Below are 57671 nucleotides of genomic sequence, written 5' to 3' on the forward strand. Positions count from 1 at the left end.
GATGAGTGAACTGGGGCTGATCTGCAAACAGCCAGGGCCGCATGCATACAAACAGGCAACAGTAGAGATGCCAGACATTCCCAATAGACTGAATCGTGAGTTCGGCGTCAGTCGCCCAGACCGGGCCTGATGCTGAATTGGTGGTAAAGGGGGTACACCGAGCGAACTTGCGGGAACACTGAACCACCGAACCGAACATTGTGTAAAGAAAAAAAGAAGTTCGGTAGGGTTTCCGAAATTCAAGACTTTGTTTTTAATCTAAAATCGAGTCTTTCAAGCGGATCAGAAGGGGTCTATTTTTTCTGTTCGTAATGATCAAATTCTGAGTTTCCAAATGCTCAACTGTGTCCGAAACCGCTCGCCTAGTTGGAGCTTTGGTGTTCCCAAACCTTGGCTTTCACACAGTTTCTAGCCAAAGTATCAACCACGATCAAAGCAGGTGCGCCATGCTCTTCAGTCAGCCTCCGAATCATCCTCACCAAGGCTTCAACATTCTCTCTTTCCGTGAGTGCTACAGCGGTATTGCTGACCATGATGTTTTCAAGATTCATCCCTCGGTACTTGCACCAGGCGTGAAGCCTGCGACCTATACCGGCGCACCAGGCTGGACGCCGCTGATCTGTTCCCACTGCTTCGCCAAGGCGAGCATTTGATAATCGCTGTATCTTGGTCCGGCGAAACTGACCCCAAATGGCAAACCATCATCGCGCATGCCACCCGGCACAGAAACCACGGACAGTTCGAGCAGATTACCGAAATTCGTGTAGTAAGCCATGTTCCGATTCAGTTCCAGCGGGTCGGCTTTTACTTCGTCACACCGGTAGAGCGTGCCAGCGGTGGGCATTAGCAAGCAGTCGAAAGAGGCCAGAAGCTGGTGGGCGGCGGTTTTCAAATGGTTCAGCCGGGCGACATCAGTCCAGATGTCATGGCTGGTGACCGTTTCACCTTTCAAAATACAACCTGCAACCACTTCATTCACACTGTCGGGGTGCTGTTTAACGAAGCTACCCACGGAGTCGTATCGTTCGCTGACAAAAGCACCGTCAAACAGCATAGCGCCCGCTTCTACAAACACACTGAAATCGACCGGTTCAATCTGGGCGCCCTGCGCTTCAAGCGTCTTCAACACGTCTTTGAAGCAGGCTTCGGCCCGAGCATCACCAAAGAAGTTAAGCCCCTCAGCGCCGGGAATTGCGATCCGAATTCGCTTTAAATCCGGTATTGAGTCCGCCAGTAAACCGGCCGCTCTGTTGTTTTCCATGAGCTGGCGGAACACACACTCCGCCTCAGCTGCAGTGCGGGCAAACACGGGTATACAGTCAATGCTTTTATTAGCGTAAACCATACCCTCATTGGATAGCAGGTGCGGCGTCGGCTTAAAGCCGACAATATTGCACATAGCCGCGGGCAATCGTCCGGAACCGCCGGTATCGCTGCCCAGAGAAAAAGTCACGCAGCCGGTGGAAACCACTACGCCAGACCCAGAGCTGGAACCACCCGGAATAAAATCCGGATTGAACGGGCTGACCGGGTGCGGATCGCTGCGAACGCCTACCACTCCGGTGGCGAATTCATCCATGGTGTTTTTGCCAATCAGCATGGCGCCCAGATCCAACAGGCGCTGAACAACTGGTGATGTGGTTGTGGAAAGTGTCCGGTAATCTGGGCAGCCTGCCGTCAGCGGCAGCCCTTCAACATGAATGTTGTCTTTTATCGCAAAGGGAATTCCGTAAAGCGGCAAATTAGCATCAAGGGTTGCCAAATGTTCGGCGCGGGCCAGTAACTCTGCCTCCGGCACGAGACAAATCCATTCGGCACGCGAGCTTCTCTCGCTGATTCGGCGCAACACCTCCTCAGCAACCTGCCTGGGCACAAACCGCCCTGCTGAATAACCTTCCCTGAGATGGAACAGATCCAGCCCCTGATAAGACGTCAGAGAAACTCGCATGTCCGAATGTATCCTGTCGTTATGGGTGAATGAACATTAGCCTATTATTTTACAACGCTTTCCAAGTACCCAGGCACGAGGAAGTTTTCGAAAGTTTCTCTTGAAGGCACGTTCGGCAAGCGCTTCTGCTCAAACAGGAAGGTCGAGGTAGAAAGAAGGGTATCTACGAACTGGCCGCGTTTGTTGCTGTCTCCGATGTATTCTGCCGTCAGTTGATCATCACATGAAACCATCTTGGTGCCCTTCATCATGCGCGCAGCGTCCGGCAAGTCCAGTTGGAGTTCCTTGGCGATGATTTCCGCCGTCTCAGCCGGGTTGTTCAGCCAAAAGTCGATGCCTTTGCATTCCGCGCGGACAAACTTCTCGACGTAATCCGGGTACTTTTCGGCAAAATCATTCATCACAACGCCCACATCCCAAGTGGGATATCCGCGGGAGGTCATCATACCGGACGTCATGAACAGGTTGGCATCGCCTTCCAGAACACGGCCCAGTGCAGGTTCCCAGAACCAAGCCGCATCGATATCGCCACGGAACCACGCCAGTGCGATGTCGTTGGGCCGCAAATCGATGATATTCATCGATGCGGGGTCGATACCCTCATCATTCAGGGCGTTCATCAACAGGTAATGGGTGGTGGAGCCAAACGGCGCAGCGATTGTCTTGCCCTTAAGGTCTTCCAGACGCTTTATATTCGCCGAGGTGCGAACCGCCATCGCCTCAACATAGTCGAGCATGTTCAGAACCATGATGCCCTGGATCGGCAGGCCCCGGGTAACACCGATCGCCGTGGGCGGGTTGCCCAGACCACCAAAATCTACCTGATCCCCTGCGATGGCCCTCAGCATGTCGCCACCGCCACCAACATTGATATAGTTGATCTTCACACCAGGCATTTCCTTTTGCACAAGCCCTAATGACTTGGTCACTAACTGGGCGTTAACCAGATTCAAGTAACCGATGGTCACTTCTTCTGGCGCGGCGGCTTGGGCTTGTGCGGCTCCAATACTGAGGCCCAATGCGGTTACAGCTGAAAGTATTAACGTTTTCATGGTGTTCTCCGTAGGGTTTTTGATATTCACTCAAAGAGTCTTGAGTTTGGTCCAGGGCATGATGATTCGGCCTGCGAGCTTGAGAACCTGATCCAGTGCCATTCCGGTGATTCCCAAGACAATCAGGCCCATGATGACGATGTCGCCCATCAGGAACTTGGCGGCATCCCAGATCATCCAGCCAATACCCGCCGTGGCCGCGACTATCTCCGCCGCGACCAAAACGGTGTAAACGAATCCGAGCGAAATCCGCATCCCGGTGAGGATGGTGGGGCCGGAACCGGGCAGATAGACTTCCCGGACAAGGTCCCAGCGACTGGCGCCCAGCGAACGCGCTGCACGGATGTAATTCGGGTTGATGTCCGACACTGCCTGAATGGTGGCGATGATGATGCCGGGCAAGCCGGCCAAGAAAAGCAACGCCAGCTTTGACGATTCACCAATACCCAGCCACATCACCAGTAAGGTATAGAGCCCCAGTGGCGGCAGCGGTCGGTAGAATTCGATGATCGGGTTACAGATCCGGTGAGCAGACCGGGAAGTACCCATCATCACACCCAGCGGAATGCCCACCAGACAAGCTGCTGCAAAAGCAGTAAGAATTCGGTACAGGCTGGTCGCGATGTGTTCAACCAGCGTGGAGCCCTGATAGCCGGTCGTTGCCACCTCGACAAACGATTGCCAGACACTGACCGGCGACGGCAGAAACAGCGGATTGGCCCAGCCCATGCCTGTCACCAGGAACCAGGTACCAAGCACCACTGCAACCGTCAGAAAGGACAGGTATTTGCCGTTCTCAATGTTTTTGCGAATTATCGGAGGCATTCGCATCTGTCGCTGGGGTATTCCGTCGTCGAAGGAAATCGCCCGCGGGGTGTCTTCGTTATGAATACCCATTTCGTTCACCTACTCTGCAACGCCGAGAATGTTGGGAATGGCCAGCGCCAGTATCTTCATGGCAGCCACCGATTTAGTTATCGAAATACTTTCATTCACCGGCGACCAACCGTCCTCACCAGGCCCGAAAGTCACCGCGTTCATTCCCGCCTCGCGAAAACGGATGGTGTCGTTAAACGCATTCTTGCGGTTCGGAATCGGAGCTTCGCCCAGCACTTTGCGATAGGCCGCAGCCAGCGATACATTCGGTTCTTCCTGCATCGGAACTGGCTCTGTGCCGTTGACAAACAGGGAGCCGAATAGCTGCGCCACTTCGAATTCCGTATCCTTATGACCGATGAGCGTTTCGGAGACGGTGGCTGAGATATCCTCTACCACCGATTCAATGGTCATCCCGGGAAGAATGCCGACCACTGCCAGCGTCAGTTCGCAGGAATCCGGGGTGAACTGCATTTCACCGGGCAGGCCGCCTGCCATCCTGACCACGCAAGCGCAGGGTGGCGTATGGCCCGGAAACTCGGAGGGGTTGTGGCGAAAAGCCATGGCGTTGATCACCGGCACCAGCTCCGATGCTTCGGAAATAGCATTAACGCCGGTATCCGGACGCCAGATGTGGGATTTGATTCCCCGCACCACCAGCCGCACCAGACAGTGTCCGGAGTTGGCCACCGATAGGTTCATACCCCAGTCTTCGGCGCTCTTGCCCCAAGCTGTTGGTTCTATGGTGATGGAGTGGTCGGCGCTGATGCCGATGGTTTTGGTAAGGTAGATCGAGCCGTGAACCCCGTCTTTTTCCTCATCCACCGTATAGCAGCAGATCAGATCGCCTTTGAGCCTGACGCCGCTGTCTAGCACCGCCTTGACCGCCAGCAACGAGGCTGCCAAATTGGCTCTGGTGTCCGACGTGCCGCGGCCGTAGATCCAGTCGCCATGGCGGGTCGCCTTGAACGGGTCACCGCCGCACTTGTCCCAGCGCTCGGGCTCAACCGCCGGATAGGTATCCAGGTGATCATTAATCATTAACGACGGGCCGCCACCCTCGCCTTTCAGCACCCCAACTATGTTCGGGCGCTTGCTCTGGGAGGCGTATTTTTTCACTTCGAAACCCATGGATTCCAGCTTACCCGCAACAAACAATGCGTAAGCTTCTTCTTCACCAGCGGGGATGTCAGGGTCCAGCGGATTGGTTGAATTGGGCTGACCGATGGCCACCATTTCAATGGTCAGATCGATCCATTCCTGCTCATCAATGCTCCCGATCAGGGAAGCTTGCAGGGATTCTGCGAAATTAATTGTCATAGTCTGTCCTTGAATGTCAGAAATCAGCGTTTATAATTTTCAGACCCAGCACCGCCAGCGTTGACAGCATCAGCAGGGTCGTTATCAGGTCAAAAAGCAGAGTCGGCAGCCGGTTAACCAGAAACTGCCCGACAACCAGGCCGCCGAACGTGGGGGCCAGGTAGAACACCACGCTGTCCAACACGTTCTGGGAAAGCCCACTCAGTAGCACCGAAATAATCAGCATGCCGCTGTAAGAGCCAACCATCAGAGCGAACACAGTTGCTCGCACCCGGTCTGGAGCATGCCCCCTGCTCCTCAGAAAAATCAGCGCCAAGGGTCCTGGCATGGCCAGGGTTGCACTCATTGCACCGGATCCCATGCCGTACATCAGGCCGGCCAGACTGCGTGAAGGTTGCGTTTCTTCCGGCGCAGTCGGTGCGGCGGATCGCATCAGTGCATTGACATACCGGACCAGGGAGTAGCCCAAGGCAACAAGCGCCGCCAGCCGGATACCAGTGATCGGCAAAACCAGCAGTAACCCGCTCCCCAGCAGCAAACCAATCCCACTGCCTGTGGCAAGCCCGGCCAGTTCTTTCGGCACAATATGACCGCGCACAAAGGGCGTAATAACACCCGCCAAAATCAGGGTCAGAGTGCCGGTGATCTGTATGGCATCCACCGGTTCGTGAAACACCAGCAACATTGGCGCGACAATCAGACCAAAACCCAGCCCTGTCGTGGTCTGCACCAGTGCACCCAGAAAACACACCATCAGAATCAACATTTCCATCGACATAGGCGGTCCTAAAACGTGCTCAGGGCTTCAGCACGGATGATTTCCATACAGTCACGTTTAATTTCCAAAAACTTGGCTTCAGATGAAATCATTTGCGTTCTCGGCCGGGGCAGCGGATTGGCGATGTCTTTCACGATTCGCCCCGGCGACGCGCTCATCAACAGAATGCGATCAGAAAGGAAGATCGCCTCGTCCACATCGTGAGTTACGAACACAACCGTGGTGCCAAACTCTTCCCACAGGCTCAGCAGGTTCTCCTGCATCATCAGACGGGTCTGGTAGTCCAGCGCGGCAAAAGGCTCGTCCATTAATAAAACTCTGGGAAAGGTTGCCAGCGCGCGGGCAATGCCTACCCGTTGTTGCATCCCGCCAGATAGCTGATCCGGATAGTGGTTCTCGTATTTTTGCAGCCCTACCATCTTCAGGAAGTGGTTGACTGTGCTGGAAGCCTCTATGTCTCCTGTGAACTTCGGGCCCAGCTCAATGTTCGCCCGAACTGTTTTCCATGGCAGCAAGGAGTGCTGCTGGAACACCATGCTGCGGTCCGCGCCTGGTTGCTCGATAGCGTTGCCGTCCAGCAGGGCCCGACCTTCTGTCGCTTTCACAAACCCGGCAATCACGTTTAACAGCGTGGATTTTCCGCATCCAGACGGCCCGAGTACGCAGACAAATTCGCCGGGGTGAATGGTCAGGCTGGTTTTGGAAAGGGCCACGGTCTGACCGACATCCGAGTTGTAGGTAACTTCCAGACCCTCTGTCCGGATCTCACCCTTGTCAGTCACTTTTCGGACCCCGGTTTTCTCGTTTTGCTGCGCTGTGTTCATGATCAATGGCCTGTCGCTGAATTAACCCAGATGGGCCCGGACGATTTCCATGCCGAAACGAAACCGGTCACCGCGGTAAAAAAGGTTTTCGTAAAGCAGAGGTTCACCTGAACGATCCAGAATCGTTCTCTCGATGTGCAGCGCTGCGCTGCCCGGCTCCATGTTGAGAAACCCGGCAAGCTCGCTGTCACAGATCATGGATTCCAGATTGACTCGGGCCGAACCGATGGCAATTCCGCATTCATTTTCAAGCACATCGAAAAGGTCCCGCTGCTCAAGATCGGCATTGCCAAATCCATCGCTGACATGGGTGGGTGCGTAGGTGATATCGAAGGCCAGAGGTTCACAGTTCAGGTATCGCAGCCGCTGAATCCGTGTGGCGCGCACACCGTTAGCAAGCTTTAGACAGCTGGCCACGGTGTCTTTTGGAACCTCTGTGGTGATTGAAATAAGCTTGGAAAAAGCAGCCTGTCCAATGCTGGCGGCGCTCTCACCAAAGCCTTTCAGTGTTGACACGTCAAACTGGGCTTTCGCTAACGATACAAAGGTGCCTTTACCGTTGATCTTGAAAATCAGGCCATCCCGCTGAAGCTGGCTTAGTGCCTGCCGGACGGTGATGCGGCTGACCGAAAAAGCCTCGATCATTTGCCGCTCACTGGGCAGCTTCTGGTGCGGAACGTAAGTACCGTCCAGAATTTTCCGCCGGATACTTTCCTTCACTTGCTGGAAAAGCGGCATCGGTACAACGTTTACATCGCTTAGTTGATTTTCCATACCTGTTTCGTTGCAACCTATTATGACCAGTTACATTAGGTTGTGCATGGGTTATGCCAGGCTGTAAAAACTCATATTTTTCAGTTTTATATGGATTTTCGCAATGTAGGCTTTGCTTAAAAAATGCACTCATCCGAGCCAGAAATCAGGGGGAAGCACCTTTTGCGTGCGTCTTTCACCGTCAGACGCCGTTGAGCCGGAGAACCTGTACTATTAGCGGACCAGAAGAAATGAGCATGTCAGTATTTCAGCCCTGGGGAACCGCAATCTGATAGGCCAAATCAAAAACCGTCCTCAGGCGTAGGACCAGACTCTCAACATGTATCTTAACTTTGCGTTGCCATAGCCCTGCCAGATGTCTACTGTGGCGGCGACCCGTTGGCCGGCTTGATCATTTTCCCCAATCGCCAATCAAATCACTGTCCGTTTTTCAAAACCATACCCTGAGGTTTTCATGTTTTCTGGATTGAGCTCTGTTTTCCGATCAGTGATGCGGCTGAGTCTTGTTTCTCAGATTGCCATCGGCATTGCAGCCGGTGTACTGCTGGTCATTATATCGCCAGAAGTTGCGGGCTCTTTTGCGCTTCTCGGTCAGCTGTTTGTCTCGGCCTTAAAAGCCGTGGCGCCTGTATTAGTTTTTGTGCTGGTGGCTGCAGCCATCTCAGGGCATAAACAAGGGCAGCCCACCCATATCCGCGGGGTATTGGTTCTTTACATCACAGGAACGCTTGCGGCAGCCGTGGTTGCAGTGACGGCCAGTTTTCTGATGCCCACAGAGCTAACACTTGACCTGACTGGCGTGACTGGCAACCCGCCTTCGGGTGTTGGCGAAATTCTGACAAATTTGTTACTCAGCGCTGTCGCCAATCCTGTAACCGCAATGATGGAAGCCAACTTCATCGCCATACTGGCTTGGGCGATTGGTCTTGGTTTTATGTTGCGTAACGCCAGCGAGGCCACGCGCCAGGGTCTTAACGACCTTTCTGACGCTGTCTCCGGAATTGTTCGTGGCGTTATCCGCCTTGCGCCTCTGGGCATTTTCGGGCTTGTTGCTAATACGCTGGCAGAGGCGGGCGTGGGTGCTTTGCTGGAGTATGGCCAGCTGCTTGGGGTTATTGTCGGCTGCATGGTGTTTGTGGCGCTGGTAACGAATCCGCTACTGGTGTTCTGGCAGATTCGCAGCAACCCTTACCCGCTGGTGTTCGAATGTTTGCGCGGCAGCGCTATCACCGCTTTTTTCACCCGCAGCTCGGCTGCTAACATACCCGTTAATCTTGCGCTGTGTGAGCGCATGAAGCTGGATCCAGACACCTACGCAATTTCTATCCCACTGGGCGCAACCATCAACATGGCCGGCGCCGCTGTCACCATTTCGGTGATTACTCTGGCTACGGCGAATACCCTTGGCATTCCCGTTGATTTTCCCACCGCACTGATTCTTTGCGTGGTCTCGGCCCTGGCGGCTTGCGGTGTTTCCGGCGTCGCCGGCGGCTCGTTGCTTTTAATTCCTCTGGCAACCAGTCTTTTTGGCGTGCCCATTGAAGTTGCCATGCAGGTGGTCGCTATTGGCTTCGTGATCAGCGTGGTGCAAGATTCCACTGAAACAGCCCTTAACTCTTCCACCGACGTGCTGTTCACTGCGGCAGCCTGTCGACGGGCAGAAGCCCGGCAAAAAGGATGAGTTTTGAAGATTGAAGGTTAAGCGGTCTCGCAAATCAGGGTGTACGACATGCTAGAAAAGTCCCAGAACCTCATCTTTGTTGGTATGCCCGGCAGCGGTAAAAGCACGGTGGGTGTGCTGGTTGCCAAGAGACTCGGACTGGGCTTTATCGACACCGATTTATTGATACAGCAAGAAACTGGCCGTACGCTTCAGCACATTGTTGACCAGGATGGATACGTTGCCTTGCGCAAGGCAGAGGAACAGGTGCTGTTGAACTTGAATGCGCAACAGCACGTCATCAGCACCGGTGGCAGCGCCGTCTATAGTGACGCAGCCATGAGGCATCTCAAGACCGGAGGCACCGTTGTCTTCCTCGATATCTCTCTGGATACCGTGTTTGCGCGGATTGGTGATTTCAGCCTCAGGGGTATTTCAAAGAAGCCTGACCAATCGCTTTTAGAGCTTTATGAGGAGCGGTCCGCCCTGTATTCCCGCTATGCTGATCTGACGATTCGGGGCGATGTCCTGAACCACGAGCAGGTTTGCGACGCTTTGATAGACGGCCTGAGCAGCATTAAAAACCCGGCGGCACCAAACAGTTAAGTCGCTGGCGTCACGGCACCATGTCATCTGGATCGACTAATCCCAGTTCGAGCCCGACCGTGTAAAAACCGGTAACCGAAAATTCACTGATTTCACTGGACGTGTGGGCAACCGTAATACCTTGACACAGCTGCGAGCACGCGGCCTTGGTCACTTCCTGCAACAACGCAAAATCACGGAAGTAGTCTTTTAGTGGGTTTTCGCCCAGAGCTTTACGTTTTTGATTCTTCCTGTCGATGCGATCCTCGATTGCCCTTTCCAAACGCTCCATTACTCCTGGCCGGCTATGGTTTAACACAGCAACTAGCTGGGAATATTTAACCTCCAGAATCACATTGTCTCGGTCAGCATTGGGCGAGTGGTACTCAGCGATCTCCTCGTCTAGACAGACAAGGCCGCGGGACAAACCAAATCTGGCCGCAACCAAAGGTGTAATTGCAGAGATACCCCGCTCTTCCAGCGGGTCACCTTGTGTGATGAGAAGCTTTGGCTTTTGTACCTGATTTTGGCCCCAGTACGACATAAGTCGCTCTGAGACCTCAGCTGCCACAAGCGCAGGATCCCGTGGGTCGTAGCCACCCATTCCCTCGATCACAACAGGATGATACTGGCCGAGTAATAACAGTAAGTTTTGTGTCAACGTTATTCATCCCCACTACACAGCGCTACCAATGTCATTTGCCAAGCACTTAATTTTTAACTCACGCTCACCATCATTCCCACTCACACGCGGTAACGGCTGACCTGGTCTGACATATCTGCCGCCAGCGCCTTGAGCCGTTGTGTGGCCGCCCCAGCCCTACGAGTTCCTTGGGCGGTTTGCTCTGTTATAGCAACGATCTCGTGAACATTCTGATTGATGGTCTCGGAGACGCTGGTTTGCTCCTCGGCAGCACTGGCAATCTGGATGTTCATCTCGTTGATGGTACCAACAGCCAGATTAATTCTCTTCAGCGCTTCATTTACTTGACGGGTTTCCACGACGGTCGCTTCACTCCGTTCACTGATTGCACCAATCAGCTTCACAGCATTGCTTGCGCCGGTTTGCAGCCGTTCAATCGTCTCTTGAATTTCCTGGGTACTCTTTTGAGTCCGGCTTGCCAATGTGCGAACTTCATCTGCGACCACCGCAAAGCCTCGACCAGCTTCGCCGGCGCGCGCAGCCTCTATGGCCGCATTCAGGGCCAGCAGGTTGGTCTGATCGGCAATCGCACGAATCACTTCTAAAACACTGTCGACTTTCCGGGAGTCCACACCCAGTCTTTCAATCACCTTAACGCCTTCCGCAACCTGCTCCGATAAACCGCCGATTACCTCGATGGTCTGATGTACCAAGCCCTGGGCATCCACTACCTGAACGTTGGCACGGTCCGCAGCATCAGAAGCTTCGCTGGCGTTATTAGCCACTTCCTGTGCTGCCGCTGTCATCTCGTTCATGGCGGTTGCCACCTGATCACTCTCGGATTTTTGACGCTCCACGCCCTGCGTTGACTCCTCCATTACCTGACTCAGTTCTGCAGAGGCTTCGTTCAAAGTACCCGTGGATGAGAGAACCTGCTCAACCAGTCCGTGCACCTGATCCGCAAAGCTGTTAAATGCGATTGCCAACTGACTCAACTCATCTTTACCGTCTATGTCCAGTCGACGGGTCAAGTCGCCGTCGCCGCTGGCGATATCGTTCATTGCAGATACTGCGGATTTCAATGGGCGGATAATGCTACGGACAACAACCAGGGCAAAAAGCCCAATAATAACCAGCGCAATCAGTGAGGTCGTCACTGAACCAATGACAGCGTTATCCAATGCATCCCCGACTTTGCTGTCCATGGCAGCGACCTGTTCTTCCAGACCGTCTACCCAGAACCCTGTACCAATCATGATATTCCACTGCGGTAGCATCTCTGCGTAACCCAGTTTCGGGGCCACTTTGCCTGTGGCTTCGTTCTGCCACCCATAAGAAACGTAGCCACCGCCGTCAGAAGCCACTTTTACCAGTTCGCGGATCAGGTAAATCCCATTAGGATCCTGAAAGTTCCAGAGATTCTTGCCTTCGAGCGCCGGTTTCACGCCATGCATGACACTTACGCCACTGGTGTCGTAGGCGAAAATGTAACCCGGACTTCCGGAGTCATTAAATCTCAGCTGACGCAGTATTTCCCATGCTTTCTGACGCACATCAGGATCTTTAGCAGAACCAGGCTGGTTATAAAGATGGGCAATTGAAGTACGCGCAAGCTCAATATAGTTTTTCAGCTCCTGGCGCTTGCTTAGCTCCATGTCGGAGGAAAAACCCGCCACTGCGCTGTCGCCAATACCCTTGGCCTGATTCAAGTTATACGTGGTCAGAAACGCCGTAAGTACGATTACAGGCAAGAGTGCGAGCAACAGCACACGCGTCTGAATGGTCAGATTTTTCATCGCTGGTAGGTCTTTTGTGTGTGTCAGGGAATGGGCGGAAATTTTCGCCCGCGTCATTGAGGGGCAATAGTACCGGTTATCCCCTAGATTATCAGTGGGGACACTTCGCGTTTTGTCTATAAAGTGTAAAGAGGCAAAATGGAACACGTCAAACCAAGGCATGACTAGCTTTCAGTCGGCTCTACCACCACAATAATGCGCCTGACCATGCCCTTATTGATTCTTACCGGCAGATAACGTGCATTCAGCCAAACACCCTGCCCGCTTGCATCAAGATTCAGAAAACGCCCGTTCTGTGCAACGCCAATAACCAGACTTCGCCAGAACACGATGTATTCTTCGCTACGGGTATAGGCTTTCTCGCACAGCACACGGTGATGCTTCCCGGTTAACTCTTCAGCCTTGTATCCCAGCAGCGCAAGAAATGCGTCGCTTACCCGGTCAATCAGGCCATCCGGGGTAAGCACCAGAACGGCCGAGGATTCTTTAATGGCCTCGAAATCCGCCTCCAGCTCGATAATCCGCTTTTCGGCAACCTCAAGCTTGTCGAGAGCGGCCTGCAGTGCTTGTTTTTTCTTACCAAAAAATGCCATCAAATAGCCTCTTCATGCAAAAGGAGAGCTTTGGAAAACCGGCGCAGCTGGCGATGTGTGTTAAACCATGCGTGTTAAACGATTTGCCATCATATGGTGATGAGAATGCCGCCGCTTGCCAACACAATCACCACTACCCACGCCGGTAATTTCCATACGCTTAAAAGGAGAAAGCCGGTCAGTGCCAACGCAAATTCGTAGGCGCCCAGAATGGCGCTGGTCCACACCGGCTGATAAAGCGCTGCCGCCAAAATGCCTACCACGGCTGCATTGGCACCACTCATCAATGCCCGCGCGCTGCCCCAACGCCGAAACCGATTCCAGTGAGGCAACACCGCCAGCAGTAACAGCATTCCGGGCAAAAAGATCATAAATAGCGCCAGGGCAGCTCCGAACAGGCTACCTCCGAGCGGTGTCATCACTGCGCCAAGATAGGAGGCAAAGGTGAACAAAGGCCCGGGCACGGCCTGAGCGGCACCATAGCCTGCCAGAAATTCGTTCGCCCCAACCCAACCGGATTGCACCACCTCGGCTTCCAGTAAGGGCAACACCACGTGACCACCGCCAAACACCAGGGCGCCAGCGCGATAAAAGGCATCCATAACCGCCACAGTGGCTGAAGGGGTAACCCAAGCCAGTAACGGCAGGCCGACCAGCAAAACAACGAAGATGAGCCCCGCCAAGAAGCCGACACGGGCAGAAACCGGTAACAGCAACTCGGGTGAGTCGTTGTCAGCCTGAACCCGGCACAGCACCATGCCCGCTAAGGCGCCAATTACGATGGCCGTGACTTGGCCCAACGAGCCGTTGAACAACACCACAGTGAACACCGCTGCCAGAGCGATGCCCGCGCGCTGGCGGTCAGGGCATAAATTGCGCGCCATTCCCCATACCGCATGAGCGACTATCGCCACCGCTGTCACTTTCAAGCCGTGAATGATGCCTTGGCTTACGGGGCCATCAAGCATCCCGGCACCCAAAGCGAACAGCACCAATACAATGGCTGAAGGCAGCATGAAAGCTGCCCAGGCTGCAGCTGCACCCCAAGGGCCGGCTCGCATCAGGCCCAGTGCGAAACCTACCTGACTGCTGGCTGGTCCGGGTAAAAACTGACACAAGGCGACAAGGTCGGCGTAAGCCTGCTCGGAAAGCCAGCGACGGCGTTCTACAAACTCCGTACGAAAGTAGCCAAGATGGGCAATAGGACCGCCAAAGGACGTCAGGCCCAGTAGTAGAAATGCGCTAAAAACCTCTCTGATGCGCTCTCTATTGTATCGGGGCAGGTTTGTTTTCATAAATCCCTCTCAGTTGCGGCCAGCCGACCACTTTCTCCCTATTCAGAACAGTCACTGCTGATTCAGAACAGTGACTGCTGAAAATCCTGCTTGTGTTCGCTCGACTTCTCCACGAACGCTCTGTGGCGGTCTGAATCGCTTCGTCGCAAATCGCTCACCCTGTCTTTGGCTTTTTTTGCCGTTGTCCGATGATCCACAATGGCTTCCGGGTAAGGCATATAACCGAGAATTTCGGCGTTTTTTGACAGCCTGAACGCCGTCTTAGACAAGTCATGAAGTTCACTGCCGGGCACATCCGCAAGTTCCGGAACCCACTTGTGGATAAAATGCCCGTCAAGATCATGGTCCCTGCCCTGTTTTACCGGGTCATAAACCATAAGCTCGTTGAATTCTGTGGTGCCCGCTATAATCTGATGAATAACATGATGAATGCCCGGCTCGTAATCCAGAAACTCGGTGGCCAGATATTCCGCCACTTTGGTGGTGGGTATCCACAGATTCATAGTAGCGAATGAGACCAGGGTTGCCCGCAGACGCATGTTAATCCAACCGGTTTGGTTGAGGAACCTCATCGCCGCATCAACATAGGGGAACCCGGTCAGCCCCTGTTTCCAAGCAATGAAGTGTTGTTCAGATTGTCCTAAAAAAGGCGTTAAAGAATGCGTTAAAGAACGCCCTTCCCAGTAATCTGCCTCGCGGACACCGTTAAACTGTGCAAGCATGCACTCAAATTCCAGCTCGGGGCGGGTTTCAAATGTTTGCATATACTGCCGGCGCCAGCTCAACCTATCTAGATAGAAACGCGCGTTTTCCTGAAACTTACTGAACTGGTCAGCGTTCATCCGGCTGTGTGCGTCGGTTACTACTCGATCCACAGCCTGGAATATCTCTCTGTCTGAGACAATACCGTATGCCAGATACGTTGATATCCGCGAACAGCCCTGCCAAGCCGTATTCGGGCTGGATATCTGAAACGGGTATTGCTTTAAATACGGAACGGTGAAGAATCGATTTAAATTTTTGATGGCCTGTGACCGCCCGCCCTTCTGCCTCAGCGGTTTGTCTGTTCCAGCCGCTTTTGGTATTCCCTTCGGATCACAAGACGGAAACGGCAGGGGCGCGAATCGCTCGGCTAGGTCGGTGCCAATAGGGTCACGAAGTTTGAATGACACAGAGCCGGCAAAATAAGGAGGGAATAACTCGGGCTTTTGCGACCCTCTGGCAATCCCGTTTTGCGCGAGCTCCAGCAGTTCAACGCCATGGTCGGCACACCAGGCAGCAACCGCTTTGTCTCGCTGGAACTGGCTGTTTTGAGTGGTTTCCTGATGGGTCCATATCTTGGTTAGAGGCTGCACGCGGTGGATGCGATCAAGAACATCCACCGTTTCGCCAACAACCTGAAGGAGCTTGCCTCCAATCGACTGAAAATCACGATCAAGCTCTTCAAGAGTTTCCTGAATGAATAACTGGTGCTGCCTTGAAACGTCTGGCTGCTGAATCAGCTCAGGCTCGTGACAGTAGAGGGGAAGCACTTGCCCCTTCTTGCGGAAGGCTCGCATGCTTTCAAAAAAAGGCTCTGAGTCCTGAAGCCTCAGGTTGCGTTTAAGCCAGAATATCTGCACCCATCAATTCCCGTAAGGCGTTATTCTGCTGATCAGAGGCAGGTCAGAAAATGAATCTGTCTCGCCTCTGAAACGAAGGACGTTGAAACGAAGGACTTTCGTAAAACAGCCAGTCAGGCAGCCTTGCGAAAATCCTCCATCCTTGTTGTTTTGTCACGGCTGCGGCGGTATTTACTTTTGTTCTCCACTACCCGCATCTGGTACTTCGGGGTTCTGAGTTCGCGTTGAACCGCGCTGTGTTTTGTCGGCTGTGCTTTCTTTTTCGCCATCGTTATTTCTCCATTGGCGGCTTCTGGTTGAATGACCTAATCATAACACCCTCCGGTTGTTGCGCGGCATATGGGTTATTACGATGAGTCTGTTACGAAGTCAGTTTAATTGCCATAGCAATCCAAATCCCTTTTTTCTTGCAAACTGAACATGAATGCACGACTAATGAGGGCCTTCTTCCGCAACGGCGAGAGATCATTTTATGGATTACCTTACCTACCGCGAAAAACTGCAAAGCCACTTCCCCGAGCCCGTACTGGCGTTCAAGCCAGACGAATACGAGGCAAGGCTCGCCTCTGTTCGTCAGAGAATGGCCGAAGCCCAACTTGACCTGTTACTACTGACCGAAGCCAGCGAACTGTGTTATCTGACCGGATACACGACCTTCGAGGTCTCGGTCCAGTGCGTGCTGCTAGTCGCGTTCGATAGAACCGTGCTGTTCGTGCCGGCCATTGAGATGGGCCCTGCCGTGTATCTGAGCCGGGTGGACGACGTTATTGGCTATCCATGGCAGGCGCCCGAAACAGTGGCAAGCGATCTGGCTGCTCAGGTGAGCCGCACGGCGGGAAGCACAACACCGCGAATCGGCTTTAACCCCTGGGCGGGCTCTTTTCGGCCGGGACTGCTTTCGGCACTCAAGAACACGTTAGACGCCGCCACATTTATCGATTTCGGCGCACTGATCGATCGGGTTCGACTGGTTAAATCGTCCGCCGAACTGGCGTATCTTGCCGAAAGCGCCGCCATTACCAACGCCGGTCTAAACGCAGCAACAGCGGTAATAAAAGCGGGTGTGGTCGACCATGAAATTGCCCGGGCTGGAGCCAGCTCCATGCTGGGGGCCGGCAGCGAATTCATGAGCATGCAACCGATTGTAACGACTGGCGCGCGCAGCGGCATCATTCATACCAATCATGCGGGTTACGAGGTTGTACGCGGAGATGTGGTGTTCACTGAATTCGGTGCGGTTCGCAAACGCTACACCGCGCCTATGATGCGTACCGCCGTCGTTGGCGAAGCTTCCGCCGAAATTCGTGAATTTCATGCGGTCTGTCTTGAAGTTCTGGCAGCAGTGATGTCGGCCGCGCGCGCCGGGTCAACCTTCGCCTCGGCAGCCCGTGCAGGCGAGCTCGCGCTAGCGCCAATCGTCGACCGTGCGTTTTTCTCTGGCGTATTTGGCTACCCGGTCGGTGCGTCGTTTCCGCCATCGTGGGTCGCCGGCTCCATGTTTATAACCACAGACAACCCGGCAATTCTGGAGCAAGACATGGTGTTTCATCTGCCAATCTGCCTGCGCAAACCGGGCGAGTTTGGCGTCGGTTTCAGCGAAACGGTCCGCATTACAGCCACCGGGGCCGAACGCATCACTAAAAACACGCTGTCTCTCAGGGAAGTCTTCCTGTAGCGGCAACACTGACTTCCGATTTCTGCCTTCGTGCCGGTTTCTGCCTTCGTAACAGTACCTTGGAGTGTTCTTGACCGGCATCAATCAGCGCATCCTCAGAGCGCCTACACTAAACTTAAGTAAACAACTCAACACATCACAAGAGTCTCTCAATGCCCATTGAAAAACACGACCTTATCCATGAATTTCCGGAATCTAAAGATACGATCCATAAGCTAAAAATGTCTGACCAGCACTTCGCTAAACTGTTTGAGGAGTACCACAATTTACAGCACGAAGTGCATCGCATTGAAACCGAAGTAGAAACAACATCAGATGAATATCTGGAAACTCAAAAGAAAAAGAGGTTGAGCCTTAAGGATCAACTCTCCGCGATCATCAAGGATTATGAAGCCTCTATCACAAGCTAATCCTCACGCGGCTTGATATAGAACTGAGCCTGCCCAGCAGCATTATCGACCTTTTGATCAGGCCCCCAGTTCTGCGGTAATCGTGGTCGAGCTGCCGTTAGTTTGGGGCTGCGGGCCTGGGTAGCACAGCGGCATTGGCAGCAGCTTCGTTTTTTGCAACCTCGCGGCGAACAGCTCGCGGCGCACCGAACGCCAGTATGGCCGCAAGCATTGAGCACACCGCCATCACAATCACTACGTTCAACAAAGACTCCTTCACCACCGTGGTGGAAAATGCACTGATGGCGCCGGCCAGGGTGAATTGAGTAGCGCCCAGCATCGCCGCAGCCGTGCCACCCAGGTGCGGAAAAAACTCCAGAGCATTCGCCATATTGTTGGGAATAATAGAACCCATAAAGCCTACGGCCGTCACAATGCAGCCAGCAGTGACCCACCAGGGAGCCCCAACCCAAGCCAGCGCCACTAACACCAGCAACGCGATGAACTGCAACAATACCGATACTCGCAGAATCGACACCGCCTCGAAGTGCCTTAACAAATATCGGTTAACTATGTTGAGGCTGGCCATTAACACAATATTGGCGGCAAACAGCGCAGAAAACAGGGTGTTGGAGAGGCCAAACCATTCCTGATAAATAAACGATGCGTGGGTTATAAACACCAGCATAGCGCTGAAACACAGTGCTTGTATGGCAACAAAACGCATGGTCACCCAGTGTCTCAGCACCAGACTGTAGTTTGTGACCAGAGTAGATACCGGGGTTTTTACCCGCTCTTTGGCTGGCAAATGGCGAAATAGGCGCAACTTCAGCACAACGGCTAAAAACACCGCGTAGCCCGTCAGCATCAGGAATATCGCCGGCCAGTCGGCCAATGCCAACAAAATCACCCCGAGAGTAGGCGCAGCTGCCGGCGCTATAAACATAACCAGGCCAATCAGACCAAACAGCCGAGCTGCGTCTTTACCGTGAAACTGGTCGCGCACAATAGCCGGCACAGACACCGCGCAAAACGCGCCGCCCATGCCCTGCACCAACCGCCAGCCCAGCATTTCGTTCAGGCTGCTCGCTTGTGCAACCATGGCTGCGGCAACGGCGAACACAAATAGGCCGCCGAGCAAAATAATTTGGCGACCGTAGCGGTCAGACAGCGGCCCGCCCACCAGTTGCGAAAGCCCCAGAGCCCCTACATAAACGCTCAGGGTAAGTCCTATATCGGTATGGTCAACGTTCAAATCCGCGGCAATCTGCGGGAACGCGGGCAGATAAGCATCCAAAGCCAGGGGCCCGAGTGCCACCGTCATTCCCAGTAAAATTGCCAATTGCAGTTGCGACACGCACATTTGCCTTTTCAGTAGCGCCAGTCCTTAAGCGGACTGGTCAGTATTTTCGGTAAAGAACGGGCCCTGAATACAGAGCACGGTTTGACAAACTATCAAGCATTCAAGGGGCGCACAGCCGAAAATTGTAGCATGCTCGCAAAAGCACGTTATTTCGAAACCAGAACGTGTCTTTTAAAGTGTTTGCATTAAGGCAAACCAGACCGTATAAAAAGTGTTGATTTACACTGGCGCAGTCCGTAAAACAGACGCCTTTGATGTGTAGCCTCAGGAGCCAACAATGGCGGACCAAGCGCCCTTGATCTGTAAGGATATTTGCAAAACCTTCGACAAGCTTGATGTGCTAAAAGGCATTTCGCTGGAAACTCAAAAAGGCGATGTTGTATCGCTGATTGGCAGTTCAGGTTCCGGAAAAAGCACCTTTTTGCGCTGTATTAACCTGCTGGAAACGCCCACTTCCGGCGAAATTATTGTGCAAGGCGACCCCATCCGCTTTGCGCAGAATCGCAAAGGCGAGCGCATTCCTGCCAACAACCACCAGGTAGAACTAATACGCGCGAAACTGTCGATGGTTTTCCAGGGTTTTAATCTTTGGTCGCACATGACCGTCCTGGAAAACATTATTGAAGCGCCCATCCACGTGCTGAAGGTACCCAAAAAGGAGGCCATCGAGCGCGCCGAAAGCTATTTGCACAAGGTCGGCATTTACGAGCGCAAGGACTATTATCCGGCGCAGATGTCAGGTGGCCAGCAACAAAGAGCCGCGATTGCACGAGCTCTGGCGATGGAACCGGACGTCATGCTGTTTGACGAACCTACCTCAGCGCTAGACCCGGAACTGGTGGGCGAAGTGTTGCGGGTTATGCAAAGCTTGGCTGAAGAAGGCCGCACTATGATTGTGGTGACCCACGAAATGGCCTTCGCCAAAGACGTTTCAACCAAGGTGCTTTTCCTGCATCAGGGCGTCATTGAAGAACAGGGCTCACCGACGAAGGTATTCGACAACCCGGAATCTGAGCGGATGCAGCAATTTCTGGCTCCCAAGTTCGGATAACCGATGTTATCGTGTTTTTCGTATTTCATTTTGTGTATCGTGTTTTTGAACAACTTTTCTGACATTCGCGTTCTATGCGGCATAGTGATAAAAAAGCCATTAAAGGCAAACAACTGGAGAGAGATTTATGAAAAAAATTCTAATTGCCGCTGGCTGCGCACTGGTCATGCTGACAGGTTCGGCACAGGCCGAAGACAGCATTCGCATTGCTTTTGATGTGCCCTACGAACCGTTCGAATACAAAGATGAAAATGGCGAACTCACCGGCTTTGAAGTCGAACTGGCTGAAGCCATGTGCGCAGAAATGGACGCCAAGTGCGAGTTTGTCATCCAAGCCTGGGACGGCATGATTCCTGGCCTGCTGGCGCGCAAGTTTGACGCCATCATGTCCTCCATGTCGGTCACCCCGGAACGCGCCGAGCGCGTACTGTTCTCCAAACCTTACTACAACACACCGGGCGGCTGGTTTGCCGCGGAAGGGTTTGATATCGACGTAACCGACATGATCGCCATGAAAGACAAGTCCGTAGGCGTGCAACGCGGCACCACCATGGATACATTTGTCACTGAAAACATGACCGGCGTTGTAAACATCAAGCGTTACAACACTGCCGACGACATGGTTCTGGATCTGGAAGGCCAGCGCCTGGACGTGGTATTTGTAGACTATCCGGTGGGCGAACAGACCATCAAAAACAAAGAAGGTTTTATTGAAATCGGAGAGTCAGTAAAGCTGGGTGAAGGCGTAGGCGTCGCAATGCGCAAGCGCGATACAGACCTGGCCGAGCGTGTCAACAAAGCGCTGGACATCCTCAAAGAAAACGGCACTTACGACGCCATCATGAAGAAGTACTTTGCTTACGACATCAAGGTTTAATCATGCCTTCGGGGTGGCCGTTCTGGCCACTCCGGATTACCGGAATATTTCATGCTTGATCTGAAAGGTTACGGCCCGGAACTGCTGAGCGGGGCTTTTGTGACAATGGAGCTAGCGTTCCTGTCGCTGGCCGTATCGCTAATCTTAGGCTTGGTTGGAGCCTCTGCCAAGCTGTCAAACAACCGACCATTGCGCGCAATAGCGACGACCTACACTACCTGCATTCGCGGCGTCCCAGACATAGTAATGATGATGTTGTTCTATTACGGCGGCCAGCTAGCGGTGAACAGCCTGTCTGATGTGTTGTGGGAAGCTTACGAAATCGACTTCTTTTTTCAATTCGACCCTTTTATTTCCGGCGTAGTCACCATCGGTCTTATTTTTGGCGCCTATATGACCGAAACCTTCCGCGGTGCCTTTTTAGCGGTAGACACCGGCCAGATAGAAGCTGCCCGGGCTTATGGATTTTCACGCTGGCATACCTTTCGACGTATTATATTTCCGCAAATGCTGCGCCATGCCCTACCTGGCATTGGCAACAACTGGCAGGTATTGCTGAAAACTACCGCGTTGGTATCCATTATCGGCCTGACCGATATGGTGAGAGTGGCTGAAGAAGCTGCCAAAGCCGAGCGCATGCCGTTCCACTTTTTCATCCCCGTGGCCTTTGTTTATCTGTCGCTAACAGCGGTTTCCGAGCTGTTCATCAAGTGGCTGGACATTCGCGCCAATGTTGGCGTGGTGCAGAGGAGCTGATTTATGCCAGACATTATCAGCCAGTGGCTGAACCAGAACGATATTTTCACCGTCATGACTCTGCTGGAATACTGGAATGGCTTGGTAACCACCGTGCACCTGGTATTTTTATCGCTGTTGATCGGCCTTGTCATTGCATTACCCCTGGCCATTCTGCGCACCGTGCGCAACCCGTTTGTGTCTGGCCCGATCTGGGTGTTCACCTATCTGTTTCGCGGCACGCCGCTGCTGATTCAGCTGTACATCATTTACTACGGCATTGCCCAGATTCCCGGTATTCAGGAAACCTTCTGGTGGAATATTTTCCGTGAGCCTTTTTACCCCGCCCTGCTGGCGTTTACCCTCAACACAGCCGCCTACACCACCGAAATTATCCGCGGTGCCATTATCGCCACGCCGATGGGTGAAATTGAAGCTGCCAAAGCCTACGGCATGAGTTGGATGCTGCGTATGCGCCGCATTATTCTGCCCAACGCGGCGCGCCGTGCGGTTCAAGCCTACTCGAACGAAGTGATTTTTATGCTGCACGCCAGCGCTATTGCCAGCGTGGTTACGATGGTGGATTTGACCGGCGCCGCGCGCAATATATACGCACGCACCTACGCACCCTTTGACGCATTCATATTCGTCGCGCTGATTTACCTGATGCTCACTTTTATACTGGTGTTTGTGTTCCGCAAACTGGAAAACCACCTGCTACGCCATCAGCGCCCGGTGAACTCCTGACGAGGAATTCCTGATAAAGAGCAATCAATGACCGCCAGCAGCGCATTTTTTAACAGCAAACAAGACTGGCTAAGCCACACCTTGGAAAACGCCAGCAAAGCCCTTCCCCAATGCCGCCATAGATTGCCGGGAGGGGGAGAACTGGTACAACTGGGCACCGGCATTTTACAGGTTAGCCCGCCAGTAGACTGCCAAAACACCCATCAAGACGCGATGATGATTTCTGCCGGTGTTCACGGCAATGAAACCGCGCCCATCGAAGTGCTGAACCAGCTAGTGAACGAACTGCGCAGTGGCGCCTTACAGCCTGCCTGCCCCGCCTTGCTGATACTGGGCAACCCTCAGGCCATGGTAACGGGGCAGCGCTTTATTGACGCCAACCTGAACCGACTGTTCAGCGGCGCACACCGGCGTGACGAAGTCCGTCAAACACCGGAAGCCGAGCGCGCGCAGCAGCTGGAACAGCTGTGCCAAACCTTCGCCGAGCAAACGCAGGCACGGAGCCTGGCGTTGAGCCACTACGATCTGCACACCGCCATACGGTCTTCTCAAAGGGAGAAGTTCGCACTCTACGCGTTTGTGGCCGGCCGCCAGGTACCTGCTGAGCAGTGCGCCTTTTTACTGGAAGCGGATGTGCATACCCTGCTACTGCAACACAAAGCGGGCACCACCTTTGCTTCATTTTCGTCGTCCGCTCTGAAAGCCCAAAGCTTTACGGTAGAGCTGGGCCAGGTAAAGCCCTTCGGCCAGAACGATCTGAGCCGTTTTCAAGGTATTCATAACGCACTGAAACGGCGCCTGGCCGGATTACCAGCACCCGCTTCTGCTGCCACAGCAGGCGAGCCAGCAGAGATGGCGATATTTCAGGTGGTTCACGAAATTCTGAACAGCGGTGAGGATTTTCAGTTTCACGTGCCGGATGACGTGGCAAACTTCACCCAATACGCCCCGGGCACTGTCATTTGGGAAGACAGCCATCAACGCTACTGTGTAGGTGAGAGGCCAGAAGCCATTGTGTTTCCAAACCGCGACGTGCCCATTGGCCAGCGTGTGGGATTGCTGGTGTCCCGACTGGCCGTTTGAACGTTCCATGAATTCAAACAGCCAGCCGGAAAACGGATCAGGCCGGTAAGTTGTCCGGTTCGGCTACCGGCACTTTGATCAGCAGCGAGCAAACCGCAGGGATCATCAGCAGGGTCAGCACAGTAGACGCCAGCAGGCCGGAGATAATGGCCCAGGCCATGGGCGGCCATAGCGTAGAGCTGCTGAACGCCAGCGGCAGCAAACCCGCCACGGTCGTAGCGGTGGTCAGCAGAATGGGCCGGGTGCGTTGTTCTACGGCCTTGCGCACGGCGTTAAAAATGTCGTGGCCGTTATCCAGCTCCCTATCCATCACATCCAGCAGCACAATGGCGTTATTCACCACAATACCCACCAGAGCAATCACCCCCAACAATGACTGAAAACCAAAAGGCGAACCGCTCAGCACCAGCCCCGGAAATATGCCCACGGTAGCCAACGGCACGGTCAGCAGAATAATCCCCACCCGGCGGAAAGAATTAAACTGCAACAGCAGAAAGAATAACAACAGCAGAATACCGATGGGCGCAGCCTTTAGCAGCGCGCCGTTAGCGTCGCCCGAACCTTCGGCATCACCGCCCAGCTCCAGCCGCGTACCCGGCGGCAAAGGGTCCGATTCCAACGCACGATTCATGCCATCTAAAGCCTGGCTAAAGCTGAACCCGGTGACCAGGTTCGCCGCTACCGTATTGATTGCCACACCATTGCGGGAATACATCACCGCCGCTTCCCAACGGGTGTCTACCGAGGCCAACGCCGCCAGCGGTATGGCGTCACCCTGGCTGTTGTAGATGTTCACCGACAGCAACCGTTCGAGCGAAATAGCCGTGCCCTCGCGGGAACGCAACACCAGCGGAATGGGGTCGTCTTCCTGGCGATAGGTTTCCGCCGCTATGCCAAAACTCTGGCCGTAAAGGCTGTTCGCTACGTCGGCACGGGTCAGACCAAAGCGTGCAGCGGTGGCGTCATCCACGTTAATTTCGACGCCAGGCACGCCAATATCCAGGTCATGACGCAAGTCTACTGTGCCAATGGTCGCCCTTAAGGCACGAAAGACCTGCTCGGTGGCAAGGGCACGAGCTTCCGCGTTGGCGTTGTATATCCGCACCTCTACCGGTGCTGCCCGCGGCGGCCCCTGCGCCAGTGTGCCCACCACCACATCCAGCTCGGGCAGATGTTCGGCCACATAGGTGCGCACCCAGCGAATCATGTCGGTAGTATCGGCCAGGGTCGGCGTGCGTATCACCAGTCGGCCGCGGTTGGGCGCTTGGGGTGATCGCTGTAGATTGTAATAAAAACTGGGGCCGGCAAAACCGATAAAACGCTGTATATCCAGCGCCGCCGGCTGGCTGCGAATCGCGTGTTCCAGCTGGGCAGCCACCGCCGATGTCTGGGCTTGATCAGTACCCTCGGGCAGATACATTTCCACCACCACCCGCGGCCGGTCGGCGTTCGGAAAAAACTGTTGGGCCATAAACGGCGTCATGCCCAGGCTGGCAAACACCAATAACGAGCCCGCCAGCACCAAGCGTTTCGGATGGTAGAACACCAGACCGCCAAGAAAACGCGCAAGCCCGATCAACCGGTCTTCCTTCTCGCGACGACGGGCCTTCAGAAACCGCGCCGCCAGCAATGGCACCACAGATATAGCCAGCAGGTAGCTAACAGACAACGTCAGCATGATCATGATCGGCACGCCGCGGGTGAAGTCGGCAGCACCGCCTTTCGACAACAACATGGGCGTAAACGCCGCGACGGTGGTGCCGGTTGACGCACCCAAAGGCCCTGCCAGCTCACCCACCGCTTTGCGCAGGGCATCAAGCCGGTGCATGCCTTCATCCAGATGGCCCTGTATGTTCTCCACAATCACAATGGCGTTATCAATCAGAATGCCGAGGGAAATCACCATGCCGATAATGGCTACCTGGTGCAGCACGCCGCCGCCCATGTCATAAAGGCCAATGCTGATCAGCGCCACCATCGGGAGAATGGACGCCACCAGAAGCCCCATGCGTATGCCCATCCCAGTGAACACCACCGCTACAATAATCAGCACTGACAGCACCAGGCTCCACGCCAAGCCTATCAAGCGCTCTTGTACCTTGTCTGGCTGGAAAAACATCTCGTGAATCTGATAAGGCGCAAAATCACCCTGAATCTGTAGCAATCGCTCCCGCACCTGCTGGCCAAAGCGGATGGCATCGGTGGTGCCTTCTTCCATTATCAGCGACAGCGTTACCACCCGTTCGCCGTCATACCAGGTTTCCGGCTGGCGCGGTTCCACTGGCCCACGCCACACCTCCACCGCCGCCGCAAGCGGCACTTGGGAGCCGTCTGGAAGTTCAATGGGCGTGGCGCGTATGGCTTCAATGTCGGTAAATTGGCTGTTCGGCAGTATCGATAGGCGGCGGCCGTTTACTACTACAAAGCCGCCTGGCGTGGTCTGGTTGCGCTGTGCCAGGGTGTCCAACACTTGGGCCGGGGAGATGCCCAGGCGGAAGAGCGCAGAATCGTCTAGCGCCAGGGTTATCTGTTCGTCGCTGTCGCCGTCTAACTCAACGCGAGACAATCCGCTGATATCACCCAGATTCGTCTTTAACCTCTCGGCCACTGCGGTCAGCTCGGTAACAGAGGGCGACCCCGCCACTGCTAGCACAATCGCCGGAATATCAATCAAGCGGTCGTCTAGCGCCATCAATCCCACATCGTCAGGAAAATCCCGGCGAGCCCGGTCCATCGCCCGGCGCACACGGTCCCAAGCCGGATTGGTTTCATATATTGTGTCTTTCAGGCGCAAGCTCAGCAGCGCTACGCCGGTGCGAGCAATGCCCTGGCTGTAATCCAGCTCCTCCACTTGCCGCAATTCGTCGGTCAGCGGTTGCAGCACCAGGCGCTCTATATCCGCGGCGCTGGCACCGGGATAAACCACCGACACAAGGCCCGCTCGATAGGGAAACGATGGATCCTCCTGGCGCGGCATGGTGCTGAAAGCGGCAATGCCCAAAAGGCACAGCATCGTAACGACCATGCCCAGCAGGCGTTGAAAATTCAGCAAGCGGCGTGTGGTCAAGGTGTTGCTATCCTTCTACAGGCTGAGCGCGCACAGCTTGCGCCGCTTCAATCACGGTGTCGCCGTCAGCCAGTTTGGTCATGCCGGCGTACACCACCTGATCACCCGCCACCAAGCTTTCGGCTTCAATGGCCGCGCGCTCACCCAATATCCGCAAGACCGTGACTGGCGTGCGTCGGGCAACGCCATCACGCACAAGGAACACACTGGTGCTCGAGCTGGGGCCGGGTATGGAATTAGAGCTGGAGCTAGACAGAGAGCTGAAAGCGGAACTGGCTGCGGCGTTTACGTCACGTATCACCGCCAGCAGCGGCACGGTTAAGGCCACAGTGGTTTGCGGGGTTATGCCCACTTCTACCGGCATACCCGCATTAAGGGTGTTAGCTGGAAGGTTCACCAGCAGCGGTTGCAGCTCGCCACGAATGGCACCGGCCTGGGCGATTTCAATCACGCTGCCCTGCACCGGAGCCTGGCTGCGATCTTGCACCGACCACACCGGCAGGCTTGCGCCCAGGCTGACGTAGTCCAACAGGTACACTGGCACTCTTACTTCCACTTCCCGCCCTTTAGGTGAAGATATGCGCATCACCGGCTGACCGGCAGCAACAAATTCATTCTGCTCGACCAACAAGGCTTCAACCCGGCCGGAAAATGGCGCTTTCAGAGTATTTTCTTCCAGCATTTTGCTGGCTTCGGCCAAAGATGCCCGGGCGGTGGCAACGCTGGCCTTGAGCCCGTCGCGGCGGGCGGCGATCTGTTCCAGCGCCTGTTCCGACACCACGCCGCGTTCACGCAGGCTGCTGGCGCGCTGCCATTCACGTTGTGACTGTTGATAATTGGTGGTCAATTCGTCCAGGCGAGCGCTGGCAGAATCCCGTGCCGGTTCAAGGGCGGGGCTGTAAATCCGCGCCAACACGTCGCCAACCTCTACCGTTTGGCCCAACTCCACCCTACGTTCGGTAAGGGTTCCGCTGAGCTGAAAGGTCAGCGTTGCGCGCTGGCTGGCACGCACTATACCGGCAAAGCGCAGGGAGACCGCGCGAGCATCGCCGCCTTCAACCGCCGCGGTGCGAACATGCACAACTGCTGGGTCTGAAGCTGTCGCAGACGCAGGAGCGCCGCTATCTTCTGACGATTTTGAACACGCCACAGCCGTTAATGCCGCAACCACTAGCAACGCCGTACCCAAATAAGGTCGCACCATGGGTGGTTTTATCCCCGTTGAAAATCGTAAATCGACCCCAGGCTCAGAATGCCGGTGAGTTCGTCCAGCGCTTTTTGTACTTCCTGCAGCAACATCGGATCGGCCAGATCCTGTTGGCTGAGTCTGTCACGATAATGGGCTTCTACCCAGTGAGTCAAACGCTCGTATAAAACATTTGTTAGAATTACACCCTGATGCATCGCCGCCCGCTCTTCATCATTCAACACTACCCGCAAGCGCAGGCAAGCCGGCCCTCCGCCGTTACGCATTGACTGCTTTACATCAAACACTTCCACCGCGGTAATCGGGCCGCCGCTGGCCACCAGTTTGTCCAGATACTGGCTCACGCTGGCCACTTCCCTGCACTCACCCGGCACCGCCAGCAACATGCCGTTGTCGGTGTTGAGGAGCTGGCTGTTGAACAGGTAAGACGAAACCGCATCGGCCAGGGGCACCTCACTTCCGCTCACCCGCACCGCATGCAGCTCACATCCAGTCAGGCGCTCACGAATGTCATTGAGCGTCGAGTTTTCATTCAGAAACGCCATCTCGTGATAAAACAGGGTGTTGCCATTACCGACCGCAATCACGTCGTTGTGGAACACACCGGCGTCAATCGCAGCCGGATTCTGTTGGGCAAATACCACGCCTTCATCGCGCAAATTGTGCAACCGGGCAATGGCGTGTGACGCCTCAAAGGTCTGCCGCGCAGGGAAGCGCTTGGGCGCCTTCGCCTTATCATTCAACGCACGCTGGCCATACACGAATAGCTCCACCCCGGGAGCACCGTAATCGCTGCAAAGGCGGGTATGGTTGGCCGCGCCTTCGTCACCAAAATGGCTCACCGCTGGCAGCGCCGGGTGGTGGGAAAAATGGCTTTCGTCGCTGAATATGGCCTTTAAAGCACGGCCGGTGACCACATGCTCGATGGAGCGATGAAACTTGGCACCCAGGTTGGCCGGGGTAAAATGCACCCGCCGATCGCGGGTGTCAGCGCTGGGCGAAACCGTGGCCGCATTCGCGGTCCACATGGCCGCAGCGGAAGACACCGCCGCCAACAATTCCGGAGACTTTTTTAGCACCTGCGCCAGAACGTCTGCGTCGTTGCCGCTAAAACCCAAAGCACGCAAAGTCGGCAAGTGCGGACGTTCGTGGGGCGGCAACACACCTTGCACATAGCCCCGGTCAGCAAGCTGCTTCATTTTCGCCAGCCCCTGCAGGGCAGCCTCTTTGGGATTAGACAACGCACTGACGTTGGATTTCGATGCCACGTTGCCCCAGGACAACCCGGCATAGTTGTGGGTAGGCCCCACCAGCCCGTCAAAGTTGGCTTCTCGGGCATGATTTATCATTTTCAAGATTCCATAGCAGATGGCCCTGAGCGGGCCTTGAATAAACGTGGATGTGCTACCCGGATCAGTCGAAGTGAAGCCCCGGTGCCAGAATGCCTGGCAGCTCACTCGCGTTGGCTTCTAGCGACGCCATCGGCCAGGCGCAATAGTCCGCGGCGTAATAAGCGCTGGCGCGGTGGTTGCCACTGGCTCCAATGCCACCGAAGGGCGCTGCACTGCTGGCGCCGGTTAACGGCTTATTCCAATTCACAATGCCGGCTCGAGTTTCTTCCAGCAGGCGCTGGTACAGTTTTTTATTGTCCGTCAAAATACCCGCCGCCAAGCCAAAGCGAGTGTTATTGGCCAGTTCCAGGGCATCGTCAAAGTTGTTGTAACGATATACGGTCAGTAATGGCCCGAAGTGCTCGCCATCCTCTAATTCCAGACCGGTAGCGTCTATTATGCCCGGCGATAACAAACCGGTACTGGCTTTAAGCTGCTTCATTTCCAACAGTATTTTTGCGCCCTGTTTCACCATCTGTGCCTGCGCTGCCAGTAATTTCTCTGCCGCCGCGGGCGAGATTACAGCGCCCATAAAAGGCTGGGGTTCGGCGTCAAATTCAGCCACCGACAGCCGTTCGCTTACGTCCACCAAACGTTCAAGGAACAGATCGCCTTTGCTGCCTTTTGGAACCAGCAGGCGGCGGGCGCAGGTGCAACGCTGGCCGGCGGATATAAACGCCGAGTGAATGGTGTGGTGCACGGCGGCGTCTACGTCGCTTACATTCTGCACAATCAACGGATTGTTACCGCCCATTTCCAACGCCAGAATTTTCTCCGGCTGGCCGCCATGCTGTTCGTGCAAACGATGGCCCACGGCGGAGCTGCCGGTAAAGAACAGGCCATCCAGCCCCGAGTGCGCGGACAGTACTTTTCCAGTCGCAGCGGCGCCTTGCATAAGGTTGATCACACCGTCTGGCAGGCCTGCGTTTTGCCACAGGCGTACCGTGAGTTCAGCCACCGCCGGGGTCAGTTCGCTGGGTTTGAAAATCACCGTATTGCCCGCCAGCAAAGCGGGCACAATGTGGCCATTAGGCAGATGCCCGGGGAAGTTATAAGGGCCAAATACCGCGACCACACCGTGGGGGCGGTGGCGCAGCACCGCATGGCCAGCGGCTACCTCAGATTCACGGGTGCCAGTGCGCTCGTTGTAGGCCTGTTCTGAAATACCGATTTTACCGATCATCGCCGCAACTTCAGTGCGCGACTCCCACAGCGGCTTGCCGGTTTCCCTGCCTATTAATGTGGCTAAAACCTCTTTGTTGGCTTCAAGCAATTGCCCAAATGCCTTCACAATGGCAAGGCGCTCATCAAAGCGGGTGTTGCGCCATACACGAAAGCTTTTGCGGGCGGCGCGCACGGCTGCGTCTACGTCTTCTATACCAGCGGCGCTGCCGTTCCAAATCGTTTCGTTCGTTACCGGGTGCAGGGATTCAAATTTATCGCCGTGGCCGACGAGCCAAAGGCCATCAATTAGTAGTTCACCTGTCAGGTTGATCATGGTGGTGCGCCTCACTTAAACAATGTGTATTAGCTATTGGGGGGCTTTGAATGACTGTCTGGGCAGCGGACCGCTGTCTTTCAAAGGCGCCAGGCGCACTGTGTCGCCGGCCTGAACCTGAAGTGCCGCAGCAACGTCTTGCGGCAACTCAATCGTGTCGGCGTTTACGCAAGTAAGCGGCAGTGTGGTTGCACGGAAATGTTGCATCGAACGATTGGCCACAATAACGCGCTCGGTAACGGGCACATCGGCGGCCACCGGTGTGTCCGTAATGGTGACCGTGCGCCCGACCGTTTCGCGTACCGTGCGGATATTGTCGATAAACGTTTCTACCACCGGGCCGCCGTCAAAAATGTCCACCAGCCCGTTGAAATTAAAACCCTCCGCCTGAAGCATATTCAACGCCGGCGCCGTATTGGCGTGCACGCAGCCAATCACCGAGCGGGCGGAGCTTGGCAGCATCGACAGGTAAATCGGGTATTTCGGCATCAGCTCGGCAATAAAGGATTTATTGCCCATGCCCGACAGGCGGTCGGCTTCGCTGAACGCCATATCAAAAAACTTGCTGCCCAGAGCATCCCACAGCGGGTTATTGCCCTCGGTATCACTCACACCCCGCATTTCCGCGAAAATTTTCTCAGAGAACTGTTCACGAAAATCGTCCAGAAACAAAAATCGGCAGCGAGACAGGAGCAGGCCGTTACCGCCGCCTTTGTAGGTGTCCGCCAGCAACAGCGAGCAAATTTCACTTACGTCGGTCATGTCATTGGACAGTTGCAACGTAGGCGTTCGCACGTGAACACCCAGCTCCCGCGAGGCATTCACGGTAACGCTCAGACGATAGTTGTAAAACACCTCATCACGGCCAACCCTGGCCTGTATTCCGCTTATTCCGACCGCTTGGCCTGTTGCGGTGTCTTCAAGAGCAAACAGATACAGCGCCGCTTCGGGGGCGCAACGCTGGTTAAAACTGTTGCCCGCCAGATCGATTTTCTGCTGCAACAGGCCACGGTCTGCCGGCAGCGAGGTCAAGCCCTTGCCCGCCTGTTCCGCCATGGCGTAAAGGGCATCAAGGTCACGGTCAACCAATGGGCGTATCAGCAGCATGGTCGCAGCTCTCCATCAATAAAGGCACTCATGGCGGCGTTTTTGAGGATACTCACACGGGTGGTCATAATGGTAATCCGCGCACGCTGTCACCGGTGTCGCCACCCAGGCGGCGCCAGGTGTCTATCGGAACTTTTAAGGCGGCGTCCAGCATTTCCCCAACCGGGGTCAGCGTGCAACGAAAGTGTGAACCTTCGCCCGCCGCCAATAACCATAAAGGGCCGTCAGCATCGGCGCTGCCGCGGAGAATTTTTCGGCGGCTGACCGCAACACTGTGCAGGCTGTCAGTGCGCGCTTCAAGCACCGGACCACCGTCAAAAATATCCACGTAGGGGCCGGCACCAAAGCCTTCTCTTTGTAACAGCTGCAGATTGCCGGCCGTTGCCGGATGGGCTACGCCCAGAGCCTGCTGCGCGGCTTCACTGAGCAAGGTTACATAAATCGGGTTGGGCGGCATCAGCTCGGCAATAAACGTTTTGCTCAGCTGCGCGGAGTGCCGGTCGGCGGTGGCAAAATCCATATTGAAAAAGTGCCGGCCCAGGCTGTCCCAGAATGGCACACTGCCGTCGCTGTGCTGGATGCCTTGTAGCTCTACCACGGTACGCGCCGCAAACCACTCTCTATGGCCTGCTATAAACAGCAAACGCGCACGGGAAAGCAATTCGAATGCCTGGGTGCCGCGAAGTTCCTCGACGATTACCAGAGCACACAGCAGGGTGCAATCGGTCAGGGAGTGGGACGGGTAAAGCGCTTCCACCCGACGGGAGATACCCAATTCGTGGGACGCGTGAATAAGCTCGTCGCGGCGATAATTGTAGAAAGGCTGACCATTGCCGGCACGGGCATCAATACCGGCAACGCCTTTTATTTCATGACTGTCGACGTGTTCCAGCACAAACAGAAAACGCGCCAGGTGCTTTGCACCGTGTTCGCCCGCAAATGCTGCGCAAGATTCTTTTATCCGGCCCGCCAGCGCCTCGCGCTCATGCGGCAGCGTAGACGGCAGCGCCCGCGTGTGTGTCTCGGCGAAAGTCAGTATGGGCTCGATATCTTCCGCTGTTACCGGGCGCACCAACCACATAGGACCTCCGCATTTATTGATTAGCGGTGAGTTTCTGCACGGCCGCTTCAAAGCGTTTCAGGGCTTCGTCTACATCGGCTTCCGGAATAATCAGCGACGGCGCCAGGCGCAACACGTTGGCGCCAGCTATTAATATCATGACACCTTCGTCCAGACCGGCGTTAAGAAAGTCTTTCGCCCTGCCCTGCCATTTTTCGGTTAAAACGCAACCCAACAATAAGCCGGCGCCACGTACTTCACTGAATACGCCATATCGCTCGCCGATGTCCATCATGCCTTTGCGCAGGTGATCGGACCGTAATTTTACACCTTTCAGAATTTCAGGCTGGGTGATGGTGTCCATGACTTTTTGCGCCACAGCACAAGCCAGCGCGTTGCCACCATAAGTGCTGCCGTGTGTGCCAACTGGCAAGCTGGCCGCGACCTTTGCGGTGGTCAGCATAGCGGCTATCGGGAAGCCACCACCCAAACCTTTGGCGCTGGTCAGAATATCTGGCACCACATCGTACATTTCGTAAGCGAAGACATAACCGGTGCGCCCTGCTCCGCTTTGCACTTCATCAAACACCAGCAGCGCGTCGTTCTCGTCGCACAACTGCCGCAGGCCTTGCAAAAACTCTTTTGTGGCCGGCATCACACCGCCCTCACCCTGAATGGGCTCAACCACAATGGCACAGGTTTTTTCTTTGGAGATCAGTTTTTTTACCGATTCCAGGTCGTTAAACTCTGCGTGCTGAATGCCACCCGGTGCAGGTTCGAACCCTTCCAGGTACTTGGGCTGGCCACCTACGCTGACGGTAAACAGGGTGCGGCCATGAAACGCATTTTTGAACGCGATGATTTCATGTTTTTCAGCACCGGTGTGTTCCCAGGCGTAACGCCGCACCAGTTTAAAGGCGGCTTCGTTGGCTTCGGCGCCGGAATTGGCAAAAAACACACGCTCGGCGAAGGTGTGGTCACACAAGGTTTTGGCCAACCGTAACGCAGGCTCGTTGGTCATCACGTTAGACAGGTGCCAGATTTTCTGGCTCTGCTCCTGCAGCGCGCTTAGCAGGCCCGGGTGCGAATGGCCCAAGCAGTTAACTGCAATACCGCCTTGCAGGTCGATAAATTCGCGACCGTCCTGATCCCATATTCGCGACCCTTTACCGCGTACCGGTACAATCGTTCCGGGGGCGTAATTAGGTACCATAACGTCGTCAAACAACTCGCGGGATACACGGTCTTTGTTCATTGGTTCTCTCGATTATGTTCTCAGTTAATCAACGCATAAGTTAGCACGAATACACATCTGACCTAATACTACGCCGGTTACGGCATTAGCACATCAGGCTGCGCTAAAGCCGGCAGCAGTTGTATACGGAATTGTCCTCTGTCTTTGCCCAGCAGGGCCTTAGCCAGAAGTTTGTACGAATCCAGGTCAAAATTGACCGCCTGGCCGCCCAGCGACAGCGAGTCCAGTTCGTGGTCATCGTGGACGGTGGCAACATGCACCCAGTTGTACACCACCAGTACGTCGGTTTTATGGCTGGTTTCGTTACACTCGATAATCGCTACCGGCCCTTTCCATGGCCAGGTTTGCAGGCGCAGGCTGTAAAACGCAATTTGCATACGCAAATTATAACGCAGAGGATCTTCGCGGCCTTCACAGGCACCCTGGCAGCGGCCAAGCGCACGCTGAAAACAGGGGCCGCTGTGCTCGGATTCCAGGCTTAACAGGCGATTGCACAGCTCATTTTTTGCAGCAATACCCGCTAACGCCCGCTCGGCGTCGCGTTTGCTGCGAAACAGACCGTAATAGTCGCCCAGCCTACCGGGGTCTATTTCCCGTATCAGCCGCGCCTGCAGATAGCCTTGGGCGTTTGTGGTCAACTCTATGCTCACCAGATTCTTAGCCGCCCGCGAGCGTCGGTTGAACAACGGCTTCAGACCTTTGATCTGCTTCAACTCCAGCAACAACGCCCCCAGCTCGCCGGCGGTCTCAGTCCAGTCAACACGGCGCAGACTTTCGGAAATTCGCACGCCGCGAGTCGAATTGTGATCGCCGGAAAAGTGCGAGGCCACCCGCTGCGCGATGTTGGTGCTTTTGCCCACGTACAAGAGCGCATCGTTCTCGCCATAAAACCTATAAACACCGGGCCCGCGAGGCAATTCCTGCAATGTGTCTAAAGGCAGGTGGGAGGGAATGCTCGGCCGCTGTAGCAACTCGCCTATGGCGGTTTCCAACGTGTCTTCGCCTTGCTGAGCCAACACATGCTCAAAAAATCCGAGCATGGCAGCAACGTCTCCCATCGCTCGGTGGCGCTGCACCTGCTGCAAACCATGGCGCTCAATCAGCGCGTCCATATTATGGCGCCGAAACTCCGGGTATAGCCGGCGCGACAGCTTCACCGTACACAACACTTTGGCCACAAACATTCGCCCCAGCCGGCGAAATTCGCCTTTCACAAAACCGTAATCGAAGCGCGCGTTATGGGCCACAAAAACCACCCCGTCCAGGCGTCGCTCCAACTCGTCAGCAATATCCTCAAACAGAGGGGCATCCGCCACCATGGCATTGGAAATGCCAGTCAACTGTTCAATAAAGGGTGAAATACGGGTTTTTGGATTAACCAGGGTTTGCCACTGGTCCACACATTCACCTGCTCGCCAGAACTGGATGCCGATTTCGGTGATGCGATCGGTTGCCGCGCTGCCGCCGGTGGTTTCAAGGTCCAGAAAGGCGAAGGTAGTGGTTTTCAGGTGCCGTGATGGTTGGGGCATAGGCTCTCGAGTTATTTACGAATTCACCGGTCTTTCAAGCTGTGCGAACCCACTCTCAGCTGAGGCCGGCTTTCATCAATCTCAGTCAGCGGTGCACATTCTTTGATGGTTTCAAGGCAGCGCTCGGTTAACACCTGATATTCGCGGGTGCCGCTTTGCTTCCAGCCCACTTCTTTATCACTCAGTTGCCGCAGCACTTTGGCCGGTGACCCCACAATCAATGAGGCTGGCTCACACTCGAAACCCGCTTTTACAAAAGCGCAGGCACCTACAATAGAGCGTGCTGCAATAACAGCTTCGTCCATTATAACGCTATTCATACCCACCATTGCGTCCTCTTCAATGGTGCAGCCGTGCAGTATTGCACCGTGTCCCACGTGACCATTACGGCGAACGATCGCATCTCGGCCCGGAAACGCGTGAACAACGCAGCTGTCCTGCAGGTTCGAGCCTGCTTCCATAACAATGCGACCGAAGTCGCCCCGTAAAGACGCACAGGGGCCAACGTAACAATTCGCACCCACGTGCACGTCGCCTATAAGCACCGCCGTTGGATGAACGTATGCGAATGGGTGCACCACCGGCGTAACCCCGTCAATTTGGTAACACGGCATAAAACGCTCCTCACAAAGTCGTTATTTTTAACTTACAGACTATTTTATGTGTCGAAACCTGGCGCAGACATAAAACACCCATATCGAGACGCTCGCGTTTATTTTACGAGTCTTGAGAGCTCAAATTTAAACACAAGATACACATAAAAATCAGAAATCTGCGAGCACTGCTAAACTGAAAAGCCAAACGTGATACAAAAATTCATAATTACTGCCCTTGACCGGTATCAATTAAAACCTATACTCTTCCATTAAAACAAACAACACAAAACACCGCTGTAAAGAACCGCCCGATAGCTGCGGGCCCACGTTCTAGCAAATCAAAAATAATGAAATACCGAGACCACAATAATGCCGCAGATACTGCTATCAGAAGGGCCAAACAATGGCGTTCGCCTTCTAACGCTTAATCGTCCCGAAGCCCTCAACGCTCTCAACACCGCGCTGCTTGAGGCGCTGAGCGAGCAACTCGATATTGCAGAAACCGATCCTGAAACCAGAGCCCTTGTTATTACCGGCAGTGAGCGCGCGTTTGCCGCCGGTGCCGATATCAACGAGATGGCCTCCCGCGATGTCGTTGGCATGCTGGAGGATCCTCGTGTCCAACACTGGGCACGCATAGACCGCTTTGTTAAACCGCTGATTATCGCCGTGAACGGATTCTGCCTGGGTGGCGGCTGTGAACTCGCAATGCGCGGTGACATTCTCATTGCCGGCACCAACGCCCAGTTTGGCCAACCTGAAATCAATCTCGGCATTATGCCCGGCGCCGGCGGGACCCAGCGCCTGGTGCGAGCGGTGGGGCAATCATTGGCGATGCAGATGGTTCTCACCGGGGAAGCTATCAGCGCCCAAAGAGCCCTCGCAGCCGGTTTAATCACCGAAATCTGCCAACCTGAACTTACGATTGAACGCGCCATGGCGATCGCCACCACGATTGCCTCCAAAGGCCCTCTTGCGGTGCAGCTGGCGCGTGAGTCGGTGCGCCGGGGTGCAGATATGGACCTTGCTGCCGGTCTGCGATTTGAGCGTCACGCGTTTACCATTCTGGCCGCAACAGAAGACCGCCGCGAAGGTCTGAATGCGTTTCGCAACAAGCGCAAGCCCCAGTTCAGCGGACGCTGATCTCGCTCCAATAACCACCAAACAACAATCAACTGCCCGATGACACACGGGTGCCAAAGCTACGAAAAGGACTATTCCATGACCGAGCAGAGCGTGCTTCTCGATATTGACCAGGGGATCGCCAAAGTTACCCTGAACCGCCCAGACAGCCTTAATAGCTTTAACGTTGAGATGCACAAACAAATGCGCGCCGCGCTCAAGAGCATCCGCAACGATGCCTCTGTGCGGGTAATGCTGTTGACCGGTAACGGCCGAGGTTTCTGTGCTGGCCAAGACCTGTCTGACCGCACCGTCAAGCCGGGCGCGCAAGTACCAGACTTGGGCATATCCATCGAACAGTACTACAACCCGTTACTGCAGGCCCTGCGGGACCTACCGATGCCGGTCATCTGCGCGGTTAATGGCGTAGCCGCTGGCGCAGGCGCAAATATCGCACTGGCCTGCGACATCACACTTGCGGCTCGTTCCGCCAGCTTTGTTCAGGCCTTTTGCAAAATAGGACTTATTCCCGACTGCGGCGGTACCTGGACTTTGCCGCGCGCGGTCGGCATGGCTCGGGCAAAAGGCCTCGCATTATTGGGTGGCAAACTGAGCGCCGAAAAAGCGGAACAGTGGGGCATGATCTGGCAGTGCGTAGAAGACGACGCCCTGCAAGATGAAGCCATGAACCTGGCTCGCCATTTTGCCACTCAGCCCACCAAAGGCCTGGCAATGATCAAGCGTGCCCTGCACGCAAGCGCCAATAATACATTTGAAGAACAGGCATTGGTCGAGCGTGATCTGCAGCGCCTGGCCGGCCGCAGCGATGATTTCCGTGAAGGCGTTTCCGCCTTCACGGAAAAACGCACCCCCAAATTCACAGGGAAATAAACCATGCAGGCACTCTCTACAAGCACCCCTGTTGCCGTTATCGGCGCTGGTGCCATGGGCTCCGGCATTGCTCAGGTAGCCGCGCAGGCGGGCCACCAAGTGTTTTTACTTGACCAACGGGAAGGTGCTGCCGAAGCCGGCCGTCAAAGCATCGTTAAACAACTGCAGCGCCGGGTAGATAAAGGAAGGATAGAGCAGTCCGCGTTGGATGCCCTCATTAACCGCATTACGCCGGTTAACCAACTCGACGATCTTGCCAGCGCAGGCCTGGTCATCGAAGCCATCGTTGAAGACCGGGATATCAAGCGCAGCTTACTGACCAGCCTTGAGCAAGTCTGTGACGACGACACCATTCTGGCCACCAATACATCGTCCATCTCGGTAACGGCACTGGGCGCAAAAATGAAGAACCCCTCACGCTTGGTCGGTATGCACTTTTTTAATCCGGCGCCTTTGATGGCACTGGTGGAAGTGGTTAAAGGCCTGGCCACCAGCGATGCCGTTGCCCAATGCGTTTACGCCACAGCGGCCCAATGGGGCAAGAAACCCGTAACCGCAACGTCTACCCCTGGCTTTATCGTGAATAGAGTCGCACGGCCGTTTTACGCAGAGAGCCTGCGCCTGCTGCAAGAACAGACAACAGACAGCGCCACCCTGGACGCCATCATGCGCGAGGCCGGCGGTTTCCGAATGGGCGCGTTCGAACTGACAGACCTGATCGGGCACGACGTCAATTACGCAGTGACTTCCTCGGTGTTCAATTCCTATTACCAGGACACCCGCTTTTTACCTTCGCTGGTGCAGAAAGACCTGGTTGACGCTGGTCGTTTAGGGCGCAAGACCGGCCAGGGCTTCTACAACTACGCCGAGGGCGCGCAAAAGCCCTTGCCTGCCACCACCGAAAAAGCCAACTCCGTTGCTGATACCTTGATTGTAGAAGGCGACCCCGGCCCGCTAGCGCCGTTGGTAAAACGACTGGCTGCCAGCGGCTTGAACATCATCGAACGCGATGGTTCTGGCCGCCTACGATTTGGCGATGCTGTGCTGGCACTAACCGATGGCCGTATGGCCACCGAACGCGCCGCGATCGAAGCGTGCAACAACCTGGTACTGCTCGACCTGGCGTTTGATTACACCAACACCACCCGCCTTGCCATCGCGGTTGCGGGGCAGGCGTCTGAACAAGCCAGAATCGATGCCTGCGCCCTGCTGCAAAAAACCGGCTTGGCGGTCAGCCAGATTGCTGACCGGCCAGGATTGGTTGTTATGCGCACAGTAGCTACCCTAACCAATGAAGCGGCAGATGCGGCTCTGCACGGAGTGGCGTCTATTGGCGATATTGACCTTGCCATGAAAGCCGGCCTGAACTACCCGGAAGGCCCTTTGCGCTGGAGTGACAACCTGGGGTTCAGCCTGGTGCATACCGTACTGACACACCTCCAGCAAAGCTACGGCGAAGAGCGCTACCGGCCGGCCTTGCTGCTGCGGCAAAATCGTTTCGCCGGAAAAGGGTTCTATTCATGAACAACCAACCGAACGCACAAACCCCGCAGCAGTTGGCTCAAAGCTGTGCCGACGCCATGTACCAGCGGGACGAAGCCAGCCGCAATCTGGGCATGGAAATCACCCAGGTTTCTCCCGGCAAAGCCACCGTTACCATGCTCGTGAGCAGCATCATGATTCAGGGCCACGGTTCCTGCCACGGTGGCTACTTGTTTACCCTGGCGGATTCTGCCTTTGCGTTTGCCTGTAACAGCTACAACAAGGCCACCGTAGCATCCGGCTGCTCCATCGATTACATGCTGGCCGCCCGTGAGGGTGACCTTTTGACCGCCAGCGCGGTTGAGCAGTCCCGAGGCAACCGTACCGGCGTGTACGACATAACCATCACCAATCAGAACGGCCATGTGGTGGCCCTGTTTCGCGGCAAGTCCTACCAGGTGCGCGGCGAAGTCATCCAGTCAGAGAATAATCAATGAGCCATAATAAACCCCTACAAGACGCCTACATTGTTGACGCCGTTCGCACCCCCATTGGCCGCTACGGTGGCGCTCTGGCCGTCGTGCGCGCCGACGATCTGGGAGCCATACCCATCAAAGCCCTGAAAGACCGTTATCCAGACCTGAATTGGGCCGCCATAGACGACGTACTTTATGGCTGCGCCAATCAGGCCGGTGAAGACAACCGTGACGTGGCGCGCATGTCACTGCTGCTGGCCGGTTTGCCAGTCGACGTACCGGGCGCCACCATCAACCGCCTGTGCGGATCCGGCATGGATGCCATCGGCAGCGCCGCGCGTGCCCTTCGCACCGGCGAAGCCGAACTGATGCTGGCTGGCGGAGTGGAATCCATGTCGCGTGCACCTTTTGTGATGGGCAAGGCCGACTCTGCGTTCAGCCGTGCCGCCCAAATCTTCGACACCACCATCGGCTGGCGCTTTGTAAACCCGCTGTTGAAAGAACAGTACGGCATTGACTCGATGCCGGAAACTGCCGAGAACGTGGCCACCGATTTCAACATTTCACGGGCAGACCAAGATGCCTTCGCCCTGCGTAGCCAACAGCGCACCGCAGCGGCTCAAAAGGCGGGGCGTTTTGATTGTGAAATCGTGCCCGTCAGCATTCCCCGCCGCAAGCAGGACCCGCTGGTGGTGGATACCGATGAGCACCCGCGCGCTACCAGCCTGGAAAAACTCGCCAGCCTGGCCACACCGTTCCGCGAAGGCGGCAGCATAACCGCCGGCAACGCCTCTGGCGTAAACGACGGCGCCTGCGCACTGTTGCTGGCCAGCGGCGATGCCCTGAAAAAACACAATCTGAAACCCCGTGCCCGCGTTATAGCCATGGCAACCGCCGGCGTTGAACCGCGAATTATGGGCATGGGGCCCGCCCCCGCCACTCGCAAAGTGCTGAAAACCGCAGGCCTGGAACTGGCTGACATAGACGTGATCGAGCTGAACGAGGCTTTCGCCGCCCAGGCTCTCGCGGTACTGCGCGACTTGGGCCTGCCGGACGACGCCGAACACATTAACCCCAACGGCGGTGCCATCGCCCTGGGCCACCCGCTGGGTATGAGCGGCGCGCGCCTTGTTACCACCGCGATGAATGAGCTGGAACTGCGCCATCGGCAGGGCCAGAAAGCCCGCTACGCTCTATGCACGATGTGCATTGGTGTAGGCCAGGGCATCGCAATCATTATCGAACGCGTAGACAGCGCCAACTGATGTATCCGGTGCGCAAACCTGCGCGCCACACAGGAACTAAAGCCAACCGGTAGCAAACCGGGGCAACAAGAATAAGACAGGACAAAACAATGGATGTACCAATGCAAAAAGTCGGAAAACTGGACCGGATGGAAACTGCCAGCGTGGACGAACTTCGCCACGAACAACTGCAGCGCCTGCGATGGAGCGTTTGGCACGCCTACACTAACGTGCCTCATTACCGCAATGCGTTTGATTCTATTGGCTTGAAGCCGATGGACATCAAAAGCTTGGACGACATCGTCAGAATTCCGTTCACGGGAAAAGAGGATCTGCGGAATAACTATCCGTTCAAGATGTTCGCAGTACCTATGAAAAAAGTCGTCCGGGTACACGCCTCTAGCGGTACCACCGGCAAACCCACAGTTGTGGGCTATACCCAAAGCGACATTGAAACCTGGGCCGACATAGTGGCCCGTTCCATTCGCGCCGGTGGCGGCCGCGCCGGCGACAAGATTCACATTGCCTACGGCTACGGCCTGTTCACAGGCGGCTTGGGTGCCCACTACGGCGCCGAGCGCCTGGGCTGCACCGTTATTCCCATGTCGAGTGGACAAACCGAGAAACAAGTTCAGCTGATCAAAGACTTTGAGCCTGACATCATTATGGTCACGCCTTCTTATATGCTGAACATCGCCGACGAAATTGACCGCCAGGGCATTGACCCCAAAAAGCTGCCACTGCGACTGGGCATTTTCGGTGCCGAGCCCTGGACCAACGAAATGCGCACAGAATTGGAAGACCGCCTGGGTATTCAAGCTCTGGATATCTACGGCCTGTCTGAAGTGATGGGCCCGGGTGTGGGTATGGAATGCCTGGAAACCAAAGACGGCCCCACCATCTGGGAAGACCATTTCTACCCGGAAATTGTTAACCCAGAAACCGGCGACGTGTTGCCCGACGGCGAATACGGCGAACTTGTGTTCACTTCACTCACCAAAGTGGCCATGCCGGTACTTCGCTACCGCACCCGCGACCTTACTCGCCTGCTCCCCGGCACTGCGCGTCCCATGCGCCGCATTGACAAAATAACTGGCCGCAGCGACGACATGCTGATTATCCGCGGGGTTAACGTATTCCCCAGCCAGATTGAAGAGCAGGTGTTGAAATGCCGCGCTCTATCGCCGCATTACGAAATCGAGGTGTACAAAAAAGGCAACCTGGACTGCGTGGATATTCGGGTAGAACTGAGAGTTGGCGCAGAAGGCGAAAACGTCAAAGAACATACGGCCAAAGAACTGGCGCATCACATCAAATCGTATGTTGGTATCAACACCAAAATAGACGTGCAGGATGCAGGAAGTATCAACCGCTCGGAAGGCAAAGCAAAGCGCGTATTCGACCGACGTAAAGACTGACACGGATGATTAAGCGATGCACCGCGCTCATCATTTAAATGTTTTTGTTTATGTAACGATCCAAAAGCCAAAACTTATCGAAAATAATTTAGTCAACAAATTCAGTAATTTAGAGATTTAAAGTGTCAATATGATACGGGATAATCTAGCTTGAAATTTATCCAGTATCATATAGTATGAAGACATAGCCCGTGGTTCGTCGCGGAGCATTGCGGTTCAACTACAACAGACCAACAAGACAGATTCGGAGAGAGTTATGTACGCACAGCTCGTTGACACCGGTACCAAGCGCCTCAAAACCCGTGAAGAGATGTCCCCCGAAGAGCGGACCTTTCAGGACAAAATAGACGCCGAAACCAAAATCGAAGCCAAAAACTGGATGCCAGACGGCTACCGGAAAACCCTGATCCGCCAGATTTCCCAGCACGCCCACTCGGAAATTGTTGGCATGCTACCAGAAGGCAACTGGGTTACCCGCGCACCTACTTTGAAGCGCAAGCTGCAGCTGATGGCCAAAATTCAAGACGAAGCGGGCCATGGCCTTTATCTGTACAGCGCCATGGAAACCCTGGGTGCTGATCGCGATGAAGAAATTCAGAAGCTACACGACGGCAAAGCCAAGTACTCAAGCATTTTCAATTACCCGACCCTGAACTGGGCTGATATGGGCGCCGTGGGCTGGCTTGTGGATGGCGCGGCTATCGTGAACCAGGTGGTTCTGCAGCGCACATCCTATGGCCCCTACTCCCGTGCCATGGTGCGAGTCTGTAAAGAAGAAAGCTTCCACCAGCGTCAGGGCTTCCAGATTCTGTTGGACATGATGCGTGAAGGCACCCAAGCCCAGAAAGACATGGTGCAGGATGCTATTAATCGCCTCTGGTGGCCGGCGTTAATGATGTTTGGCCCGCACGACGACGAATCCCCCAACTCGCAGCAGTCCATGGTGTGGAAGATCAAGCGCAAGAGTAACGATGAACTGCGCCAGATGTTCATTGACCAAACCATTCCACAGCTGGAGTTCCTCGGCTGCACCGCACCCGACCCAGACCTGAAGTGGAACGAAGAAACGAATCACTACGACTTCGGCGCCATTGACTGGAAAGAGTTCTACGACGTACTCAAAGGCGATGGCCCTTGTAACCGTGAACGCATTTCCACACGCCGCAAAGCGATAGACGAAGGCACCTGGGTGCGTGAAGCCGCCGTTGCCTACGCCGCAAAACAAAAACAACGCGCAGCCGCTTAAACAGGCGCGTGGATAGGAGAATAATTATGTCTGAATGGCGCCTTTACGAAGTTTTCGTGCGCAGCAAGCATGGCCTTAACCACAAACATGTGGGCAGCGTGCACGCTGCTGACAATGAAATGGCCATGGAAAACGCCCGTGATCTTTACACCCGCCGCAGCGAAGGGGTGAGCATATGGGTGGTTCCTTCTGACACCATTACGGCCTCTGCCTCAGACGAGAAAGAAGTCCTGTTCGATCCGGCAGAAGACAAAGTGTATCGGCACGCGTCTTTCTACAAACTGCCAGACGAAGTCGGACACATGTGAGGAGCGACCCATGACTGAACAAAAAGCTCTGCAGGACTACCTGCTCCGCCTGGCGGATTCCGACATGATTCTAAGCCAGCGCCTTTGCGAACTGTGTGGCAAAGCCCCGGCGATAGAAGAAGAAATGGCCATAATGAACGTCGGGCTAGACTTGGTTGGCCAAGCGCGCAACTGGTACGAGTACGCCGCCGAACTGATTGACGACGGCCGTGACGCCGACAAACTGTGCTTCCTGCGGGACGCTCTCGACTATCGCAACCTGCTGTTGGTCGAGCAGCCGAATGAAGACTACGCAGTCACCATGGCGCGCCAGTTTTTCTTCGACGTATGGCACTACTTCACTCTGAAAAGCCTGGTAAATGCCAGCGATGAGCGCATTGCTAACATCGCCGCAAAAGCCGTTAAAGAAGCCACCTATCACTTGCGCCGCTCGTCAGAGTGGGTCAAACGCATGGGCGACGGTACCGAAGAAAGCCACCACCGCATTCAGGAAGCGTTTGATCTGCTGTGGCGCTTCACCGGCGAACTGGTGACGCCAGACGAAACCGATCACGCCATGTTCAAGGCCGGCATTGGCCCGGATCCAGAGAAACTGAAGCAAGACTGGTTTGGCATGGTGCGCGAAGTCGCAGCCCAAGCCACCCTAAATACTGGCGCGGAAGACGCCTGGATGTATATGGGCGGCAAAAGCGGCGTTCACACCGAACACCTGGGGTTTATCTTGGCCGAGATGCAGTTTTTGCCTCGCGCCTACCCGGACGCGACCACCTGGTAAATCTTTTTATAAAGGGGAGCACATCCGGTGAATGAACGTGAGCCATCGTCTGTAGACCTACTGATTGCCAGCGACCGGGTACCGGCCAGCGCCCACCCCGAACTGCTGACAGAAGACGCAATTTGGGCACTGCTGGATAACGTCAAAGATCCGGAAGTACCCGCCGTCAGCGTGATAGAGCTGGGGATTATTCGCGCCCTGAGTTGGAACGGCGAACATCTGAGCATTGATGTCACGCCCACCTACTCCGGTTGCCCTGCCACCGAGCTGATCGAAGAACTGATTGCCGAAGCCTTGCGCGCCGTTGGCATCCGCGATCCACACATTAATCGCGTGTTGACCCCAGCCTGGAGCACAGACTGGATAACGGACGAGGGCCGGGAAAAACTCCGGGTATATGGCATAGCGCCGCCCCAGGGCAGTGCCAGCAAAATGAGCCTGCTGGGCGCAGATGAAGTCATTACGTGCCCGTTTTGTGACAGTAAGCACACCGAACGAGTCAGTGAATTCGGTTCTACTGCTTGCAAGGCGCTTTACCGCTGCCTCGATTGTCTGGAACCCTTCGACTATTTCAAATGCATATAGAGCGGATACGACCATGAATAAATTCTACTCACTGGCCCTCAAAGAGGTCAGGCCGGAAACAAGAAACGCCGTATCCCTGTGCTTTGACCTGCCCACCCACGTGGCAGAAAAATTCAAGTACAAGCAGGGCCAGCACCTAGTGGTGCGCACTAAAGTAGACGGCGAAGAAGTGCGCCGCACCTACTCCATTTGTTCCAGTGTGAATGATCAAGAACTGCGTATTGCCATCAAACGTGTACCCGGTGGCGTATTTTCCAGTTTTGCTAACGACCTTTTGAAACCCGGATCCGTTCTGGACGTTATGCCGCCGCAGGGCCATTTCTCCGTTGAGCTGGACCCTGAGCGGAAAGGCAACTACCTGGCGGTCGCCGCTGGCAGTGGCATCACGCCTATTCTGTCCATTATTAAAACCACTCTGGAAACCGAGCCCAAGAGCGAGTTCACCTTGTTCTACGGCAACAAGGGCACCAGCAGCACCATGTTCCGTGACCAGCTGCAGGATCTAAAAAACGAATACATGACCCGTTTCAATCTGGTGTACATCTTCACCCGCGAAGAACAGGACATCGATCTTTACAACGGCCGCATTGACTCAGACAAGTGCGACCGGTTGTTCGACCACTGGATCGACGCCAAGAACCTGACCGCTGCGTTTCTTTGCGGCCCCCAGATGATGACCGAAACCGTGCGCGACTCACTGGCGCGCCACGGCATGGACAAATCGAACGTTCACTACGAACTCTTTACGCCTGTAGGAGGTGTGCCTAAGGCACGCAAAGACCGCGCTGAAAACAAAGTCGACCCGCAAGCAGTCAGCGTTGTCACGGTAAAAGCCGATGGCCGCTCTCTGACCTTCGACCTGGTGCGCGATACCAAGAGCATTCTTCAGGCAGGTAACGACGAAGGCGCCGACCTGCCCTACTCGTGCCAGGCCGGCGTGTGTTCAACCTGCCGCGCCAAGGTCATTGAGGGCGAAGTGGAAATGGACCAGAACTTTGCGCTGGAGGATTACGAAGTGGCCGCGGGCTATGTGCTGTCATGCCAGTGCTACCCCGTCAGCGACAAGGTCGTTCTTGACTACGACGAAATGTAATCCTGGAGTTTTTTGCATGTCAGTTCTTAAAAGCTTTATTGCCGGAGAATGGATTGGTGAGCGGCAGGCCAAAGCCCTGCCCAGCGCCATCAACGGCGAGATTGTGGCGCACACGCACGACGACACTCTGGACTTCAAAAAAGCCGCAGAATACGGCCGCCAAATCGGTGGCAAAAACCTGCTGGCCATGGATTTCCAGGAGCGTGCTCTGGCGCTCAAAGCCATGGCGATGTATCTGCAGGAGCACAAGAAAGAGCTGTACGCGCTGTCTATGCACACCGGTTCCAGCAAAGCGGATAACGGCTTCGACATCGACGGCGGCTTTGGCACTATGTTTTCCTACGCCAGTATGGGCCGGCGCGAGCTGCCGTCCGGCAACGTAGTGCGCGAAGGCCCAGTAACGCAGTTGGGCAAGAACAACCACTTCGCCGGCACTCACATTCTGGTGCCCCGTGGTGGTGTTGCCGTCCACATCGACGCCTACAACTTCCCGGTGTGGGGCATGCTGGAAAAGTTTGCGCCCACCTTTTTGGCGGGCATGCCATCCATTGTTAAGCCGGCCACCTCCACTTGCTACGTCACCGAACTGGCCGTGCGCCTGATGTACGAATCCGGTGCTTTGCCAAAGGGCAGCCTGCAGCTGATCATAGGCAGTACCGGCGACCTGTTCGAGCACCTGCAAGAGCAGGATGTGGTGACTTTTACCGGTTCGGCAAAAACCGCACGCATGTTGCGTAACCACCCGAACATCGTCCAGCGCTCGATTCCGTTCAACGCCGAAGCCGACTCGCTGAACAGCGCGGTTCTGGCCCCGGATGTCACCCCGGAACACGAAGAATTCGACCTGTTTGTTCGTGAAATCGGCCGCGAAATGACCGCTAAAGCCGGCCAGAAGTGCACCGCGATTCGCCGGATTATGGTTCCACAAAACCAAGTACAAGCCGTGTGCAACAAGCTTAAAGAACGGCTGTCGAAGATTACCGTCGGCGACCCTTCCGTTGAAGGCGTGCGCATGGGTGCTCTGGCGTCCATAGATCAACTGGAAGACGTGAAAGCCAACATCCAGGAACTGCTGAAAACCAGCGAACTGGTGATGGGCGGAGACGGCAGTTTCAAACCCACCGGCCCAGGCACCGACAAAGGCGCGTTTATCGAACCGCATCTGTTGTTGTGCCGTAACCCGGAAAACGGTTGTGGTGCCCACGACATAGAGGCCTTCGGCCCGGTTGCCACCATTATTCCCTACGACACCCTGGACAACATGGTGGAACTGGTTGCCAAGGGCCGCGGTTCACTGGTGACCACAATCACCACTCGTGATCCTGCGATCATTGCCAAACTGGCACCGGCGCTGGCCGCCTATCACGGCCGCCTGCACCTGCTGGACGCGGAAGCAGCAAAAGAATCCACTGGCCACGGTTCTCCCCTGCCTATGCTGAAACACGGTGGCCCGGGCCGCGCTGGTGGCGGTGAGGAACTCGGTGGCATTCGCGCGGTGCATCACTACCTGCAGCGCACGGCTATTCAAGGCTCGCCTACCATGCTGGCAGCGGTCACCGGCGAATACGTTCGCGGTGCCAAACTGATTGAAAACGACGTGCATCCGTTCCGCCGTCATTTCGAAGACCTGCAGATTTGTGAATCGCTGCTAACACACCGCCGTACTGTCACCGAAGCAGATCTGGTGAACTTTGGCTGTTTGTCCGGCGACCACTTCTACATGCACTTTGATGAGATCGCGGCCCGCGAAAGCCAGTTCGGCAAGCGCATTGCACACGGCTATTTTGTGCTGTCCGCTGCGGCAGGTCTGTTTGTGTACCCAGGCGAAGGCCCGGTATTGGCGAACTACGGTCTGGACACCCTGCGCTTCATTGAGCCGGTCGCGCCGGGCGATACCATTCGAGCCCGCCTGACTTGCAAGCGCAAGATTGATCAGGGCCGGATGTCACCAGATGGCCATCCACAAGGCGTGGTGGTGTGGGATGTTCAGGTCACCAATCAAGACAACGTTCTAGTTGCCAGCTACGACATTTTGACCCTGGTTGCGAAAAAGCCGGAGTAGCTAGTCTGGCCATAAAAAACCGCCAGCAGCGTTCAGCTCTGGCGGTTTTTTTGTATCGTTGGACGCTGAGCTTTAAACTGCACCGCTTTGATACATCCTTCCGGGTGCTTCATCACTTGAGGAAAACTACAATGAAAAAACTCACGTTGAATACACTGGTGTTTGGTCTTTCCCTGTCGTTGACCGGTACGGCTTTTGCGTCTGAATTTACCAACATGGATCCGATTACTCTGCGCTTGGCTCACGTGGTCAATGAACAGGATGGCTTTCATATTGCAGCCGTCAAATTTCAGGATTTAGTAGCAGAGCGAACCGAAGGTGCGGTGAACATCGAACTTTATCCGAACGCTTCGCTAGGTGACGAGCGCACTCTGCTGGAAGGTATGCAAATTGGCACCGTTGATATGGGCGTGATCACCAACGGCCCGGTCGCTAACTTTGTCGAAGAAATGGCGGTTTTTGAGCTGCCGTTTTTGTTTCCTTCACCGCAAGCCGCTTACGATGTGCTCGACGGCCCCATTGGTCAGGAACTGCTCGACAAGCTTTCCGAGGTTAACCTAAAAGGCCTGGCCTACGCCGAACGCGGCTTTCGTAATTTGACCAACAGCGAGCGCCCGGTCAACACACCAGAAGACATGAAAGGCCTGCGTATTCGGGTAATGGAAAATCCGGTGTATGTGGACACCTTCCGCGCACTGGGTGCCAACGCCATTCCGATGGCGTGGACGGAAGCCTTGACCGCCATGCAGCAAAACACCATTGATGGACAAGAAAACCCTGCCAATGTCATTCATTCCTTTAAGCTCTACGAAACCCAGGATTACATGACCCTTTCGCGGCATACTTACGCCCCGGCCATCTTCGTGATGGGTATGCCAGTCTGGAATAAGCTTCCAGAAGCGGCACAGGCTGTGGTCCTCCAGGCCGCCCAGGAAGCTGCCGAACATGAGCGCCAGGTAAACGCCAAGATGGAATCCCAGCAACTGGCCGAACTGCGCGAAGCCGGTATGCAGATTAACGACACCCCAGATATCAAGGCTTTTCAAGCCGCCGTAGTGCCAGTGTATGAGAAGTACGGTGAAAAGTTCGGTGATTACCTGCCACGTATTCTGGAGGCGCTCAAATAAGTGACTACTAAAACTCAATCGCTGTTAAAGCCGCTAAAGCGAATTGAGCAAGGGCTGGATGCGATCATCCAGCCCTTGGTCTTTGCCGGCATGGCGGCGCTGATTGGGGTGATTACCCTGCAGATTGTCTCCCGAGTGATGTTCAGCGCGGTCGGCTGGACTGAAGAAGTCGCTCGTTTTCTGCTGGTGTGGATCACTTTTTTTGCAGGCACCCTGGCTTTTCAGCGTGGCCGGCACATCGCCGTAACATTTGCCGTAGACGCCCTGCCTGTGCGCCTGCGACAAGCCGCGCGCATTGCCGGCACCCTGGCGGTATTGGCCTTTATGGTGGCACTGGTAGTGATTGGCTATCGTTATATGCAAGTTCAGAGCTTTCAGAAATCTGCGTCCTTAAGACTCTCTATGACCTATGTCTACTCCGTGATTCCGCTCTGCGCGGCCGTGATGAGTTGGTACGCTTTCGTCGATCTGTTGGAGCTTTTAATAGATGGCGAGCGTCGTGAGGAATCCGTTCCATGACGCTGCTACTGTTCGGGCTGTTTTTCGCGCTGATGCTGCTCGGTGTACCTATTGCCCTGGCGATCGGTGCCAGCACCATGATCGCGCTTAGCCAGGCTGGGGTACCTTTGATGGTGGTCACCCAGCAGATGTTTCAGGGTATAAATTCCTTTGCCTTGGTGGCCATTCCCATGTTCATACTGGCCGGCGACCTGATGGCGCAAGGCAAAGTGAGCGAGAGGCTTGTCAACTTTGCCAACTCTCTGTTCGGCTTTCTGCGGGGAGGCTTATCGATCGTGTCGGTGATGGCAGGAATGTTCTTCGCAGCAATTTCAGGCTCCGGGGCGGCGACCACAGCGGCGGTGGGAGCAAGTCTAGTCCCGGAGTTACGCAAAAAAGGTTATGACCCCGCGTCTGCTGCCAGCCTTATTGCTGCAAGCGGAACAATCGGGGTGGTCATCCCGCCGTCCGTACCCATGATTATTTATGCAGTGATTGCCCAGCAATCGGTATCTGAGCTATTCCTGAACGGCTTTTTGCCGGGGCTGGCTATGGGATTAGGGCTGATGGCCATTGCCATTACCCAAGCCTACAAGCGCCAATATCCCAAAGGCACGCCTTTCTCCCTGGCCACCATCTGGCGCACATTAAAAAGTGCGAGTTGGGGACTGATGACGCCAGTCATTATTCTGGGAGGCATATTCTCGGGAATCTTCACGCCCAGCGAAGCCGCGGTGGTGGCTGTGAACTACGCGTTGCTGGTCTCGCTGTTCATTTACCGGGATCTCAAGCTAAGCGATGTGTATCGCGTCTTGATTCGCTCGGCGATTACCACCTCTGTGATCATGCTTGTGATCGCCACCTCGGCGGTTCTGAGCTGGACGCTATCCAGCTGGCAGGTGCCCGGCGCTATTGCTGAAGCAGCGCTGTCTATCTCCACCAACCCTTACGTGATCATGCTGTTAGTGGTGGGCATAATCTTGCTGACCGGTGTATTTCTTGAGACCGCCAGCGCATTGATTATTTTAACGCCGGTGTTGCTGCCACTGGTACTTAAACTGGGAATTGACCCGATTCATTTTGGCTTGATCATCGTAGTCGGGTTGGCGATCGGAATGATCACCCCACCGGTAGCGATCAACCTTTATGTGGCTTCCTCAATCACTCAGCTGCCTTTGGAACGCATCACGAGGGCAATTATCCCTTACTTGCTGGGGTTGATCAGCGTGCTGCTAATGGTCGTGTATATTCCTATTCTGGCCGGCTGGTCAGGGCCTTGACTATTGGCTCGACAGAGCCAAAGTTACCCGCCAAAGCTTTCCTTCAAAACAAATAAAAGCAGATCAGCAAATGACTGATCTGCTTTTATTGATAGGGTGCGGAATTCTTTGCCCCATCACATACCCAGATAGGCCTCGCGCACTTTCTCGTTGCTCAACAACTCACGGCCAGAGCCTTCCACCACCACGCGGCCGGTTTCCAGCACGTAGCCACGGTCGGCCAGCGCCAGCGCCTGGGAAGCGTTCTGCTCCACCAAAAAGATGGTCATACCTTCGTTTCTGAGCGCTTTGATGATATTGAAAATTTCTTCAACAATCAGCGGTGCAAGCCCCATGCTGGGTTCGTCTAGCAGCAGCAATCTAGGCTTTGCCATCAGCGCCCGGCCCATGGCCAACATCTGCTGCTGGCCGCCAGACAGTTCGCCCGCCAGGTTGCGGCGTTTTTGGCGCAGTATGGGAAACTTCTCGTACATGCGCTCAATGTCGTCTTCCACTTCGGGGCTACGGCCACGGGTGTAAGCGCCCAACAGCAAGTTATCCTCAACGCTCAGGTCTTTGAATACCTGGCGGCCTTCGGGCACCTGCACGATGCCACTGGCAACCCGTTGATCGGTCGTTATCTTTAGCAGGTCTTTGCCTTCAAAGGTGATACTGCCGGCGTCTGTCGGTTGCAGCCCGGAGATGGTCATCAGCAGTGTGGACTTGCCAGCACCGTTGGCGCCCACCAGTGACACAATTTCGCCACTGTTAATGCGAATATCGACGCCGTGAAGTGCTTCAATCTGGCCGTAAGAGGTCTTCAGGCCCTTGATCGTAAGCATTTCCTCGGCAGCGTGCTGCGCAGTTCGACGTGGTGCATGACGCAATCCCAAGCCACCCAGGCGCTCCGGCGTGTAACTCACGATGCGATGCCGCAGCTCACGGAACTCATCCCGCACCCGCTCGCCAAACAGCGGATCATTGGCCTGGTCACGGGATTCGGTAATCAGGCGCCAGTCGTCCTCGCTGAGGAGCTTGCGCGCCCGCGGGATAACCACGCCTTCCTCTTTTTTGATGTGCTTACGCAAGGCTTCAGTAAACCGTGCCAGCGCATGGCTAAATTCCTCACGGCCGTTAGGCCAGCTCTCCATGCACCCCGTCAACAGATCACGAAGCTCGTTGATTTTCTGGTCACCAATCACGTAACCATGAGCAAGCTTGTCTAGCAGCGGCTTGGTTTCCGGCGACTTTTCTCCCAACAGTCGATACAGAACTATCTCAGCGGGGGAGCTGTGTACGCGCCGTGCGAAGTACTGTACATAATCGAAAATGTTGTTAAACAGGGTCTCATCAGGCTGCTGTTCGTTGATGTTCATATCGTGCTGAAGCTGGTCCAGCAAATCCAGTATGCGCCAAAGGGCCTGGTGTTCCTGCACGATGGTACTAATGGCCTGCACACTGAAACTGCCTTCAGGCGCCCTGTTGGTCGGTGTTTGTATCATTGTCATTATTTCTCGCTCCGTTTAACCGCCCAAGTAAGCTGCGATCACGTCCGGATTGGCACGAATCTGTTCCGGTGTGCCTTCCGCCAGCACACGCCCGTAATTAAGCACCAGTAAATGGTCGGAAATGTTCATGACCAACTTCATGTCGTGCTCAACCAACATCACGGTAATGCCCTGCTCGGCAATCTTGCGGATTAACGCCTCCAATGCGGTGGTTTCCACCGCATTCAAACCGGCGGCGGGCTCATCCAGAAGAATAATTTTCGGCTCTGCCGCCAACGCGCGAGCAATCTCCAGTCGTTTCAGCGCACCATAAGACATCGCCGAAGCCTCAGCATTGATATACTCGCCACAACCCACAAACTCCATCAGTTCGGCAGACTTGGCGTAAGCGGCTTTTTCACCCCAGGTTAGCGCCGGCAAGCGGAAAAGCGTGGTCAACAGATTGCTTTTCAGGGTCAGGTGACGGCCCAGCATCACGTTTTCAATCGCCGACATATTCATGCAAATCTGCATCTGCTGAAAGGTGCGACACATACCCCGCTCTGCGAGCTGGCTAGGCTCCAGTTTTGCGATGCTTTCGCCGTTCAGCTTTACGTCGCCCCCTGTGGGCGTGTACAGACCGGTAATCAGGTTGAACAGCGTGGTTTTACCAGCGCCATTGGGCCCAATTACCGAATACACTTGCCCCGCGTCTACCGCGAAACTCACACCTTCTACGGCATGCACACCGCCAAACGCTTTGGACAGGTTATTCACTTCCACCAGAGCCGTCATGCGTCACCTCCGGCGGACTTTGAGCGTCGTTTTGCCAGGAAATTAGCCGCGGTTGGAAGCAGCCCTTTAGGCATGAAAATCATGGTCAGCATCAGAATCAAGCCAAACAGTACCATCTCGAACTCTTGAAAATCGGCCAGCACTTGCGGCAACAGTTCCAGAACCACGGCACCAATAATCACTCCGATGGTCGAGCCCATACCGCCAAGCACGATCATCGTAATCAGTAAAATGGAAAACTCAAAACTGGCTATCGCAGGTGTGATAAAGCCTTGGAAATGCCCATAGAGCGCGCCCATCACACTGGCGAACACCGCAGACACCACAAACACCAAGCTCTTGTATTTGGCCGTATTAACACCCACCACGCTGGCCGCCACCTCCGAACCGTGTACCGAGCGCAAAGCGCGGCCAATCGGTGAATCAACCAGGTTCTGCGCCAGCCAAACTACTGCCAGCAGAACCACACCGGCGAATAGATACCAGGCCAGATCACCACTGATGTCTATCCCGAACAATGAATACTGGCCAAAGGCGCTAAGCTCCCAGCCAAACACATCAAAGGCGGGTACCGGCATGCCATCCGGCCCGCCGGTTATCTGCCGTTCGTTGTTCAGTATGATGTAAATAATAAAGCCCACAGCCAGAGTCGCCATAGACAAATAGTGACCTTTCAAACGCAAAATTGGGCGGCCAACCGCCCAAGCAATCAAGCCCACACAGGTCGCACCCACAATTAGCGCCGGTATGGCAGACCAGCCGTAATGACTGGTCATAATGGCGTTGAAATATGCCCCCAGGCCGAAAAAGCCGGCGTGGCCCAGACTAATCTGGCCGGCAAAGCCCACCAGCAGGTTAAGCCCCACCACGGCGCCAGCGATCAGCGCGATTTGCGTGGCCAGGCTGTAATGAAAGGGGTTGGAAATAAGCAAAGGCAAAGCAAAAATCACAATGGCCAGGACCACCAGGCCCTTTAAACGGAATTGAGAGAATTTTTCAATCATCACACCCGCTCCACGACTTTGGCGCCAAACAACCCGCGAGGCATGAAGAACAACACCAGCAGAATCATCGAAAAGGCTACTGCATCTTTGTAGTCAGACGACAGATAACCTGCTGTCATTGCCTCCACCACACCCAGTGCCAGCCCGCCAACAACAGCACCTACACCACTACCCAGGCCGCCAATGGCCGCTGCCACAAAGCCTTTCAAGCCAAGGATGATGCCAATATCGTAAGAAGTGAACGTGATAGGAGCCACCACAATACCGGCGATTGATCCGAGCAGTGCAGACACCATAAACGCCAGCATCAACACCATCTGGGTACGAATACCCACCAGGCGCGCGGCGTCTTTGTTCATAGAGGTAGCAAGAATCGCTTTACCGGTCATGGTGCGGGTGAAGAAATACACCAATATCGCAACCAGCACCGCGCCCACTCCCAGCACCCACAAGCTCTGACTGTTCAGTACGGCACCGAATATTTGAATGGGTTCGTCACTGCTAAAATTGGGCATCACGTGGAATTCCTTGCCCCAAACCAACTGCGCCAGACCACGGATAAAAATAGATGCGCCAATGGTGATAATGATCAGCGTGACAACGTTCGCATCTTTTGCCGGTGCAATTGCCAAGCGCTGCAAGGCAATACCCATAACACCCGCAAGAACAACCGCTAACACAATGGCAAGCAGCATCGGCACGCCCATCGACATTAACGACACGGTCGCCATACCACCAATCATCAGAAACTCGCCCTGGGCAAAGTTAATGACGTGGCTGGCATTGTAAATAAGCGTGAAACCCAAAGCGATCAGGGCGTAGGTGGCGCCAATGGTGATACCGGTAAACAGGTACTGCAGGAATTCAGAGAACATAATCGGGTCCGCTCATGCAGCGGCTGGCAACCACCCCGAAGAGCGGATGCCAGCCTTTAGTCCGGATAAAAAAGGTTTAGTCGACCAACGTCCAGCTGCCGTCCTTAACTTCCAGAATGCGGAAGGATTCAGCGGTAAGACCGTTATGATCGTCGGGAGACATATTGAAGGTACCGGTCACGCCTACGTGGCCCTGAATATTTTCAAGAGCTTCACGCACAGCTGCTTTATCGGTGCTGCCGGCGGTCTCTATGGCTTTCACTGCCAGCCTCAAACCGTCATAAGCGTAGCCACCAAAAGTAGAAACCTTCGAATCCCAGCGAGCTTCATATTCACTTTTGTAAGCCTGAACCACAGCCTTCTGTGGGTCTGAATCTGGCAAAGAATCCGGAACCAGTAAAGGCGAAGCTGGCAGCCTCAATCCCTCGGCACTGTCGCCGGCCAATTCCAGAAAGCTGTCGGAAGCAACACCATGAGACTGGTAAAACGGCAAATCAATGCCCAACTGGGCGTAGTTACGGGTAACAATGGCAGGGCCCTGGCCAAAGCCAAAATTCAGAATGGTTTGAACATCGTCGGTGCCGCGGATATTGGTAAGCTGCGCCGTCATATCGGTGTCTGAAACGCCGTAGGTTTCGTCCGCAACCACTTCAATGTTACCCATCTCCCTAGCCACAGCAATGGTTTGCTCGCGGCCAGAACTGCCGAAGCCACCTGTGCCGGAGATTAAGCCAATTTTCGTAAGGCCACGAGATTCCATATCCGAAAGAATGCGCTCTGCCGCCATACGGTCAGACTGCGGTGTTTTGAACACCCATTTCTTTACTGGCGTTGTAATAACCGTCGCGCCCGCCAGCGAAATGAAAGGAATCTGGGCCTGTTCAATCAGAGGAACCGCCGCCATGGTCGCACCCGTGGTACTGCCACCTACAATGATATCCACACGGTCTGAACGAATCAGCCGGCTTGCAAAGTTACGAGCTTTAGAGGCATTGCCAGCGTCATCGTAGTGAATCAATTCAAGTTGACGACCAAGTACCCCGCCTTCTTCATTGATTTTCTCAACGTACATTTCCAGGGTTTTGAGCTCTGGGTCACCCAGAAAGGATGCAGGACCGGTCACTGACAAAAAAGATCCAATGCGGATGGGATCGGCAGCCTGGGCACTCATCGCCACCAGTACAGCCGCTGTGATGGCTAAAAATTTCTTCGTATAGTAAGAAAGTGTTCCATTCATTGTTTTTTTTCTCCACAGAATAAGGTCGGAATCATTTTGTTTTTATGCGTTTGATTTACCGACTATTACAACGAGTTCTCAAGACAGAGCTGGGCATTTTCGTATCACTTACCCCCCACCCGGAAGCCTCACTCATTAATTATATCTAGCAGCCATCTCGCTCCAAAAACAGCGGCCACAACACAGTGCCAGACAAATACGATACCAACAATATGTGTAATTAGAAAATATTGTATCATTACATTGATGTCAACTGCGGCGGCCGTACAGGCTGCGGCTTCTTGACCGTCA

The 57671-nt window shown here is 54.9% G+C and carries 53 protein-coding genes and 2 pseudogenes (1 of these 55 only partly in view); 25 read left to right on the top strand and 30 right to left on the bottom strand.

The window, feature by feature from the left end; all coding sequences use genetic code 11:
* Window positions 1–124, top strand: a pseudogene (locus tag ABA45_RS19825) (IS3 family transposase) (its annotated part extends 221 nt beyond the left edge of the window); the annotation flags it as partial.
* A 238-nt stretch (window positions 125–362) separates the two neighbouring features.
* On the opposite strand, the gene ABA45_RS15435 reads toward ABA45_RS19825, so the two are convergent.
* From ABA45_RS15435 to ABA45_RS15470, 8 genes are read right to left on the bottom strand one after another with little or no spacing between them, the layout of a single operon-like run.
* Window positions 363–551 carry a hypothetical protein gene (locus ABA45_RS15435; protein WP_048387608.1) on the bottom strand — a complete coding sequence of 63 codons (189 nt, stop codon included), beginning with the start codon at window positions 549–551 and terminating at the stop codon, window positions 363–365.
* Window positions 552–586: 35 nt separating this feature from the next.
* A complete protein-coding gene (locus tag ABA45_RS15440) occupies window positions 587–1948 on the bottom strand; it encodes an amidase family protein (protein ID WP_048387611.1) in 1362 nt (453 codons plus the stop codon).
* Window positions 1949–1992: 44 nt separating this feature from the next.
* A complete protein-coding gene (locus tag ABA45_RS15445; protein ID WP_014872542.1) occupies window positions 1993–3000 on the bottom strand; it encodes a taurine ABC transporter substrate-binding protein in 1008 nt (335 codons plus the stop codon).
* Between the two features lie 30 nt (window positions 3001–3030).
* Window positions 3031–3897, bottom strand: coding sequence for an ABC transporter permease (locus ABA45_RS15450; protein WP_014872543.1), 867 nt, complete (start codon window positions 3895–3897; stop codon window positions 3031–3033).
* Window positions 3898–3906: 9 nt separating this feature from the next.
* On the bottom strand, window positions 3907–5196 hold the full coding sequence (locus ABA45_RS15455; protein WP_048387613.1) for a M20 family metallopeptidase: 1290 nt from the start codon (window positions 5194–5196) through the stop codon (window positions 3907–3909).
* A gap of 16 nt (window positions 5197–5212) precedes the next feature.
* Entirely contained in the window at window positions 5213–5974 is a 762-nt protein-coding gene (locus tag ABA45_RS15460; RefSeq protein WP_048387616.1) for a TSUP family transporter, read from the bottom strand.
* A gap of 8 nt (window positions 5975–5982) precedes the next feature.
* Window positions 5983–6798 carry an ABC transporter ATP-binding protein gene (locus tag ABA45_RS15465; protein WP_048387618.1) on the bottom strand — a complete coding sequence of 272 codons (816 nt, stop codon included), beginning with the start codon at window positions 6796–6798 and terminating at the stop codon, window positions 5983–5985.
* Between the two features lie 21 nt (window positions 6799–6819).
* Complete coding sequence (locus ABA45_RS15470) at window positions 6820–7572, bottom strand: GntR family transcriptional regulator (RefSeq protein ID WP_014872547.1); 753 nt, start codon at window positions 7570–7572, stop codon at window positions 6820–6822.
* Between the two features lie 454 nt (window positions 7573–8026).
* Between ABA45_RS15470 and sstT the strand changes: the two genes are divergently transcribed.
* The gene (sstT, locus tag ABA45_RS15475; protein ID WP_048387621.1) at window positions 8027–9253 is read left to right on the top strand and encodes a serine/threonine transporter SstT; all 1227 of its coding nucleotides are present in this window, start codon (window positions 8027–8029) and stop codon (window positions 9251–9253) included.
* Window positions 9254–9301: 48 nt separating this feature from the next.
* Entirely contained in the window at window positions 9302–9838 is a 537-nt protein-coding gene (locus ABA45_RS15480) for a shikimate kinase (protein WP_048387623.1), read from the top strand.
* A 10-nt stretch (window positions 9839–9848) separates the two neighbouring features.
* Here ABA45_RS15480 and ABA45_RS15485 read toward each other — a convergent pair whose 3' ends face one another.
* From ABA45_RS15485 to ABA45_RS19110, 6 genes are all read right to left on the bottom strand, one after another.
* A complete protein-coding gene (locus ABA45_RS15485; protein ID WP_048387626.1) occupies window positions 9849–10478 on the bottom strand; it encodes a hypothetical protein in 630 nt (209 codons plus the stop codon).
* Between the two features lie 83 nt (window positions 10479–10561).
* Entirely contained in the window at window positions 10562–12256 is a 1695-nt protein-coding gene (locus tag ABA45_RS15490; protein WP_048387627.1) for a methyl-accepting chemotaxis protein, read from the bottom strand.
* A gap of 164 nt (window positions 12257–12420) precedes the next feature.
* Window positions 12421–12849 (bottom strand): PAS domain-containing protein, encoded by a 429-nt coding sequence (locus ABA45_RS15495; RefSeq protein WP_048387629.1) that lies wholly within the window; start codon window positions 12847–12849, stop codon window positions 12421–12423.
* An 89-nt stretch (window positions 12850–12938) separates the two neighbouring features.
* Complete coding sequence (chrA, locus tag ABA45_RS15500; RefSeq protein ID WP_048387631.1) at window positions 12939–14144, bottom strand: chromate efflux transporter; 1206 nt, start codon at window positions 14142–14144, stop codon at window positions 12939–12941.
* A 62-nt stretch (window positions 14145–14206) separates the two neighbouring features.
* Complete coding sequence (locus ABA45_RS15505; RefSeq protein ID WP_048387634.1) at window positions 14207–15766, bottom strand: FAD-binding domain-containing protein; 1560 nt, start codon at window positions 15764–15766, stop codon at window positions 14207–14209.
* Between the two features lie 113 nt (window positions 15767–15879).
* On the bottom strand, window positions 15880–16035 hold the full coding sequence (locus tag ABA45_RS19110; RefSeq protein WP_007349376.1) for a hypothetical protein: 156 nt from the start codon (window positions 16033–16035) through the stop codon (window positions 15880–15882).
* A 203-nt stretch (window positions 16036–16238) separates the two neighbouring features.
* Between ABA45_RS19110 and ABA45_RS15510 the strand changes: the two genes are divergently transcribed.
* Both ABA45_RS15510 and ABA45_RS15515 read left to right on the top strand, forming a co-directional pair.
* Window positions 16239–17441, top strand: coding sequence for a M24 family metallopeptidase (locus ABA45_RS15510; protein WP_048387636.1), 1203 nt, complete (start codon window positions 16239–16241; stop codon window positions 17439–17441).
* A gap of 152 nt (window positions 17442–17593) precedes the next feature.
* The gene (locus tag ABA45_RS15515; RefSeq protein WP_048387638.1) at window positions 17594–17851 is read left to right on the top strand and encodes a YdcH family protein; all 258 of its coding nucleotides are present in this window, start codon (window positions 17594–17596) and stop codon (window positions 17849–17851) included.
* 97 nt (window positions 17852–17948) lie between these two features.
* Here ABA45_RS15515 and ABA45_RS15520 read toward each other — a convergent pair whose 3' ends face one another.
* Window positions 17949–19187, bottom strand: coding sequence for a multidrug effflux MFS transporter (locus tag ABA45_RS15520; RefSeq protein WP_048387640.1), 1239 nt, complete (start codon window positions 19185–19187; stop codon window positions 17949–17951).
* A 283-nt stretch (window positions 19188–19470) separates the two neighbouring features.
* On the opposite strand from ABA45_RS15520, the gene ABA45_RS15525 reads away from it, so the two are divergent.
* The 5 genes from ABA45_RS15525 to astE all read left to right on the top strand — a co-directional run bounded on the left by ABA45_RS15525 (window position 19471) and on the right by astE (window position 23686).
* The gene (locus ABA45_RS15525) at window positions 19471–20244 is read left to right on the top strand and encodes an ABC transporter ATP-binding protein (protein WP_007349373.1); all 774 of its coding nucleotides are present in this window, start codon (window positions 19471–19473) and stop codon (window positions 20242–20244) included.
* Window positions 20245–20371: 127 nt separating this feature from the next.
* Entirely contained in the window at window positions 20372–21121 is a 750-nt protein-coding gene (locus tag ABA45_RS15530) for a transporter substrate-binding domain-containing protein (RefSeq protein ID WP_048387642.1), read from the top strand.
* A 51-nt stretch (window positions 21122–21172) separates the two neighbouring features.
* Window positions 21173–21877 carry an ABC transporter permease gene (locus tag ABA45_RS15535; protein ID WP_014872561.1) on the top strand — a complete coding sequence of 235 codons (705 nt, stop codon included), beginning with the start codon at window positions 21173–21175 and terminating at the stop codon, window positions 21875–21877.
* A gap of 3 nt (window positions 21878–21880) precedes the next feature.
* The gene (locus ABA45_RS15540) at window positions 21881–22603 is read left to right on the top strand and encodes an ABC transporter permease (RefSeq protein WP_048387644.1); all 723 of its coding nucleotides are present in this window, start codon (window positions 21881–21883) and stop codon (window positions 22601–22603) included.
* A gap of 27 nt (window positions 22604–22630) precedes the next feature.
* Window positions 22631–23686 carry a succinylglutamate desuccinylase gene (astE, locus tag ABA45_RS15545; RefSeq protein ID WP_048387646.1) on the top strand — a complete coding sequence of 352 codons (1056 nt, stop codon included), beginning with the start codon at window positions 22631–22633 and terminating at the stop codon, window positions 23684–23686.
* 37 nt (window positions 23687–23723) lie between these two features.
* Here astE and ABA45_RS15550 read toward each other — a convergent pair whose 3' ends face one another.
* The 9 genes from ABA45_RS15550 to ABA45_RS15590 all read right to left on the bottom strand — a co-directional run bounded on the left by ABA45_RS15550 (window position 23724) and on the right by ABA45_RS15590 (window position 36414).
* Window positions 23724–26711 carry an efflux RND transporter permease subunit gene (locus ABA45_RS15550; RefSeq protein WP_048389158.1) on the bottom strand — a complete coding sequence of 996 codons (2988 nt, stop codon included), beginning with the start codon at window positions 26709–26711 and terminating at the stop codon, window positions 23724–23726.
* Window positions 26712–26760: 49 nt separating this feature from the next.
* Entirely contained in the window at window positions 26761–27957 is a 1197-nt protein-coding gene (locus ABA45_RS15555) for an efflux RND transporter periplasmic adaptor subunit (RefSeq protein ID WP_227506054.1), read from the bottom strand.
* 8 nt (window positions 27958–27965) lie between these two features.
* Window positions 27966–29309: an N-succinylarginine dihydrolase gene (astB, locus tag ABA45_RS15560; RefSeq protein ID WP_048387649.1), complete on the bottom strand. Its 1344-nt coding sequence runs from the start codon at window positions 29307–29309 to the stop codon at window positions 27966–27968.
* A gap of 64 nt (window positions 29310–29373) precedes the next feature.
* Window positions 29374–30849, bottom strand: a complete 1476-nt coding sequence (gene astD / locus ABA45_RS15565; RefSeq protein WP_048387651.1) for a succinylglutamate-semialdehyde dehydrogenase — start codon at window positions 30847–30849, stop codon at window positions 29374–29376.
* Window positions 30850–30882: 33 nt separating this feature from the next.
* Window positions 30883–31956, bottom strand: a complete 1074-nt coding sequence (gene astA, locus ABA45_RS15570; protein WP_048387653.1) for an arginine N-succinyltransferase — start codon at window positions 31954–31956, stop codon at window positions 30883–30885.
* Window positions 31957–32020: 64 nt separating this feature from the next.
* Entirely contained in the window at window positions 32021–33037 is a 1017-nt protein-coding gene (locus ABA45_RS15575) for an arginine N-succinyltransferase (RefSeq protein WP_048387655.1), read from the bottom strand.
* A 13-nt stretch (window positions 33038–33050) separates the two neighbouring features.
* Entirely contained in the window at window positions 33051–34271 is a 1221-nt protein-coding gene (locus tag ABA45_RS15580; RefSeq protein WP_014872570.1) for an aspartate aminotransferase family protein, read from the bottom strand.
* A 77-nt stretch (window positions 34272–34348) separates the two neighbouring features.
* Window positions 34349–35800, bottom strand: a complete 1452-nt coding sequence (locus ABA45_RS15585) for an exonuclease domain-containing protein (RefSeq protein WP_048387657.1) — start codon at window positions 35798–35800, stop codon at window positions 34349–34351.
* Between the two features lie 23 nt (window positions 35801–35823).
* Window positions 35824–36414 (bottom strand): phenylacetic acid degradation protein PaaY, encoded by a 591-nt coding sequence (locus ABA45_RS15590; RefSeq protein ID WP_048387659.1) that lies wholly within the window; start codon window positions 36412–36414, stop codon window positions 35824–35826.
* Window positions 36415–36765: 351 nt separating this feature from the next.
* Between ABA45_RS15590 and paaF the strand changes: the two genes are divergently transcribed.
* From paaF to ABA45_RS15665, 15 genes are all read left to right on the top strand, one after another.
* On the top strand, window positions 36766–37539 hold the full coding sequence (gene paaF / locus ABA45_RS15595) for a 2,3-dehydroadipyl-CoA hydratase PaaF (protein ID WP_048387661.1): 774 nt from the start codon (window positions 36766–36768) through the stop codon (window positions 37537–37539).
* Between the two features lie 78 nt (window positions 37540–37617).
* The gene (gene paaG / locus ABA45_RS15600) at window positions 37618–38409 is read left to right on the top strand and encodes a 2-(1,2-epoxy-1,2-dihydrophenyl)acetyl-CoA isomerase PaaG (protein ID WP_048387663.1); all 792 of its coding nucleotides are present in this window, start codon (window positions 37618–37620) and stop codon (window positions 38407–38409) included.
* 3 nt (window positions 38410–38412) lie between these two features.
* On the top strand, window positions 38413–39933 hold the full coding sequence (paaH, locus tag ABA45_RS15605) for a 3-hydroxyacyl-CoA dehydrogenase PaaH (RefSeq protein WP_048387665.1): 1521 nt from the start codon (window positions 38413–38415) through the stop codon (window positions 39931–39933).
* The gene (paaI, locus tag ABA45_RS15610; protein ID WP_048387667.1) at window positions 39930–40388 is read left to right on the top strand and encodes a hydroxyphenylacetyl-CoA thioesterase PaaI; all 459 of its coding nucleotides are present in this window, start codon (window positions 39930–39932) and stop codon (window positions 40386–40388) included. The genes paaH and paaI overlap by 4 nt, the downstream gene beginning before the upstream one ends.
* Window positions 40385–41632, top strand: a complete 1248-nt coding sequence (gene pcaF, locus ABA45_RS15615; RefSeq protein WP_048387669.1) for a 3-oxoadipyl-CoA thiolase — start codon at window positions 40385–40387, stop codon at window positions 41630–41632. Before paaI ends, pcaF begins: the two co-directional genes overlap by 4 nt.
* 89 nt (window positions 41633–41721) lie before the next feature.
* Window positions 41722–43029 carry a phenylacetate--CoA ligase PaaK gene (gene paaK / locus ABA45_RS15620; protein ID WP_048387671.1) on the top strand — a complete coding sequence of 436 codons (1308 nt, stop codon included), beginning with the start codon at window positions 41722–41724 and terminating at the stop codon, window positions 43027–43029.
* A 256-nt stretch (window positions 43030–43285) separates the two neighbouring features.
* A complete protein-coding gene (gene paaA / locus ABA45_RS15625) occupies window positions 43286–44275 on the top strand; it encodes a 1,2-phenylacetyl-CoA epoxidase subunit PaaA (protein ID WP_048387675.1) in 990 nt (329 codons plus the stop codon).
* A gap of 26 nt (window positions 44276–44301) precedes the next feature.
* Window positions 44302–44583, top strand: coding sequence for a 1,2-phenylacetyl-CoA epoxidase subunit PaaB (gene paaB, locus ABA45_RS15630; RefSeq protein ID WP_014872580.1), 282 nt, complete (start codon window positions 44302–44304; stop codon window positions 44581–44583).
* Between the two features lie 10 nt (window positions 44584–44593).
* Window positions 44594–45358 (top strand): 1,2-phenylacetyl-CoA epoxidase subunit PaaC, encoded by a 765-nt coding sequence (paaC, locus tag ABA45_RS15635; protein WP_048387677.1) that lies wholly within the window; start codon window positions 44594–44596, stop codon window positions 45356–45358.
* 27 nt (window positions 45359–45385) lie between these two features.
* Window positions 45386–45943 carry a 1,2-phenylacetyl-CoA epoxidase subunit PaaD gene (paaD, locus tag ABA45_RS15640; RefSeq protein ID WP_048387680.1) on the top strand — a complete coding sequence of 186 codons (558 nt, stop codon included), beginning with the start codon at window positions 45386–45388 and terminating at the stop codon, window positions 45941–45943.
* Window positions 45944–45956: 13 nt separating this feature from the next.
* Entirely contained in the window at window positions 45957–47036 is a 1080-nt protein-coding gene (gene paaE, locus ABA45_RS15645; protein WP_048387681.1) for a 1,2-phenylacetyl-CoA epoxidase subunit PaaE, read from the top strand.
* A 16-nt stretch (window positions 47037–47052) separates the two neighbouring features.
* Window positions 47053–49098 (top strand): phenylacetic acid degradation bifunctional protein PaaZ, encoded by a 2046-nt coding sequence (paaZ, locus tag ABA45_RS15650; RefSeq protein WP_048387683.1) that lies wholly within the window; start codon window positions 47053–47055, stop codon window positions 49096–49098.
* A gap of 131 nt (window positions 49099–49229) precedes the next feature.
* Entirely contained in the window at window positions 49230–50225 is a 996-nt protein-coding gene (locus ABA45_RS15655; protein ID WP_048387685.1) for a TRAP transporter substrate-binding protein, read from the top strand.
* The gene (locus ABA45_RS15660; protein ID WP_048387687.1) at window positions 50226–50744 is read left to right on the top strand and encodes a TRAP transporter small permease; all 519 of its coding nucleotides are present in this window, start codon (window positions 50226–50228) and stop codon (window positions 50742–50744) included.
* Window positions 50741–52003, top strand: coding sequence for a TRAP transporter large permease (locus ABA45_RS15665; protein ID WP_048387690.1), 1263 nt, complete (start codon window positions 50741–50743; stop codon window positions 52001–52003). The genes ABA45_RS15660 and ABA45_RS15665 overlap by 4 nt, the downstream gene beginning before the upstream one ends.
* Before the next feature lie 116 nt (window positions 52004–52119).
* Here the strand turns inward: ABA45_RS15665 and ABA45_RS19510 are convergent, their stop codons facing one another.
* The 6 genes and pseudogenes from ABA45_RS19510 to ABA45_RS15690 all read right to left on the bottom strand — a co-directional run bounded on the left by ABA45_RS19510 (window position 52120) and on the right by ABA45_RS15690 (window position 57380).
* Window positions 52120–52824, bottom strand: coding sequence for an ABC transporter ATP-binding protein (locus ABA45_RS19510; protein WP_048389162.1), 705 nt, complete (start codon window positions 52822–52824; stop codon window positions 52120–52122).
* 210 nt (window positions 52825–53034) lie between these two features.
* Window positions 53035–53490, bottom strand: a pseudogene (locus ABA45_RS19515) (hemerythrin domain-containing protein); the annotation flags it as partial.
* Window positions 53491–53505: 15 nt separating this feature from the next.
* Window positions 53506–54264, bottom strand: coding sequence for an ABC transporter ATP-binding protein (locus tag ABA45_RS15675; RefSeq protein ID WP_048387693.1), 759 nt, complete (start codon window positions 54262–54264; stop codon window positions 53506–53508).
* A complete protein-coding gene (locus ABA45_RS15680) occupies window positions 54261–55268 on the bottom strand; it encodes a branched-chain amino acid ABC transporter permease (RefSeq protein WP_048387694.1) in 1008 nt (335 codons plus the stop codon). The genes ABA45_RS15675 and ABA45_RS15680 overlap by 4 nt, the downstream gene beginning before the upstream one ends.
* Window positions 55268–56143 (bottom strand): branched-chain amino acid ABC transporter permease, encoded by an 876-nt coding sequence (locus ABA45_RS15685; RefSeq protein WP_048387696.1) that lies wholly within the window; start codon window positions 56141–56143, stop codon window positions 55268–55270. The genes ABA45_RS15680 and ABA45_RS15685 overlap by 1 nt, the downstream gene beginning before the upstream one ends.
* Window positions 56144–56219: 76 nt before the next feature.
* The gene (locus ABA45_RS15690) at window positions 56220–57380 is read right to left on the bottom strand and encodes an ABC transporter substrate-binding protein (protein WP_048387698.1); all 1161 of its coding nucleotides are present in this window, start codon (window positions 57378–57380) and stop codon (window positions 56220–56222) included.
* Window positions 57381–57671 lie beyond the last annotated feature (291 nt).

The organism is Marinobacter psychrophilus, from assembly GCF_001043175.1.
Lineage (GTDB): Bacteria > Pseudomonadota > Gammaproteobacteria > Pseudomonadales > Oleiphilaceae > Marinobacter > Marinobacter psychrophilus.

What these genes read in the sequence shown, in the direction of transcription:
- ABA45_RS15435 (WP_048387608.1), bottom strand. Translation starts at nt 551, where the DNA reads ATGAATCTTGAAAACATCATGGTCAGCAATACCGCTGTAGCACTCACG.
- ABA45_RS15440 (WP_048387611.1), bottom strand. Translation starts at nt 1,948, where the DNA reads ATGCGAGTTTCTCTGACGTCTTATCAGGGGCTGGATCTGTTCCATCTC.
- ABA45_RS15445 (WP_014872542.1), bottom strand. Translation starts at nt 3,000, where the DNA reads ATGAAAACGTTAATACTTTCAGCTGTAACCGCATTGGGCCTCAGTATT.
- ABA45_RS15450 (WP_014872543.1), bottom strand. Translation starts at nt 3,897, where the DNA reads ATGGGTATTCATAACGAAGACACCCCGCGGGCGATTTCCTTCGACGAC.
- ABA45_RS15455 (WP_048387613.1), bottom strand. Translation starts at nt 5,196, where the DNA reads ATGACAATTAATTTCGCAGAATCCCTGCAAGCTTCCCTGATCGGGAGC.
- ABA45_RS15460 (WP_048387616.1), bottom strand. Translation starts at nt 5,974, where the DNA reads ATGTCGATGGAAATGTTGATTCTGATGGTGTGTTTTCTGGGTGCACTG.
- ABA45_RS15465 (WP_048387618.1), bottom strand. Translation starts at nt 6,798, where the DNA reads ATGAACACAGCGCAGCAAAACGAGAAAACCGGGGTCCGAAAAGTGACT.
- ABA45_RS15470 (WP_014872547.1), bottom strand. Translation starts at nt 7,572, where the DNA reads ATGGAAAATCAACTAAGCGATGTAAACGTTGTACCGATGCCGCTTTTC.
- sstT (WP_048387621.1), top strand. Translation starts at nt 8,027, where the DNA reads ATGTTTTCTGGATTGAGCTCTGTTTTCCGATCAGTGATGCGGCTGAGT.
- ABA45_RS15480 (WP_048387623.1), top strand. Translation starts at nt 9,302, where the DNA reads ATGCTAGAAAAGTCCCAGAACCTCATCTTTGTTGGTATGCCCGGCAGC.
- ABA45_RS15490 (WP_048387627.1), bottom strand. Translation starts at nt 12,256, where the DNA reads ATGAAAAATCTGACCATTCAGACGCGTGTGCTGTTGCTCGCACTCTTG.
- ABA45_RS15495 (WP_048387629.1), bottom strand. Translation starts at nt 12,849, where the DNA reads ATGGCATTTTTTGGTAAGAAAAAACAAGCACTGCAGGCCGCTCTCGAC.
- chrA (WP_048387631.1), bottom strand. Translation starts at nt 14,144, where the DNA reads ATGAAAACAAACCTGCCCCGATACAATAGAGAGCGCATCAGAGAGGTT.
- ABA45_RS19110 (WP_007349376.1), bottom strand. Translation starts at nt 16,035, where the DNA reads ATGGCGAAAAAGAAAGCACAGCCGACAAAACACAGCGCGGTTCAACGC.
- ABA45_RS15510 (WP_048387636.1), top strand. Translation starts at nt 16,239, where the DNA reads ATGGATTACCTTACCTACCGCGAAAAACTGCAAAGCCACTTCCCCGAG.
- ABA45_RS15515 (WP_048387638.1), top strand. Translation starts at nt 17,594, where the DNA reads ATGCCCATTGAAAAACACGACCTTATCCATGAATTTCCGGAATCTAAA.
- ABA45_RS15525 (WP_007349373.1), top strand. Translation starts at nt 19,471, where the DNA reads ATGGCGGACCAAGCGCCCTTGATCTGTAAGGATATTTGCAAAACCTTC.
- ABA45_RS15530 (WP_048387642.1), top strand. Translation starts at nt 20,372, where the DNA reads ATGAAAAAAATTCTAATTGCCGCTGGCTGCGCACTGGTCATGCTGACA.
- ABA45_RS15535 (WP_014872561.1), top strand. Translation starts at nt 21,173, where the DNA reads ATGCTTGATCTGAAAGGTTACGGCCCGGAACTGCTGAGCGGGGCTTTT.
- ABA45_RS15540 (WP_048387644.1), top strand. Translation starts at nt 21,881, where the DNA reads ATGCCAGACATTATCAGCCAGTGGCTGAACCAGAACGATATTTTCACC.
- astE (WP_048387646.1), top strand. Translation starts at nt 22,631, where the DNA reads ATGACCGCCAGCAGCGCATTTTTTAACAGCAAACAAGACTGGCTAAGC.
- ABA45_RS15550 (WP_048389158.1), bottom strand. Translation starts at nt 26,711, where the DNA reads ATGGTCGTTACGATGCTGTGCCTTTTGGGCATTGCCGCTTTCAGCACC.
- ABA45_RS15555 (WP_227506054.1), bottom strand. Translation starts at nt 27,957, where the DNA reads ATGGTGCGACCTTATTTGGGTACGGCGTTGCTAGTGGTTGCGGCATTA.
- astB (WP_048387649.1), bottom strand. Translation starts at nt 29,309, where the DNA reads ATGATAAATCATGCCCGAGAAGCCAACTTTGACGGGCTGGTGGGGCCT.
- astD (WP_048387651.1), bottom strand. Translation starts at nt 30,849, where the DNA reads ATGATCAACCTGACAGGTGAACTACTAATTGATGGCCTTTGGCTCGTC.
- astA (WP_048387653.1), bottom strand. Translation starts at nt 31,956, where the DNA reads ATGCTGCTGATACGCCCATTGGTTGACCGTGACCTTGATGCCCTTTAC.
- ABA45_RS15575 (WP_048387655.1), bottom strand. Translation starts at nt 33,037, where the DNA reads ATGTGGTTGGTGCGCCCGGTAACAGCGGAAGATATCGAGCCCATACTG.
- ABA45_RS15580 (WP_014872570.1), bottom strand. Translation starts at nt 34,271, where the DNA reads ATGAACAAAGACCGTGTATCCCGCGAGTTGTTTGACGACGTTATGGTA.
- ABA45_RS15585 (WP_048387657.1), bottom strand. Translation starts at nt 35,800, where the DNA reads ATGCCCCAACCATCACGGCACCTGAAAACCACTACCTTCGCCTTTCTG.
- ABA45_RS15590 (WP_048387659.1), bottom strand. Translation starts at nt 36,414, where the DNA reads ATGCCGTGTTACCAAATTGACGGGGTTACGCCGGTGGTGCACCCATTC.
- paaF (WP_048387661.1), top strand. Translation starts at nt 36,766, where the DNA reads ATGCCGCAGATACTGCTATCAGAAGGGCCAAACAATGGCGTTCGCCTT.
- paaG (WP_048387663.1), top strand. Translation starts at nt 37,618, where the DNA reads ATGACCGAGCAGAGCGTGCTTCTCGATATTGACCAGGGGATCGCCAAA.
- paaH (WP_048387665.1), top strand. Translation starts at nt 38,413, where the DNA reads ATGCAGGCACTCTCTACAAGCACCCCTGTTGCCGTTATCGGCGCTGGT.
- paaI (WP_048387667.1), top strand. Translation starts at nt 39,930, where the DNA reads ATGAACAACCAACCGAACGCACAAACCCCGCAGCAGTTGGCTCAAAGC.
- pcaF (WP_048387669.1), top strand. Translation starts at nt 40,385, where the DNA reads ATGAGCCATAATAAACCCCTACAAGACGCCTACATTGTTGACGCCGTT.
- paaK (WP_048387671.1), top strand. Translation starts at nt 41,722, where the DNA reads ATGGATGTACCAATGCAAAAAGTCGGAAAACTGGACCGGATGGAAACT.
- paaA (WP_048387675.1), top strand. Translation starts at nt 43,286, where the DNA reads ATGTACGCACAGCTCGTTGACACCGGTACCAAGCGCCTCAAAACCCGT.
- paaB (WP_014872580.1), top strand. Translation starts at nt 44,302, where the DNA reads ATGTCTGAATGGCGCCTTTACGAAGTTTTCGTGCGCAGCAAGCATGGC.
- paaC (WP_048387677.1), top strand. Translation starts at nt 44,594, where the DNA reads ATGACTGAACAAAAAGCTCTGCAGGACTACCTGCTCCGCCTGGCGGAT.
- paaE (WP_048387681.1), top strand. Translation starts at nt 45,957, where the DNA reads ATGAATAAATTCTACTCACTGGCCCTCAAAGAGGTCAGGCCGGAAACA.
- paaZ (WP_048387683.1), top strand. Translation starts at nt 47,053, where the DNA reads ATGTCAGTTCTTAAAAGCTTTATTGCCGGAGAATGGATTGGTGAGCGG.
- ABA45_RS15655 (WP_048387685.1), top strand. Translation starts at nt 49,230, where the DNA reads ATGAAAAAACTCACGTTGAATACACTGGTGTTTGGTCTTTCCCTGTCG.
- ABA45_RS15665 (WP_048387690.1), top strand. Translation starts at nt 50,741, where the DNA reads ATGACGCTGCTACTGTTCGGGCTGTTTTTCGCGCTGATGCTGCTCGGT.
- ABA45_RS19510 (WP_048389162.1), bottom strand. Translation starts at nt 52,824, where the DNA reads ATGCTTACGATCAAGGGCCTGAAGACCTCTTACGGCCAGATTGAAGCA.
- ABA45_RS15675 (WP_048387693.1), bottom strand. Translation starts at nt 54,264, where the DNA reads ATGACGGCTCTGGTGGAAGTGAATAACCTGTCCAAAGCGTTTGGCGGT.
- ABA45_RS15680 (WP_048387694.1), bottom strand. Translation starts at nt 55,268, where the DNA reads ATGATTGAAAAATTCTCTCAATTCCGTTTAAAGGGCCTGGTGGTCCTG.
- ABA45_RS15685 (WP_048387696.1), bottom strand. Translation starts at nt 56,143, where the DNA reads ATGTTCTCTGAATTCCTGCAGTACCTGTTTACCGGTATCACCATTGGC.
- ABA45_RS15690 (WP_048387698.1), bottom strand. Translation starts at nt 57,380, where the DNA reads ATGAATGGAACACTTTCTTACTATACGAAGAAATTTTTAGCCATCACA.